Raw genomic sequence first — 57,671 nt, forward strand, 5'->3', positions numbered from 1 at the left:
TCTGAATCAGAAATCGTGACCAAAGGGAATCCCATGCCGATTCAGAACGGTCGAAAACCGCTCTAGGCTAACATCATCCTAGCCAACTTGGCTCTTATTGTAAGAAATATGCTTTATTCTTCTTCCGGATGATGAAACCCAATCCTACGCGGTTTTTCCTCAGGTGCCACTCGAGCTGCCTGCATTGCAAAATTCAGTTGTGACACATGTTGAATAATCGCAAATGGTCTTCCGTCCTGATCTTCGCCACGAAACGCCACTTTATCCGGGTTTATCGGAATCACTGAAGTCGGGAAAAAGCTCACACCCGCTGGCCCACCGACAATGTAAAGTGCGATTTCCTGATCCGCTTCCAACCGCTCCTCGAACCATGCCATTTGTTCTATAAGCGATTCAACTGCGTATTGAGCAGCTTGGAGAGAAAAACTAGCCGCATCTGCTAAAGTGCGGCGCTGACGCGCTTCACGTTGGGCTGTTTCGGCGATCCGATCCTGCATTTCATTTATGTAGTTAAGGTTCGGATTAACAGGAAGCCAATCAGGCAACATGAACATGCTCCATCAACAGCACACGTATTCTGGACTCAATATACTCAATCTCACCCCGCCTTCAATTCCCCGTCCAGCCGTTCCGCCAGCCGCAGCGCCAGCGCCACCAGCGTAAACGTCGGGTTCGCCCAGCCTGCCGTCGCGAACACCGAGCTGCCCGCAACGTACAGGTTCGCAAGCCCATGCACCCGGCAATGTGCATCGACCACGCCGGCCTTCGGATCGTCGCTCATACGCGTGCCGCCCATGTGGTGGTAGCCGGCGATGGGATGGTTGCCGACGGTGGGATCGACCGGCCAGTCGTTGCCTGCCTCGGCGATCCATTCGGTGGGTGTTACGTGCCCCTGCCCCATGCGCTGCAGTTCCTCGCCGAAGACGCGGGCGAAGACGCGGGCGGTGTGCTTGTCGAGCCCGTCGAGCTGCCAGTCCAGGTCCGCCTGCCGCTCGCCCAGCGCATTGCGCGTGGATGAGAGGACGATGCGGCTGTCCGGGTTGGGCGCCTGCTCGCCGCGGATGATCATGTAGAGGCCGGTCATACCGGCATTGGCCATGGCCGCCTCCACCTTCTCGCGCACGGCCTTGTGAAACCAGGCCCGCACGCCGCGGTAGATATGATCGAGCCTGCGCCCAGTGCGGTTCGGGTGCAGCGAGTGCTTGATCGTGCCGTATAGCTTGTTGCCCAGCGCCACACCCTTTTCCGGCGGGCGCTGCAGCTTGAAGGTGACGATCGAGTTCATTGCCCCTTCGGCTTCCTGCACCGCGTCGGACAGGCGCAGCACCGGCGCCAGCGGCGGCCCGGACTTCATGAAGCGCTTCTGGTAGGCGGCCCACAAGTCGAACGGGCGCGATGTCTCGACCTTGCCGATGCGACCGGTCGGGTGCTCCATGAAGAAGCGGCCGAGCTGGTCGTGCGCATTGCCGAGGCCGCCGGCGATCACGTCGTCCGAAGCCATCATCAGCCGCACATTCTCGATGGCACCGCAGGCAAGGACGTAGTGTTTCGCCCTCAGCCGCGCCGATTGGCCGGTGAGCGCCTTCACCTCGACATGCTCGATCTCGGCACCGTTGGCGCTCGCCTGCACATGCGTGGCATTGGCGTGGAGCACGATGGTGAGGTTGGGCGCGTCGATCAGGTCCTTCGTGCGGGCTTGTGCGAAACGCTCGGTCGCCTCGTCGAAGCGCCAGAGGTCGGTCGCGAGCTTTTCCGGGTCGAAGCCCTGATCGGGAATGCCGCAGAGCCGATAGGCATCGTCCCATTCGAACGGGCCGATCTCGAAAATGTCCTGCGCCTTGCGCCAGTAGGGGATGACGTCATCGCGCGTGATCGGCCAGCCCGAGTGCGGCACCCAGCTGCGCTTGGCGAAATCGATCTCGTCGAGCAACGCGCAGCGCCCGCCCCAGATCGAAACCGTGCCGCCGAAGAAGCGCAGACGCGATTCCTCGAGCGGATAGTAATCGTGGCCGATATTCGCGCCATCGTATAGCGCCTGCGTCTTCTCCTCGAAGTCCATGCCGCCGCTTTCGGCAAGGCACACCTGATGGCCCGCGCGCATCAGCTCGCGCGCGAGCGTCACGCCGGCCGCGCCAGCGCCGATCACGCAGACGTCGAACTGCCTGCCGGCAAGCGCTTTGGGGTTGTTCTGAAGATCAACGAGCATCGAAAGTCTGGTCCCACCAGCAGGAGAACATGGCGATCGCGTAGAGGATACGACCGTGATTGGCGAGGCCGGCAGCATGTTCGGCGAACAGCTTCTCTACCGCATCCTGCCGCAGATAACCGCTCTTCGACGCGCCGCTGGAGGTCCATGCCTCCTGCGCGAAGCTGGCAAAGCCACCGCTGAACCATTCGGCGAAGGGCAGCTGGAAGCCGAGCTTGCGCTCGTCGAGCGCGCCGGGGAAGAGCCAGGGTTCCACCGCCTTTCTAAGGGCATATTTGCCGACCTTGCCGCGCAGCTTCATGTCGCGCGGCATTGTCAGCGCCCAGTCGACCAGCTTGTGGCTGAGGAACGGCACTCGCGCTTCCAGCGAATGCGCCATCGAGCCGCGGTCGGTGCGGTTGAGCAGCGAAGCGGGCATGTGGACGGTCAGGTCCGCCAGCATGAACTGCGCCAGCGGATCGAGATCGCGCGCGCCGGGTTCGCCGAAATATTCGCGCTCCAGATCGGCAAAGGGATGATCGCTTTCCTGCCGCGCATGGAAGCCGGGCTCGTACAGGTCCTCGCGCACCCATGGCGTGGAAATCTGCGTGCCCTGAAAGAAGCGCTGGTAGTTGTTTTCCAGCATCGCCGATTGCCGGAACCGCCGCGCGTTCTGGCGCAGGTAGTTGAGCCGCTTACTGCCCATGCCCGGCACATGGTCGATGGCCGCCAGCACCGGTTCGAGCATACGCAGGAAGGGTGCGGTGCGCGCTGCGGCGAGCGCGGTGCGCTGGCGCTTGTAGCCGGCGAAGATTTCGTCCGAACCCTCGCCGCAGAGCACGACCTTCACATGCTCGGCCGCGAGCTTCGAGAGGTGCCATACGGGCACCGCAGCTGTGGCGGCGCAGGGCTCGTCATGGCTGCGCTGGACTTCGGGCAGCATGATCCCAGCGTCCTGCGGCTGGAGCGGCAGAGTGATGTGCTCGCAACCAAGGTGCATCGCAATGCGCGCGGCCGCCTCGGTCTCGTCGATAGCGGTCCCGGGAAAGCCCATGGTGAAGGCCTTGACCGGCGCCGTGGCATGACGGGCCATCGACGCGACAATGGCGCTGGAATCCACACCGCCCGACAGGAACGCGCCGACCGTCACGTCCGCCAGCATATGGCGCTTCGTCGTTTCGGATACCCAAGTCTGCGTCTGCTCGATCCACTCGGCCTCGGACAGACCCTCGGTGACCTTGAATGCGGGACGCCAGAACTGGCGGATGTCCGGCTCACCCTTCGGCCCGATATGGAGCACGTGGCCGGGGGGCAGCGTCTTCACCTCGTTCCAGATCGAGCGCGGCTTCTGCACGTGCCCGAACATGAAGAAGTCATGCACACCGCGCTCGCAGACTGTAAATTCCAGCGCCCCGCCATCGGCCGAATACATCGCCCGCAGCGTGCGGATTTCCGAACCGAAGGCGATCCCGCCCTGCTGCAGGGTGTAATAGATCGGCTTGATCCCCAGCGGATCGCGCGCGAGCACCAGACGGCGCTCCTTCGCGTCCCAGATGGCAAGGCCGTACATGCCTTCCAGTTTCGGCCAGGCCTCGTCGCCCCAGCGCACATAGGCGGCGAGGATCGTCTCGGTATCGCCGTGGGTGGAGAACTTCCAGCCCCAGGCTTCCAGTTCCGCGCGCAGGTCGGGGAAGTTGTAAACCTCGCCATTGAAAACGATGGCCCAGCGGCCGTCGACCGAGAACATCGGCTGGTGCCCGCCTTCCAGATCGACGATCGAGAGGCGGCGATGCCCCAGCCCGATGTCGCCATCGATGTGGATACCGCTATCGTCGGGACCGCGATGGACGATGGTGTCGCAAGCGCGGGCAATGGCGTCGCGCGGTACCGGTCTGCCGCCGCGTCTGTACCAGCCGGTTATGCCGCACATGCACCCTTCACCTTCGCTGCCGCCACGATGACAGCCGCGTTACAGGGCTCGCAACCTCAGGAAAAGGCCTCGGCTTCGATCTCGTCTTCCCACCGTGGATAAGGCGGCAGCAGGAACAGGAGCGCGCCGCCAACGGTGCAGCCAACCACGCCGAACCACAGGAACGGGCCGTAGCCGCCCATGTTGTCGTAGATGTAGCCCGCGACGAACGGCCCCAGCCCCGATGCCAGAGCGACCAGCGCCGACATCAGGCCGTAGATCGCCCCGAAATTGCGCATGCCGGCATAGCCCACGGTAAGGAAGGCGCAGATCTGCATCTTGGTGCCGGCCGCATAGCCGTTGATCAGAACTGCCACGATGACCGCCGGGGTAGACTCGATAAACCGGTCGAGCATGAAGAAGGTCACCGCCGTCACACCCATGGTCAGGCCGCCGATCCAGTTCGGCCGGAACCGGTCGAGCAGGAACCCGGTCGTCAGCTTGCCGACGACCCCGGCAATGCCGCCCAGCGACATGATCCATGCCGCCGTTTCGCGCGGAATGCCGCTTTCGGTGAGAATGGGGAACAGGTGGATGCCGAGGCCGATGGTGAGCAGCATGACGATGAAGGTGGATACCGCCACCATCCAAAGCGCTGGCGTGCGCCAGGCTTGCGCCTTCGTGAGCCCTGGCAGGAACGTGCTGCCGCGCTTTCCAGCCTTTTCCCCCCGGCTCGCCGCAGCACGCGCATGGCGGTCATGCGCATCGTAGAGGAACAGCCAGCACAGCAGCAGCGACAAAGCGCCCCAGCCCGCGCCCAGCCAGAAAAACGCCCCGCGCCACCCCGTCGTCGCGATCAGCCAGTTACCCAGTGGCGGCACGACCGTCTGGGCAATGGCAGTGCCTGCGACCACGATGCCGAGCGCCAAACCGCGCCCCTTTTCGAACACGCCGGCAACAGCGGTGGTCCAGATCGTCGATTTGATCGAAGTGAGTATGAGTCCGAACAACGCCCACAACAGCAGCCATTGCGTACTGCTGCCGTTAGCCAGGCCGAACATCGCCGTGCCCGCCATGGTGATGACGATGCCCGGCAGAGCCAACCGACGCGAGCCGAGACGATCGATCAGCGCTCCGTAAAAGGGCGAAAGCAGCGCGGTCACACCTGTCGCAATCGCCGGACCGGCAGACAGCAGCGACTTGTCCCAGCCGAATTCCTTGTTCAGCGGCTCCATGAACAGACCGACGGCGGAGAGCAGCACCGAAAAGAAGGAAAACCCCACCGCCGATGCCAGGACCAGCGTCCAGCCCTGCGACCACTCATCGGCCTGCGTCTGCGGTCTTGCTTGCGTCACGGCTGATCCTCCCTCTCGGCCCGGCAGCCTAGAGGCGAGGCGGAATTAGGCAATCACAAGGAGCAAAGGCGCCGCTGCAGCGATGTTCTTGCCACTCAGATCTGGCGATCGAGCTCCAGATAGTCGCGCGGAATACGCAAGGAAGCCGCCGCAACCTGCGTTTCGCGCAGGAACAGCACCAACCCCACCATCAGCAGGGACAGGGCGGCGATGAATGTCCCCGCCGCGATGACCCGCACTTCGGCGCCGAGCAATTCCTCCAGAAAAAGCAGGAACACCGTTGTGCCGATGAACAGTGCGCTCAGGACCAGCAGGCGCATGGCCTGCCCGATCAGCCGGATACGCCGGTCGACCGTGCGGATTTCCAGCACGACCATGTCATGCTCGGCGCCGTCGGTTCCGGCATACTTCTCCTGAAGCGCGCGAGCCCTGTCGACCACACGGCTGAGGCGAGCCGTCAGCAGATTGAGGATATTGCCGATCGCCACCAGCATGAACACCGGTGCGAGCGCGAGCTGGATGGTCTGGGCAATCATGGTGGCTCTTATCGCACCAGTGGATCAGGCTGGACAGCCCCTTGCCAGAAGGCACACGGTTTCATCGCCGAAAACGACATCGTTCAAGGCATGCGCCAGAGCGCAACCGCCGGGAGCGATTGTCTCGCCGGCCACGATCACATCCCCCTCACGCGGAATGACGAGCAGAGCCTCTGGGAAGCGCGCTGCCGTTTCCGCGGGCGGCTCACCCTCGATCTGATCGAGCAGGAACAGCGGCCCATCGACCAACACGTGCGACCCTCGGGACGGAACGGCCTTGTTCCATGAACCGAGATCGTAGGGCTCACCTTGCGCGACGGCCATGCCCTCTTCCAGATGCAGTTCGCGCGGCCGGCCATAGTCGAACAGGCGGTAGGTAATGTCGGAGTTCTGCTGCACCTCGATCAGGCTCACCCCGGCGCCGATGGCGTGCACGGTGTTGGCCGGAATGTAGAAAAAGTCCCCCGGCTTGACCGCATGCCACGTCATCAGGTCTTCGATGGAGCCATCCAGGGCGGCCGCGCGCAGTTCGTCCTCACCGATCGCGGTGTCGAAGCCGATGCCCAGCGTTGCACCGGGCTCAGCAGCCACAATCAGCCAGCACTCCTCCTTGCCCTGCCGGCCTATGCCCCTGGCGAGGGTCTGCGCATCGGACGGATGGACCTGCACCGACAGTTTCTCGCTGGTGAAGATGTACTTCACCAGAAGTTCGGGCAGTTCCGGCGGCGGCTCGAACCAGATCTCGCCGATGCGTGTGCCTTCGGGCGCGGCGAACGGCGCCGGGAGCACGTCCTTGCCCCAGGGCTTTTCCACCTGGCGAATGGGCAGAGCGGCCATCACGGCGCCTCCGTCACTGATTGGCCGCCCCGTCGAGCTTGCCGACCTTCTGCACGCCGGCGACCGTGGTGATCATGATGTCGTCGCCATCCACCACGACAATGACATCCTCCAGACCGATCACGGACACCCGCGGGCCATCGCTGTCGACGAGCACGTTGCGGCAATCGACCATTTCGGTCTTGCCTGAGCCGCGCACGGAGTTTCCGTTTTCGTCGCGCGCCAGCGCTTCGTGCAGGGCATGCCAGTTGCCGATATCGGACCAGTTCATGTCCGCAGGCACCATCGCGGCATGCTGCGTGTTTTCCATCACCGCGTAGTCGACCGAGTCGCTCTCGACCGATGCAAACGTGTCCGCGTCCGGGTGGAAGCGGCGCCCTTCCTCACGGCCCTTGGCCACAGCTTCCGCTACAACCGAGGCGATCTGCGGGCGATGCATCTGCAGTTCATTCAGGAAGTCCTTCACCCGGAATGCAAAGATGCCGCCGTTCCAGGCGTAGATGCCTTCAGCGAGGAATCCCTTTGCAGTCTCAAGGTCGGGCTTTTCGACGAACTGGGCGGTCCGGAACCCCTTCGCTCCGATCGCTTCACCGCGCTTGAGATAGCCAAAACCGGTTTCCGGGGCAGTGGCCTCGATGCCGAAAGAAACAAGCCAGCCTTCCCTAGCGAGGTCCGCTGCCGCCAGTGCAGCATCAGCAAAAGCGTGCGGATTGCCGATGTGGTGGTCGCTCGGACAGACGAGCATAACGGCATCCTCGGGCAGCCGGCAGGCCGCGAGGGCTATGGCCGCCGCCGTGTTGCGCGCGACGGGCTCCACGAGAATCTGGCCGCCCTCACCCGAACCGAGTTGCTCCTCGACATGATCGAGGTGCTTGTGGCCTGTCACTACCACGGGCGGTGCAAAGCCCTTTTCCGCCGGACACCGGGACACGGCAGCCTCGAACAGGGTACTTTCCCCCACAAGCGGCAGGAAAGGCTTCGGCTTGCTCGCACGACTTCGCGGCCAAAGCCGCGTGCCACTACCACCGCACAGGATGACCGGGTAAATCTTGGACATATTCCTCATTCGATTGCGAAATCGTCAGGCAATTCCGAGTAATACTGTGGACCTGCTGCATTGCAACGACAGCCCATGACAAATTCCGTCATTGCTGTGTGCTGCATTCAGTAGAACCAGCGCTGCCGCCAGCGGTAGACCGCCTCGATGGGCCTGCCTGCGTTGTCCAGCGCCGGTCGGAACCGAAAACGTTTCGTCGCCAGTTCACAGGTGATCCGGTCTGCCACGGGATCGGGACTGGGCTGCACGATGCGGCAGGCCTTTACCCGCCCGTCCGTTCCCACGGTCAGGTCGATGGTCACCGAGGCACCGATTCGCCGATCACGGCTTGAACGCGGATAGTCCTTTGCCGAATTGATATCGCCCTTGATCTTGACCGTCGGCGCGGCCTGTCCTCCGCCGCCCTGTCCCGTGCCGCTTGCACCGGCACCGGTTCCCAGCCCCGATCCGCTCGCACCGGATCCCTCGCCTTCTGTCTTGGCGCCAGAGGCGTTCTCATCGCCTTCGCCCGCAACGGGAGGCGCCTGGGTAGGCTTCACGACAACCTTGGCCTTCGGCGCGGCCACTTCGCGTGGTTTCGCCTTCCTGCCCGCAGCGCCAGCCGCCCCCTCCTTATCCCGCAGTGCGGCGCTGGGCTCCGGGGACGTCGAAGCCTCAGGCTCAGGAGCGGGCGGTTCCGGAGTAACCGTAAAAGCCTGCGTCATCGTGCGGACGACATCGGTCGCGAAATCAGGCGTGAAGGCGCGGATCAGGGCAGCAACCACCACCACGTGAATCAGTAGCACCGTAGCCGCAATGCCCCATCGTTTACGGCGATCCATCCGGAAGTCGGCCTGCGTCATACGCCAGCCATGCCATGCTGTGGCGAAACCTTGCAACACTCCCGCTTTGACATCCGCCACCGCCCGATGCATTCCTTTTTCAGAATCATAATTCACTATTGCGAAGACGTGTCGAGAGGAGGACAGAGTGGCGGATTTCGAGCCGGTCCGGTTCATGCATGGCGACGTTGCGCTGCAGGGTACTATCGCAAGACCGCAGGCCGATAATGGCGGTACCGTCATGATGTTCCCCGGCGCCACCGGACCGGCAAAGAGCTTTCACGCAGCGATGCGCGAACTGGCCGATTGCGGCTATCTGGTTATCGGCATGGACATGTACGGCATCGGGGCAGACCTTTCGACGCCTCAGGCGGCAGGGCAGCATTTCATGGCCTTGATGGAACAACCCGACGTCCTGCGGGATCGCGTCGTCGCCCTTTTCGAAGCCGTGTGCGACCTGCGGGACGTCGATGCCAAACGGGTCGCGGCCATCGGCTACTGTTTCGGCGGCAAGTGTGTCCTGGAACTGGCGCGCAGCGGTGCCGCAGTAGCCTCCGTCAGCAGCTACCACGGTTTGCTGACGACCCATGCTCCAGCTCGCAAAGGCGAAGTTTCCGCAGAAATTGCGGTCTGGTCCGGCGGGCGCGACCCTTATGCTCCGGCGGCCGATCTCGATGCATTGCGCGCGGAGCTCGATGCGGCCCAAGCAAGCTACCAGATCACACTGTTTTCACGTGCACAGCACTCGTTCACCGACCCCGATCACGACGGTGTAGCCGAGGGGATCGCCTATGATCCAAAGGCACACCGCATTGCCTGGGCAGGCACTCTGGCCATGCTTTCAGAAATGATTGGCTAAACGCTGCAGAAAAGGTGTCACCGATCAGCCACAGCTGCATGAAATATTCTATTATGCGATACTGAATTCACAATAAGGAACAGAATGCCATTCCTTTTGCTTGCATCCGGACACGAGTTCGGTACTCTGCGGCGAAAGAAAAACCGAAGATGTCGGCAACAGACACGTCGGGTGAGAGGAGGCACGAAGGGAAAGCGCATGGGGGATTCCCGGCAAAGCCGGAAGAAATCTTTCCCGCTATCTCTACAAGCCAGCCAACTCCTTCGGACCGGAATACCGGCCGCCGACAACTCTGCTTGCCTTACTTGAGAACAGGGTTTCCGGAGGGAGAGAATAACTATGCTTGCTAGGAATTTTAAATGCATGCTGTTGCTGAGCGCCGCCTTTTCAGGCGCCTCGGTGGCGATGCCTGCGGTTGCGCAGGAATCGGTGATGGCACCCGGCGAAATCATCGTTACGGCCCGGCGCGTCGAGGAACGCCTGCAGGACGTCCCGATCTCGATGACGGTGTACAACGAAGATCAGTTGCAGGATCGCAACGTCGCCGTGGCATCGGATCTTGCCACTTATACTCCCTCGCTGTCCGTCAACACGCGTTACGGCCCTGAAAAGGCAACCTTCGCGATTCGCGGCTTCAACCAGGATGCCGCAGCGGCCCCGACGGTGGGTGTGTACTTCGCCGACGTGGTCGGCGTGCGCGCGCAGGGCGGCACCGCCAGCGGCAACAGCGTGGGCGCCGGTTCGTTCACTGACCTGCAGAACGTGCAGGTTCTCAAAGGTCCGCAAGGCACCCTGTTCGGCCGGAATACGACCGGCGGCTCGATCCTCCTCGTTCCGACCAAGCCCAGCGACTTCCTCGAAGGCTATGTGGAAGGCACCTACGGAAACTATGACCAGAAGCGTGTGCAGGCTGCGGTCAACGTTCCGCTTGCCGACACTTTCAAGGTTCGTGTCGCAGTCGATCGCAACAAGCGCGACGGTTACATGAAGAACCATTCGGGGATCGGCCCGGATGACTATAACAACGTCGACTACACTTATGGCCGTCTCAGCATAGTTGCCGACCTGACGCCCGAACTCGAGAACTACACGATCTTCCACTACTCCGAGTCGGATACGAACGGTTACGCCACACGTTATGAAAGCTGCGACCGCGATGCGGCCTCGCCATTCGTCGGCGGCAGCCTGACACGTTACTACACCGCTCTCGCAGCCTGCGATCAGATCGACCGTCAAACCGCCCGCGGCGACGGTCCGCTGGATGTCGAAGTCGCCAATCCCGATCCGCGTATCTATCTGCGCACCTGGCAGGTCATCAACACGACAACCTGGCAAGCCAGCGACATGATCACCATCAAGAACATCCTTAGCTATGGTGAGTATCGCGAGCAGGCCGGTTTCTCGCTCTACAGCGACAACTTCTTCGTTCCGAATACACCGACGACCCAGTACTTCGCCAGCCAAGGCGGACTCGCTCCCGGCGATCGTTTCCAGTACATCACGCTGGACACGCAGCCCGGATACGACGCTGCAGCCGAATCGACCACAACCGAAGAACTGCAGATCCAGGGCCGCACGCTCGACGGCAAGTTCAACTTCGTCATCGGCGGCTACCTCGAATTCAGCCGCCCGATCGGCTGGAACCAGCAGCGCACGGGTATCTACGGCAACTGCGCCGATCCGGGTACGCTCGATTGCTCGGGCGGTATCATTCCAGTAACTCTTCCGGCGGGGGCCATCCCCGGCATCCCGATTGCTCTGGGTGGTTCGGCAGCGCTTATTTCGCAATCGCGCACCAAGATGTCGTTCGACAACCACGGCATCTTCGCACAGGGCACCTACAACTTCACCGATCAGCTGGCTCTGACCCTCGGCGGCCGCTGGACCTTCGACAAAATCGTCGGTTACTCTGAAAGCTCCCGCTACACGCTCGGTACGTTCCCCCTGGTCGGCACGATTCCGCTTCAGCAGGTTTGCAACGACGTGCTCAACCACCCGACCGATAACCCGCTCGCGGATGGTCAAGGCGTCTGCAACACGAAAATCACGCAAAAGACCAACAAGCCCACATGGCTGATCGGCCTGGATTTCAAGCCGACTTTGGACACGCTCGTCTATGCCAAGTACGCACGTGGCTATCGCCAGGGCGCGGTGAACTTCACCAACCCCGGCCTCGAAACGGTGGGTCCGGAAAAGGTCGATTCCTACGAAATCGGCGCCAAGCTGACGTTCCGCGGCTCTGCCCCCGGGTACTTCAACATCGCCGCTTTCTACAACGACTTCAGCGACCAGCAGATCTTCGGCGCGCTCGTGGCCAAGCCGGACAGTGGCCTTGCCGGTGGTGCGGCTCTGATCAACGCCGGTAAGTCTGTCATCAAGGGTATCGAAGTCGATTCGGGTGTAACCCTGTTCGACATGCTGCGTCTGGGCGCGGGTTACACCTACCTCGACACCAAGCTGAAGGAATTGACCCCGCCGACCCTCAGCGCGGACAGCCCGTTCGCAGAGATCATTCCCCGCGGCGTCGTGGGGGGCCCACTCACCTATTCGCCCAAGCACAAGCTGACCCTCTCGGGTGATCTGAGCGTCCCGGCTGGCGATGCCGGCGTGCTCAAGCTCGGCGCCGTTTTTGCCTACACGGCCTCGCAGTTCGTGGACGGCAACAACAAGATCCCGAGCTACAGCCTGCTCACGCTGACGGCAGGTATCGACGACATTGGCGGCACCGGCTTCGATCTCGGCCTGTTCGCCAACAACATTACCAACGAAAAGTACCGGGTGACTTCAGGCGGCGGATACGAATCCTCGGGCATCCAGGATTTCGCCTACGGCCAGCCGCGCATGTACGGTGTGCGTCTGAAGTACAACTTCGGCACCTGATCCAGACAAGAACCCCCGCGCTTTTCCGAGTGGCGCGGGGGCATTCCGGTCCTTTCAGGACCAGCCTCAAGCCACGCCTTAACCGGCGTGGCTTTTTCCTTGGTTCGCTGGCGTCAGACCACACCCAGAAGGCCAAAGCTGTCGTGGCGCATCACCGCCTTGCCGAGACGGTCGGCAAACTGGTTGGTGATCGGCGGATCGACGCGGCGGGTGATCGACCAGAGGTAGAAACCATAGGCCACCGCCTCGCGGTATTGCCCCCAGGCTTGCTCTTCATCGGGCATTGCCATGCCGTGTCCGCGCATCATCGCGAGGTACTCGCCCATAAGACGGCGCTCTTCCATTTCGGCGATCTCGGTCGGCAGCACCGCATTGAGGTGATAGGCGATGTCGAGCGCCCAGCCCCCGCGCTGGAGCAGTTGCCAGTCGATCAGACCCATGCCGTCCGGCGTGCGGAAGATGTTTCCCGCATGGGCATCGCCATGGATCATGAATTCCGGGCGCTCCGCATCGCGCGCCGCCAGCGCCTTCATTGCGGCGGCCACGTTCTGCGCGTTGCGCACCTTGGGCGACAGATTGTCGCCACGCGGCCCGTCGAGCAGCTCCTGCAGCATCTCCGGCGTGACGTAGGACATTTTTGCCAGTTCCGCCGCGCGCGGACGGATCCAGTCCGCACCCTTGAGAAACGCGCTTTTGGCGTGAAGGCGCGAGAGTTGTTCGAGGCTCTGCACCGCGTCATCCGCCGTGAAGGGGTCGAGCGCGGAGCAGAACGTCGCACCTTCGACGATGAGATCGCGCATGATCGTGACGGCCTGCTGCTTCTCGCGGTCGATTACCGTGGCAACGGCCTCGGGCACGCGCACCTCCGTGATCGGTGCCACCTTGCCGTAAAAATCGGCTTCCAGCACACATGTGGGGCCGCCGCGTGCGGTCATTTCATCGACATCGAGCAAGCCCTTGAGGCAGAAGTCGCCCACTGCGCCATCAGCGAAAGTGACGGCGAAACGCACCTTGGTGGCAACCGTGCGGATCACTTCCACCTGCTCGACGCTGGTCACGGCCTTGCCGCCCGCTGCACCGGCCAGGGCCCCGCCCAGCCATGTCGGGTCAAGCGCCTCCTCCAGCGTGGCGGGAACTCGCGTATCGGGCTGCGCGGGAACGCGGCTCGTGTGTGCCTGAGACATTCTTCTCCCTTTCCTTATCTGGTTCTCCGACGGATCCGGCAATCGCCACATCCAACCGCTTGACTATGCCTTGACCTAATTCGCCATTTCGGTCCATCCTTCGCAATAGAGAATTTTTCCGGTCATGCGATGGTCGTCTCGGGCTGTCGGAAAACGACGGGAAAGCGAAAAACACGGGAGAGACCGGAGCGCCATGGGCAAGCCGCTGGAAGGAATCAAAGTCGTCGAAGTCGCCATGTGGGCTTTCGTGCCCGCTTGCGGGGGCATGCTGGCGGATCTCGGCGCGGACGTGATCAAGATTGAACCGCCAAGCGGCGATCCGCTGCGCGGGCTCCAGATCGGCGGGCTCAACGAGGAAGGCCGCCGCATCGACTATTCCTGGGAAAGCTACAACCGGGGCAAGCGCTCGATCACGCTCGATCTCAAACAACAGGCCGGGCGCGATGTCCTCTACAAACTGCTCGAAGATGCAGACGTTTTTCTCACCAACCTGCTGCCGCCGGCCCGCCGGTCGATGCAGATTGACGCCGATACGATCCGCGGCCGGTTTCCGAACATCATCTACGCCAGCGGCAGCGCCGTCGGTCCCACCGGCCCTGAAAGCGAGAAAGGCGGCTACGATGCCATCACTTTCTGGGCGCGCGGCGGCATATCCTCTTCGCTGACCGGGGACGGCGCCGAACTGCCCGTCGGCCCGCCCGGCCCGGCCTTTGGCGACACGCTGTCCGGCTCGATGCTTTCGGGGGCGATTTGCGCCGCGATCGCCAAGCGCGCGCTCACGGGCGAGGCTTCGACGGTCGACGTCTCGTTGCTCGGCACCGCCATGTGGTCGATGCAGCGCTATATCTGTCAGGCAACGGCGGACAGCGTGCAGAAGTTTCCCAAGCCGCCGGCGAACAAGCCCAATAATGTGCTGGTCAGTAACTACCGCACATCCGATGGACGCTTCCTCGCGCTCTGCATGCTGCAGGCGGACAAGTATTGGGCTCCGTTCTGCGAAGTCGCCGGACGGCCCGATCTCGCCTCCGACCCGCGCTTTACCGATGCGAAAGCCCGGCGCGAAAACGTCGATGCCTGCTACGGCGAAGTGAAAGCGCTCTTCGCCAGCAAGACACTGGCCGAGTGGAAAGACATCCTCTCGCGCCAGCAGGGCCAGTGGGACGTCGTGCAGGATGTCGGCGAGATGAAGGACGACGTGCAGGCACAGGCCAACGGCTACCTCAAGCGCGTGGACTATGGCGACGGCACCGAGATCCCGATGGTCGGCCTGCCCATGCTGTTCGACGGGCAGGCCATGAACTCCAGCCGCTCGCCCGAACTGGGCGCGCACAGCGACGCCGTGCTGGAAAGCCTCGGCTACAGCGAGGAGGAGATCGTCGACCTGAAGGTGCAGGGAGTGGTATTCTGATGAGCGAGACGAAACCCCCTGCCCGCAAGCTGCCTGCACTCGAACCCGATACCGCGTTCTTCTGGACCAGTGGCGCCGATGGCGTGCTGCGCATCCAGCGCTGCGGAGATTGCGGCCTCTATCAGCATCCCCCCTTCCCTCGCTGCTCATCCTGTGGGAGCGAGGCCATTGCGCCCGAGCCGGTGTCCGGCAAGGGTCGCGTCGCCAGCTACACGATCAACCGCGAACCCTGGGTTCCCGGTCTGGAGGTACCTTTCCTCTATGCCGCGGTCGAACTGGCCGAGCAGAAGGAACTCTACGTCTTCACCAACCTGCTGGCGCCCATCGATGCCGCGCGCGTGGGCATGCCCGTGAACGTGACGTTCGAACAGCACGAGGACGTCTGGCTGCCGATGTTCCGCCCCGATGAAACGGGAGGCGCGGCATGACCCTGCACCCCGAAAAGCTCGCCTGCATCACCGGCGCGGCGCAGTCCGAAGTCGGACGCCCTTCCTCGCGCACCGCGCTGCAACTCACCGCCGATGCCTGCCTTGCTGCCATTGCCGACGCCGGCCTCGAAGTGTCCGACATCGACGGCATCGCCTGTTATCCCGGCAAGTCGGCGGAAGGCGGGGGGATTGCCCCGGTCAGCCCCTCCGAAGCGGCAGCCGTGCTCGGCATCGATCCGAAGTGGATTCTCGCGTCGGCCGAAGGCTTCAGCCACATGGCGCCGATCTTCAACGCGATTACCGCCATTGCTTGCGGGCTGGCGCGTCATGTCGTCGTGTTCCGGTCGGTCGCTCAGGCGACTGCGCGCATGGCCTCGCGCTCCTCGACGCTGATGTCCGGTTCGCGCAGCCGGGTGGACGGCAACAACGCCTGGACCGTGCCGTTCAATGCGCTCTCACCGATCAACACCTTCGCGCTCTATGCGCAGGCCTATTTCGAGAAGTACGGCGCCAACGAGGAGCAGCTCGGCATGATCGCGGTGAACAACCGCCGCAATGCCGGGCACAACGAGAACGCCGTCTATCGCAAACCGCTCAGTCTGGAGGACTATCTCGCCAGCCGTGTGATCTCCACGCCGCTGCGGCTGTTCGACTGCGACTCGCATATCGACGGCTCGACTGCGATAGTGGTCTCGCACAAGGATGCGGCGAAGGACCTCAAGAACCCGCCGCTGCACATCGAATCGATGGGCATGGCCGTCGGCGGCCTGTGGGTCGGGCGTTACGAAGGTGACTTCACCTCCATGCCCGCCGCACACAAATGCGGCGAGATGCTGTGGTCGCGTACCGATCTCAAGCCCGCCGACATGGACTGCGCGCAGATCTATGACGGCTTCTCGATCCACGTCTGGCTCTGGATGGAGGCGCTCGGGCTGGTGCCCCCCGGCGAGGCCTGCCGCTTCGTCGAAGGCGGCCAGCGTATCGCCCTGGACGGAGACCTGCCGCTCAATACCGGCGGCGGGCAGCTCTCCGGCGGCCGTTTCCATGGCTACGGCCATATCCACGAAGCCACGGTCCAGCTCTGGGGCCGGGGCGGCGGACGGCAGGTTGCCGATGCGAAGACCTGCATCATTTCCAACGGCGGCTACGGATACGGCGCGATGATCCTGCGGCGCGACTGACTGCGCTCCGGGACGAGTCCCGACCTTGACAGAGTCGTTCCTAATTGCGATACTTAGTTCACTATTTCGAATTATTAGAAATTGCCGAAAAACGGCAGGAGAGGAGTCTGGAAGATGAGCGAGGCTGATCCAGCAATCCGGGACGGTCAGGTTACCGAGTGGCATTACGGCCCGATCTTTGATGCCGATGCCCACATCGATCCACCGCACGACATGTGGAAGGACTACCTGCCCTCCCACCTGAAGGATCGCGCACCCTACATCGAGCACGCCGAAGACGGCGACTACATCTGCTTCGAAGGCAATCGCCGCCCGTTCATGATGATCAACAACCAGGCCGGCCGCGACGGCCAGAACTTCAAGATGAAGGGCCGCCTGGAAGAGCAGCGCAAGGTCTGGGAGCCTGCCACCCGCCTGGCCGACATGGATGCGGACGGTATGGACGCCGCGCTGCTGTTCGGTGGCGGACCGCTCGGCACGACCGACGACGAGCTCTACCTCGCCAGCTACGAGGCCTATCAGAACTGGGTGCTCGATTTCTGCTCGGTCGCCCCGGACCGGCTCTATCCGGTCGGCTATGTGCCGATGCGCGACATCGACGAGACCTGCGAACACGTGAAGCGGCTCGCCCGCAAGGGCTTCCGCGCGATCAACCTGCCCGCTTTCCCGCAGAACAAGAAGGCATGGGAAACCTCGTCCAACGTCAAGAACATGAAGTCCGGCCAGGTCGCGGCGCTCACCGGCGATCCTCATGGCGAACTGCAGTATTCGAACCCCGAGTTCGACAAGCTCTGGAAGACGATCTGCGACGAGGGCGTAGTCGTCACCTTCCACCTCGGCGCCCGCGTGCCGCGTTTCGGACAGGCCGAATTCTTCCTGCCCGACATGCCGATGAGCAAGCTGGCGATGGCCGAACCGATCGGCATCTTCATCTTCAACTGCATCTTCGACCGCTTCCCCGACCTCAAGATCGGGTCGATGGAAAGCGGCGTTGGCTGGTTCGCGTGGTACACCGAATACATCACCCGCACCTGGGAAAAGCAGCGCTTCTGGACCAAGAGCGCGCTCAAGGAACCGCCGACGTACTACATGGACCGCAACGTCTACGGCTCGTTCATCCAGGACCGCACGGGCATCCTGTGTCGTGATCTGCCGGGCGGCAAGAACATCATGTGGTCTTCGGACTATCCGCACTCGGAAACGACTTTCCCCAAATCGCGCCAGATCATCCTGCGCGACTTCGAGGGCGTGCCCGAAGAGGATGTGAAGAAGATCATCAACGGCAATTGCCGCAAGCTGCTCGGCCTCGACTGAGGCCGGCCAGCCCACACGATAAGAACGACAACAGCGCCGGGGAGAAGGCGTGGCGACAACATCTGGAACCCGGGCATCGGTGACGGCGGCAGCCGCATCGATCCCGGCCTCGGCCTATTTTGCCCTGGCCCTGCTCGCTTCGGCGAACCTGCTGAACTATCTCGACCGCTTCGTGGTCTCGATCCTCGCCGAGGCGATCAAGGCGGATTTGCGGCTCGACGACGCGCAGCTCGGCTTCCTGCTCGGGACGGCCTTCGCGATCTTCTATTCAATCGTCGGTGTCGCCATGGGCGGCATTTCCGACCGGCTCAGCCGCAAGAAGGTCATGGCCTTCGGTCTGGCGCTGTGGTCGGGCATGACGGCTCTGGGGGGCGCCGCCCCCAACTTCATGACCCTCGCCGCCGCCCGCATCGGCGTGGGCGTGGGAGAGGCCGCCGCCAATCCCTGCTCGCATTCGCTTCTGGCGGACGTCTTCCCCCCGAAGAACCGCGCCCTCGCGCTCGGCGTCTATCTTGCCGGCACGTTCCTGGGCGGCGCTCTGGCGATGGCCGTGGGCGGCTATTTCCTAGAGCACTGGTCGACGAGCATGTGCACGGCGGTTCCGATTGCCGGGGCCTGCGATCTGGCGGCCTGGAAAGCAGCGCTGTTCGCTGTCGGCATCCCCGGCTTCCCGCTTGCCCTGCTGCTGCTCACCATCCGCGAGCCCGCACGCAATAGCGGCAAGGCGCAGCAGTCGACCGGCGTCATCGTCCGTGAGTTTTCCGCCGCCCTGCCCCCGTTCACGCTGATAACCGTTGCCCGCGAAGGCGGACCGCAAGCGCTAGGGCGCAATCTCGTCATTCTGGCCGCAATCAGCTTTGCCGCTGTGTTGCTTGTCGCGTGGACCGGAGACTACGCCCAGTGGATCGCCTTCGGCGTGGGCGCCTATGTCGTCGTGACCTGGGGGCAGATCCAGTCGCTGCGCGACCGGCCGCTCTTCGCACTGACCTTCGGCGACCGCACGTTCCTCTACGCCATGGCGGCCACCGCGCTGATCGCCTGCGTGGGCGGCGCCATCAATGTCTGGGCCGCCCCTTTTGCAATGCGCACCCATGCGCTGAGCCCCAGCGAACTGGGCCTGCGGCTCGGCGTGATCCACACTGTCGGCGCGGTGATCGGCGTGATCGCCGGCGGCTGGCTCTCGGACAAGTGGAAGCAGCGCGACCGCCGTGCGCCGCTGGGCATGGCCGCCATCTCGATCTGCGGCACCCTGCCCAGCGTGCTCGTCATGCTGCTGGTGGTCGAAGTCGACCTGTTCCTCATCGCCTACGCCTCGGTCAGCGTCTTCGGCGCGATGTGGAGCGGAGCCACCGCTGCCCTCGTGCAGGACCTCGTCCTGCCGCGCATGCGCGGCTCCGCTGCCGCCTGCTATTCGCTGATCGCCATCGTCGTGGCCTCGGGCACCGGCCCGTACTGGGCCGGCAAGGTCAGCGCCGTGACCGGATCGCTGACCGCCGGTATGCTGAGCCTGCTCATCCTGGCCCCGATCGCGCTCGTGTTCCTCTGGCTCGCTGCGAAACGCCTTCCCCAGGAAACCCCCGAAGCCCGCCTTGCCCTGGCCGCCGCCGCCGGCGAGCCGGCACCAACGGAGTAAACCCGATGTCCGACGACGTCCTCACCGCCGACGATCCGCTCTACGAAGAGCTTTACGACGTGCGCCGCGAGGCGGAGTCGATGGGCAACTTCATCGACCGCGACGTCACGCCGGAAATCCACGAACTGCGCGCCAAGGGCCCCGTCCACAAAGGCAAGCTGCGCGAGATCCTGGGGCTGCCGGTCACGTACGAGCGCCACGTCAATGCGACCGGACGCCAGCACTACACGGTTCTGACTTACGAGGCCTGCGAGACGGCGTTCCGCAATCCGGGGCTCTTCTCCAACACCGTGCAGATGGATCCGCGCGTACCGGAGAAGGACAGGACCGGCCTGCTCGAGATCGATCCACCCAAGCACCGCGCCTATCGCCGCACCATCCAGCCCAAGTTCCTGATGCCCGAAGCGCTCGGCTGGTGGCGCAACCGCACCATCGACAGCATCGTCGAGCGTCTGGTCGAACGCCTCTCCACGCGCGAGCGCGCCGATCTCAACATCGAGTACTGCGCCCGCATTCCGGTCTACACGATCACCACTGCCATCGGCCTGCACGGCAACGAGGCGCTGCGCTTCCGCCATGCCTACCTCAACAGCACCAGCGCCAGCCGCAAGATTTCGCGCGAAGAGCGCATGCGCAATTTCCAGCTGGTGGAATCGCTGCTGATGGACCTCGTCGCCGCGCGGCGCGAAGAGCCGCAGGACGACCTGATCAGCTATCTCGTCGACAAGCCGCTGCAACTGCCCGGACAGGACCCGCGCCTGCTGACCGATGCGGAGATCATGACGCAGGCCAAGCTGGTCATGGTGGCTGGCGGCGGCACATCGTGGCGGCAGATGGGCATCACGCTCTTCGCGCTGCTGAGCAACCGCGACCAGCTCGAAGACGTAAAGATGAACCGAGATCTGATGGACGACGCTATCGAGGAAAGCCTGCGCTGGGAACCGACCGCGCCCTATCACTACCGCCTCGTGATGGCGGACACCGAGTTCTACGGCCACCAGATCCCCGAAGGATCGGTGCTCGAACTCGGCCTCGGCCCAGCCAACCGCGATCCCGCGCGCTGGGACCATCCGGACCTGTTCGACATTCACCGCCCGAAGCTCACCAACATGGCCTTTGGCCTCGGCACCCATCGCTGTCTCGGCATGAATGTCGCCAAGGTGGAGATGGCACGCGGGATCGATGCCCTGCTCGACGCCTTTCCGGACATGCGCTTCGATCCCGACGCGCCCGCGCCCTTCATGACAGGCGGACTGGAACAGCGCGGCCCCTCCGCCCTGCCCGTCCTGCTGCGCTAAGATCTTGTAGCCAGTCTCTTTTCACTTGCCGCCGGGGCTGCGGCCTGCCTAGACGGTGCCGCTGAACGCACACGCGTCGCAAGGGCGAGGACAGGCACATTCCCAAAATCGTGACTCTGCTGACGATCTACCGTCTCGCCGCGGCTCCCGTCGCGGCGGGAGTAGCGCTGGCGGGCTATCGGGATGCGTTCTTCGTCCTTCTCATCGTCAGCCTGATTACCGACTTGATCGACGGCCCCCTCGCCCGCCGGCTCGGGCAGGTTACCGAACTCGGCGCCAAGCTCGACACAATCGCCGATTCCTGCACCGTGATCGCGGGCATCTTCGGCCTCTACCTTCTGGACAGAGCGGTCTTCAGTCCGGAACTGCCGGCGCTCTACGTGTTCCTTGCCAGCTATGCCGCAGCCGCGCTGGCATGCCTGGTAAAGTTCCGCGTGCTACCTGCCTACCACCTCTACACATCGAAGCTGGCGGCCTTCTGGTCCGGCGTCTTCTTCATCTGGCTCTATGCCTTCGGGTACTCGCCGGCGTTCTTCGTCTCGCTGCTGGCACTGGGCGTGCTGGCGAACGTGGAATCGCTGCTGTCGACCTGGCGGCTCAAGCGCTTTCAGACCGATATCGGCAGCCTGTTCCGGATCCGCGACAACTGAGGCGCCGCAGTCGGCTCAATCCACTTTCAGGCGCTTGCGCATCATGGCCTCGTCCATCATCGGCGTGCCGCGCAGCTGCCCCAGACGTACGCCAGTGCAGGTCATCTTGAAGTGGGTGAACTCCTCATACCATTCGAGGCCATCCGCAGGCTTGCCGCAGGTCTCTTCCCACAGGGCGATCGTCTCTTCGCGGGTGCCCATGCCCTCAAGATAGGCGCCATGCACCGCACTGCGCCCGTGCATCGTCTCCGCCAGCGTGCAGAACCAGGCGAGGTCGTGCAGCGCGCCGCCAAGCGAAGGCTGCTCCCAGTCCATCACCGCCACGACATCGAAGGTGTCATCGAACATCATGTTGCCGATCCGGGCATCGCCCCAGACGAGACCGGCGGGGTCCTGCTGTGGCCATGAGGCCTTGAGACGATCGAGCGCCGCGCGCAGGATCGGCTGCGGCTCCACCTCTTCCAGCCACGCCGTGAAGCGCTCATACTTGTTCCACTCCTGCGCCAGCCCCTGCTCGGCACCGGCTGGCCCCTTGAGAAAGCCGAAATCGTCGGTCGGCACGCACTGGATCAGGGCAAGCTGGCGGACCGCGTTCTCCCAGAGCGTGCGGCGCTGCGCGGGAGTGGCCTCGCTAAGCCACCCTTCACGGGCATAGGGCGGGATCGAGACAGGCACACGCCCCTGCTTCTTTTCCATCACGAAGAACGGATTGCCGAGAAGCGCGGGGTCTTCCTCGAACCACAGCGGCCGGGCAACGCGCACACGCCCGTCCTCGGCCAGCAGCTTCATCACCTGATACTGCTCGTCGAACAGGTTGTCCGGAAAGACCGTGAACGAGCGCGGCTTGATGCGGACAACACAGCCCTGCTCGTGTTCACGGCCGCCCTCGCTCCAGCGCGCGTCGAACAGCACCGTTTCATGGCTTTGCCCTGCCCCGCGCGGATAGGCGAGATTGTCGATGACAACGCCCGTCGCGCCCGGAATCTGCGTGGAAAGCCACTGCGCCAGCTTCGTGGCAAGATCCTCCAGATCGCGCGTTTCCGGTGCAACGATGACGTCCGACATGGCCACTCTCCCATTCGTGGCGATGCCGCTTATAAGTTCGACATCGCGAATTTATTTTCCATTATTTGATAATGGCGCAACGAAAGCCGGTCAAGCAGGGAGCGTCCCGCCTGCACGAAGTTCGTCGTTCGCAATGGGAGTTGAGGTGGCTCGTTCAGTCGGCGGGCGTACCGCGCCCGGACAGAAAGCCCGAGATACGCGCGCAGGCTTCGGCGAGCTGCCGCCCGGCTTGCCGGATCGCGGCTCCCGTCATGGTCGCATGAAAGCCGGCCATGACCAGCGAGATCGTCACCCGGTTCCGGTTGTCGTAAATCGGCGCCATGATCGCCATGAGCGGATAGCTCTTTTCCGGCTCCAGCGTGAGCTGCGGCGCGACCGGCGGATCGTCGGTCCCGGTGCGGATGCCCGGACCGTTCATCGCCGCATTGACGCCGCCACGGCGCGAAAGCGGGATGAAACCGTTCTGGCGCACGAACTCGAGCCCGGCATGGAACTCGTCGATCTGCTCGGGCGAAAGCTCGGAATCGGTCCGCGCCAGCCAGCTTTCCGCCTCACGCGGCGTGCGCGAATAAAACGACATGGCCTGCACCGAACGCATCGGCATGCGCGTGCCCAGCGGCACCGGATAGCCGACATGGCTGAGCGAAGCGGCGCGCTCGCGCAAGTGGATGGTATCGCCTTCGAGGAAGTAGGCGCCGCACACGACGTCGAACTCGTCCGCCAGCCGCCGCATTTCCGGCTGCGCGACCTGCAGCGGCGAGAAATGCTCGGCCGCCGTACGCCCGATCGCGGCCAGCGCGGGGCCCAGCACATAGGTCTTGTCAGTGGTGCGGTAGAGATAGCCGACGTCCACCAGTCCGGTCAGCAGCGCATGACAGGTCGCACGGCTGAGCTTCAGCGCGCGCACGAGATCAGTCAGCGCAAAAGCCTGTCCGGGATGGTCGGCGATGAAGTTCAGGATGGCGGCGACGCGGGCGACACCGGGGGAGGAACGCGACATGAGTTCTTTCGCTATTTCGAATTTCCACGCCTATGGGCAAACCCCCGCGTTCGTCAATAGACACGACTGTTCATTGGAGCGAACTTTCGAGACGAAACCGGGGACAGGCCTCCCGCGCACTACGTCCCCACATTCGTCCTGAATTACCTACGCCTCCACGCGGCCCATACGCTCAGCCATCATCTTGGCGATCTCACGGCGGGCGACCTTGTTGGAATGGAGCAGCGGCACCTCTTCGCGCTCCAGCCGGAAGTAGGCGCGCGGTACCTTGTAGCTCGACAGGCGGCCCCGCATTTCGCCCTCGATCGCAGCCAGATCGAGACCGGCGCCATCGCGCGGAACGACAGCCGCCACCAGCAGGTTGCCGCGTTCCTTGTCGGGCACGCCGACGACGTAGGCGCTGTGCACGCCTTCGAGCGACTGCAGTTCCATCTCGACTTCAGCGGGCGAGACGTTGGAACTGGCCACCTTGATCATATCGCCGTTGCGGCCGACGAAATGGATGCGGCGACCCTGCGGACGATCCTCGACGAGGCACAGGTCGCCGGTGCGGTAGTATCCGTCGGGCGTGTAGTGCTCGGTCTTCTCGATCTTGTGCAGGCCGGTGGCGATCGGATAGCCGCGCACCTGCATTTCCCCCGTTTCGCCGTCTCCGACCGGACGGTTCTCCTCATCGGCGATGCGGATTTCGTATCCGGAGGCGAAGTGGTCCATCGGCGCGCAGACCGGGCGGCCTGGTGCGCGGAAATCGTCGCCCCACGAATAGGGACCGAGCGACTCGCTCATGCCGAGCCCCCACCAGGGCTTGGGGCCACGGATCGTCTCGAGATCCTCGTCGGCGAGCACGCTGCCCATGGCGAAGCGGCTGTTGCTCAACGTGCGCTCGGTACAGACGACCACGCCGCCAGACTCGATCCCGGGCACGAGGTACATCATCAGCCCGCCGACCCAGAACATCGGCAGCATGCACGGAATGCGCTTGCCGGGGACGTGCTCCATCATCTCGCGCATGGTGTGGCTGCGGAACAGCACCGGGCCATGGTTGTGCTTCACGCCCTTGGGCAGCGCCATCGATCCCGAAGTGTAGATCTCGATCATCTGATCCGCGGTGTGCACTTCGGACTCGACCTCGCGCAGCAGGTCATCGTCCACCGAGGCGGCGGCGTCGGTGAGGAAGCGCATCGGCGCGATGCAGGACGGCAGATCGTCGCCCGTCGTCACGATCCAGCGCAGGAACGGCGCTTGCCTGACCCGCAGCGCACCGCATTCCTGCCCTTCGAGTTCGGGCAGGGCATCGACGATACGCTCGACGTAGTCCTTGCCGAGCATCGTGCGGTTCATCACCACACCCTGCACGTCCGACTGGCGCAGCACGCGGACCAGTTCGTTGGCGCGGATCATCGTGCTGATCGGCACGGCAATGGCGCCGATCCGGCTGATCGCCGCGAGCATCAGCGCGAAGCCCGGTCCATTGCCGAAGATGAAGCCCACACGCGCGCCCTTGCCGATACCCCGTGCCAGAAGGCCACGGGCAATTTCCGCCGAGCGTTCGTCGAGTTCGCGGTACGAGATCGAGTCGACGACGTTGTCGCCATCCTCGAGCACCACTGCCGGGGCATCGCCATAGGAAGCCGCCGTCGCGCGGATCAGTTGCGGGAACGTCTTGGCCGATCCCGGTGCGCTCTGCCCGTCCGTGTCAGTGCTCACTATGCGTCATCCTCTCGCTGGGCCTTGCCTTCCAAAAGGCCTGCCCGTTCTCCCCGGCAATCCTGCAACCTGCGAACCGACAAGACAAGTGTCTAGGTCCGGGCATCGCCGGGCCGAAACAGTTCGAAATTGCAAATCTTTGATCGATATTGAGGAAATTCACAGAAAAGTGCAAGGGCAGCCGTACGCTCAACTTTCGGCGAAGGTATAAGGCTGCGCGGTGCGCAGATAGTCGTCGGAAAGCACATCGCGCCCGATCGGCGGCACCGCCCGTGCGGTGCAGGTGGTGCGATGGCAAAGCCGGCAGGTCACCCCGATCGGGGTGGTCGGGGCATGATCCGGGTCGACACCGCCGGCATAGACGAGCCGCCCCGCCTCCTCCGCCCCGCAAGCCAGTGCCACGGCGCGCAGCACGCTCGACTTGCCGTAACCTCTGCTCCCGCCGCGGACAGTGCGCGCAATCGAGAAAAAGCGCTCCCCGCCGGGGAGTTCGAGCCATTGCGTGGCGATCTCCCCCGGCTGACGGAAGACCTGGTGGACACTCCACAAGGGACACCCGCCCCCATGTGCGGCAAAGGGGAAGCCAGCCCCATCGAGCCGCTTCGACACGTTGCCCGCCTCGTCGAGCCGGATGAAGAAGAAGCCCACCCGCTCCTCGCCGGGGCGCTGCAGCGTAGTGAGCCGGTGTGCCACCTGCTCGAAACTGACACCGAAAAGACTGCACAGCGCGTCGATGTCGTAGCGCCGCTGCTCGGCAGCGCGGGCGAAGCGGGCATAGGGCATGCGGATCGCAGCGGCGCAGTACCCGGCAAGCGCGCGCAGCAGCAGCGCCGCCGTGGCGCGGCTGGAGAACGTCTGCTCGCGCAAGGTCTGCTTGATCTCGGTACGCATCGCGGTGTGGGCGATGTGCGTGGCGATCTGGAACGCCCCGCTGGCGGCGTCGAGCGTATCGGCGATCAGCAGTTGCTGGTTGTGCCGGTCGAACCGGCGCAGCGAATCCATCAGCACGTCGGGCGGCAGGAAGCGCACCCGCACGCCCTTGGCACCGAGCCACTTTTCCGCCCCGCCGTTCTGGTCGATTTCGGCTGCAAGGTCCTCCGCGCGCTGATCGAGGACATGGAAGTAGTTGCGGTGGCTGGCGAGGAATGCCTGCGCCTCGCGCACCGGATCGCCGGCTTCGCTGCCCGGCCCCGCCGCGCGCTGTTCGGCCAGGGCCTGCTGCTCGCGCGTATAGGCGCCGTGCAGCCGGAGGAGCGCCTCGGACACACCGGGGAAGCTGGTCGCCAGATCGGCCACTTCGAGCGCAGGCAGATCGATGTCTGTAAAGATCGGATCGCGCAGCACCTCGGTCAGCCGCCGCGTGTACTCCTCGCCGTCATCCCCGGCGAGATCGGCAATGTCGAGGCGGTACGTCCGCGCCAGCCGCAGCAGCATGTCCGCGGTGACCGGACGCTGGTTGCGTTCGAGCAGCGCGACATAACTGGGCGAGATCTCCAGATCATCGGCCATCGCCTGCTGGGTCAGACCCAGTTCGCGGCGCAGACGGCGCAGCCGCGGGCCGAGGTATAATGGGCGGCTTTCTGCCATATCCAGCCCCTCCTGTCATAACCGCACAACTTTACAAGGAAAATCTGTCAAGTTTGACAACGACACTTCGCAGCCTGTTTCGGGGTGAGAAATTTATGCCTAGTTGCAGCACATCGAACAGCAACATTCTTCCGCAAGGGATAGCGAATCGTGACTTACCAGAGCCAGATCATCGAAGCCGGAACCGCCATCGGCACCGAGCCCAACTGGAACGGCATCGAACCGGAATCGGTCGCCCGCATGCGTCTGCAGAACCGCTTCCGCACCGGTCTCGACATCGCCCGCTACACGGCGAAGATCATGCGTCAGGACATGGCCGCCTACGATGCGGACCCTGCCAACTACACCCAGTCGCTGGGCTGCTGGCACGGTTTTATTGGCCAGCAGAAGATGATCAGCATCAAGAAGCACTTCGGCTCGACGAAGGGCCGCTACCTCTACCTGTCGGGCTGGATGGTCGCCGCCCTGCGCAGCGAATTCGGCCCCCTGCCCGACCAGTCGATGCACGAGAAGACCTCGGTCCCGGCGCTGGTGGAAGAACTCTACACCTTCCTCAAGCAGGCCGACGCCCGCGAACTCGGCATGATGTTCCGCGATCTCGACAAGGCGCGCGACGCCGGAGACGCAATGGAAGCCAAGCGCATCGAAACCGCGATCGACAACTACGAAACGCACGTCGTTCCGATCATCGCCGACATCGACGCCGGCTTCGGCAATGCCGAAGCGACCTACCTGCTCGCCAAGAAGTTCATCGAGGCCGGCGCTTGCTGCCTGCAGATCGAGAACCAAGTCTCCGACGAGAAGCAGTGCGGCCACCAGGACGGCAAGGTTACCGTCCCGCACGAGGACTTCATCGCAAAGATCCGCGCGATCCGCTATGCCTTCATGGAAATGGGCGTCGACGACGGTCTGATCGTGGCCCGCACCGACTCGCTCGGCGCCGGCCTGACCAAGCAGATCGCCTTCACCCGCGCCGCCGGCGACATCGGTGACCAGTACAACAGCTTCCTCGACTGCGAGGAAGTCGAGGCCGGCAACGTCGGCCACGGCGAAGTCCTGATCAGCCGCGACGGCAAGCTGATGAAGCCCAGGCGCCTGCCCAGCAACCTCTACCAGTTCCGTCCGGGAACCGGCGAGGACCGCTGCGTGCTCGACTGCATCCACGCCCTGAAGAACGGCGCGGACCTGCTGTGGATCGAAACCGAGAAGCCGCACATCGGCCAGATCGGCGGCATGGTGAACCGCATCCGCGAAGTCATGCCCAACGCCAAGCTCGTCTACAACAACTCGCCCAGCTTCAACTGGACGCTCAACTTCCGCCAGCAGGTGTTCGACGCCTGGGAGCAGGAAGGCCGCGACATGTCGGCATATGACCGTGCGAAGCTGATGAGCATCGACTACGACGGAACCGATCTGGCGGCAGAAGCCGACGAGCGCATCCGCACCTTCCAGAAGGATGCGGCGCGCGAGGCGGGCATCTTCCACCACCTGATCACCCTGCCGACGTACCACACGGCGGCGCTGAGCACCGACAACCTCGCCAAGGAATACTTCGGCGAACAGGGCATGCTCGGCTACGTCAAGGGCGTCCAGCGTCAGGAGATCCGCCAGGGCATCGCCTGCGTGAAGCACCAGAACATGGCCGGCTCCGACATCGGCGACGACCACAAGGAATACTTCGCCGGCGAAGCGGCTCTCAAGGCCGGCGGCGAGCACAACACGATGAACCAGTTCGCCGCCTGAAGCGGCTGGGGGAACCAGTTCGCCTCAGGGAGCTGGGGAACCAGTTCGCAGCATGACCGCCGCGAACACTCAGAATTGCCGAGCGGGGCACCACTGTCCCTCGCCCCGCTCGGTAACAACCCGCTCACGGGATCAAACCACGCGAGCACCGGAAAGGAGACGTGAAATGACGACTGCCACGATCGAACCGACCCGCGCACGCGCGGTACTCTCGAACGAGGATTTCAAGCTGCTGCAGGAAGCCGTTCGCTTCTATCTGCAGGCGCATCAGGACGATCCGATTTCGTCCAAGTATTCGAACCTCTATCACCGCCTCGGATCGGCGGTCCGTCGCTGAGGTTCAGCAAGAGTTTTCCTGGGGAGGAAAGCTTGGCCCGTCGCACGCCGGTGCGACGGGCCATTTTTCTGAGATCGCAAGTATTACCAGCAACTTAAGTTTTGCTGTCGGCGCTATCGGGGATTCTGCGCAACAATCGCTTATGGTGACCGCAATTGCTGATCCCCTAGGCGGGTGTTCATGGGGGACTTCCACGTCAATCCTATTGTTGCACTGGGCCTGGGCTTCGGCGATCTGCATCGGCCGGAAACGGTTCTGCTGACGCTTGCGCTGCTGTTCCTGGCGGGAACGGCTGCGATGCTTGCCTACGCGCCATCGTGGGTGGCACGCCACGGCCGCGCCGGCATCACCGGCCTCACCGTGACAGTCGTTGGCTGCGCGGCCTATCTCTTCGCCACGTCTTTCCATGCCCGTGCAGCTCTTACCGGCACGACTTCCGCAACCATGGCGCTGATGGCCGCCGCGCTGATCTCGGTTGCAGCGGTGTGCCGTACACGCAAGGCGCTGGACCGGCACTCGCTGCAATTTTCCATCCTGGTCAAGAACACGTCCGACTACGCGATCTGCATGCTCGACCGCCAAGGCCGCGTCTCGCACTGGAACGCCGGGGTGCAGGCGCTCACCGGCTACCACGAGCAGCAAGTTATCGGCATGCCGATCGCCCGCCTCTTCACGATTAAGGACTGCTCGGAAGGCCTGCCGAACCGTATCCTGGGCAGAGCGACGAGGACCGGCATCTGCAAGGGATATTGGATCTGCCGCCGCTCCGACGGCTCGCAGTTCTGGGCAGAAAGCACGCTTGAGAAGGTCTGCGACAGCAAGGGACGGCACCTCGGTTTCTCGCTGATCACGCACGACGTCACCAAGATCAAGGAATCGCAGAAGCTCGCCGCAGAGGCATCGCAGCGGCTCGATACCGCGCTGGAGAACATGCACGAGGGGCTATGCCTGTTCGACGCGGACGAGCGGATCGTCCTGTGCAATCGGCGCTTTCGCGAATTCTGGGGCCTGAAGGAAGCCGATGCCGTGCCGGGCACGCCGCTTGGTCGGCTTATCGTTTCCGGCTTCATGAATCCGGACGGCGCCGATCAGGCAGCCAAGCAACTCTGGGAATTTCGCCGCATGCGCGATGAAGCGCTGTGCGAGGAAGACAGTCACCCGCTGGCGACCCAGCTTGGCGACAATCGCGTGGTGTCCATCGCCAACCGCGGCCTGCCCGACGGCGGATGGGTGACGACATGCACCGACATTACCGAACAACACCAGTCCGAAGCGAAGATCGAGCACATGGCGCTGCACGATCCGCTTACCGGCCTCCCCAACCGCGCACGCTTCGCACGGCGGCTCGATGCCGAAATCGAGCAGGCTGCAACCAAGCGCAAGCGTGTGGCCGTCATTTCCATCGACCTCGACCAGTTCAAGGCCATCAACGACACGCATGGCCACGCATTCGGCGACATGCTGCTGCAGACCATGGCGGATCGGCTCGCCGCGCAATGCCGCGACGGTGAAATCGCCGCGCGTCTAGGCGGGGACGAATTTGCGGCAGCCAAGACCTTTATCCACCGCGCAGAACTGAACGATTATATCGCGCGCCTGCGCAGCGCCCTGTCCGTGCCGGTCGAGATCGAAGGACATACTCTCACCGTCGGCCTAGGCATCGGTGTCGCGCACTATCCCGAAGACGGCGCCAAGCGCGAGACCCTGCTCAACAACGCGGACCTGGCACGCAGACGCGCGAAATCGACGGTCGGGCAGACCGTATGCTTCTTCGAATCCGGCATGGACGAAAGTGCCCGTGAGCGCCGCAAACTCGCCATGGTCCTGCGCCATGCGCAAGAACGCGGCGAATTCGAACTGCTCTATCAGCCCCAGCGCCTGCTGCGGACCGGAGAAGTCTCGGGCTATGAGGCACTGCTGCGCTGGCACCACCCAGCCCTCGGCTTGGTATCTCCGTGCCAGTTTATTCCGCTGGCCGAGGAAACCGGCGACATCATCGTCATCGGCGAATGGGTGCTGCGCGAAGCCTGCATCGAAGCGCGCCAGTGGCCCGTGCAAATGAAGGTAGCCGTCAACCTGTCGCCGGTCCAGTTCCTCCAGCCCGGGCTGGTCGATCGCGTGCGCGCGATCCTGGTCGAATGCGGCCTTTCGCCCAACCGGCTGGAGCTGGAAATCACCGAGACCGCTATCATCAGTGACAAGCTGCGCGCGCTCCATTGCCTCCGCCAGTTCAAGGCCATGGGCGTCAAGGTGGCTCTGGACGACTTCGGTACGGGCTATTCCTCGCTCGACACGCTGCACTCGTTTCCATTCGACAAGATCAAGATCGACAAGTCCTTCCTTCTGCGCGCCGAAGACAGCCCGCAGGCCCTTGCCATCGTGCGCACCGTGCTCGCGCTGGGACGCAGCCTGTCGATCCCGGTTCTTGCCGAGGGCGTGGAGAACGAACGCCAGCTCCGCATCCTGCAAAGTGAAGGCTGCGACGAGGCCCAGGGCTATTATTTCGGCCACCCGGCTCCCGCTCCCAGCCTCGCGCTTCCCAAAGCGGTGAATTCCTGAAAGTTCACAAGTGTTCAGGATTAACGCGAGCGCCAGGCTACCCTCGCTGCACCAACCAGCGAAATGCTTGCAAATACATGCAAAAAAGTTGTGTGCTCCAGTGTTACAATGCAGAAAAAATTAACCCTCGCACCATAGCCTTCCGCTCAGCATCAGGGGGCTTATGTGCATCGGCGATTTAGCATGGATCAAAGCGACATGATGGAGCCCGGCGAGGCGCTCCAGTCGCTCGATCATGCCCTCGAAGCGGCCTCCCGCGCGGAGAAGCGGCTGCGCGAAGCAATCGAGGTCTTGCCGCAAGGTATCGTCTTCCTCGACGAGAACGATCGCTACATCCTGTGGAACAAGCGCTATTCGGAGATCTACGAAAGATCGGCGGATCTCCTCGAGCCGGGCGTGAGGCTGGCCGATACGCTGCGCATCGGCGTGGAACGCGGCGATTACCCGGAAGCGCTGGGGCGCGAGGAAGAGTGGATCGCCGAACGCCTGACCCGCCTGCAGCAGCCCGGTGTCCGTCACGAGCAATGGCTGGCCAACGGTCGCTGCATCATGATCGAGGAACGCAAGGTCGACGGCTGCGGCACGATCGGCATCCGCGTCGACATCACCGACCTCAAGCAGAAGGAAGAAAACTTCCGCCTGCTGTTCGAGCGCAACCCGCTCGCCATGCTCGTCTATGACGTCGACACGGGCCTGATCCGGGCCGCCAACGAGTCCGCCTGCACCTTCTTCGGTTACGAGCGTGAGGAAATGGCCGGTCTGCCTGCTCAGGCGCTCTTCCCCGAGGCCGTGCAGTCGGGCGCATCAGCCATGCTCGCCACCGACTATTCGGATTCCAATGCTTGCTGGCAGATGCTGCGGCGCGACGGGTCCAGTGTGGAAGCCGTCGTGGCCACCCGCCTCTCCCGGCTCGAGGGCTACTCGGCAACCATCGTCTCGATCTTCGATGTGACCGAACGCCGACGCATCGAACAGCGCATGACGCATATGGCCCGTCACGACGAACTGACCGGCCTTGCCAATCGCGCGCACTGCCGCGAGCATCTGGTCAACCTGCTGGAAGAAACCGCCGGGAAGCAGACCGTCACCATCGCGCTTGTCGATCTCGACCACTTCAAGGCCGTCAACGACACTTACGGGCACATGTTCGGCGATGCCGTGCTCACCGAAGCGGCCCGGCGCATGCTGAAGCTGATCCCGCCCAATGCCCTGCTGTGCCGGATCGGCGGCGACGAGTTCGCGATCATCTTCCGCGGCTCCAGCCTTGCACAGGCGGAACTCGTCGCGAAGTCGGTCATCACCACGCTGACCGAGCCGTTCTTCGTTCACGGCCACCTCATTCACATCGGTGCAACGGTCGGGTTCGCGTCTTCCCCCGGCGACAGCCGCGATCCGGAAACGCTGCTGCGTTATGCCGACCTTGCGCTTTATGCCGCCAAGGGCGAGCAGCGTGGCAGCTGCCGGGCCTTCGCGACCGACATGGACGAGGCTGCACAACAGAAATGCCAGCTGGAAAAAGACTTCCGCGCCGCCGTCCGCAACGGCGAACTGGAAGTGCACTACCAGCCCCTCGTCAATCTCGGGACGGGCGAAGTGGAGTGCTACGAGGCGCTGCTGCGCTGGAACCACTCGGAGCGCGGTCTGGTCTCGCCGGAAACCTTCGTTCAACTGGCGGAGGAAATGGGCCTTATCGACCAGCTCGGCCGCTACGTGCTCAACCAGGCCTGCCAGGAAGCGGCAGGCTGGCCCGAACACGTAAAAGTAGCCGTCAACGTGTCCCCGCTTCAGTTCCGCAACGGAAACCTGATCAGCACGGTGATCAATGCCCTTTCCGCCTCCGGCCTTGCCGCCGAACGGCTGGAACTGGAAATCACCGAAGCGGTAATGATGGAGAAAGGCCCCCGCTCCGGATCGATCATCCGCAACCTGCGGGCTTTCGGCATCGGCATTTCGCTCGACGATTTCGGCACCGGCTATTCCTCGCTGAGCTATCTGCTCGACTACCCGTTCACCAAGATCAAGATCGACAAGGCGTTCATTCTGAACCTCCATCAGGAAGCCAAGTCGCGCGCGGTCATCCGCGCCGTCATCGGTCTCGGCAAGAACCTCGGCCTTACCGTTGCGGCGGAAGGCATCGAGAACGAAGTCCAGCGCGACTATTTGCGCGAGGAAGGCTGCCTCCAGGGCCAAGGCTACCTGTTCGGCAAGCCCGAGCCGGTCTCACGGCTGCAGCTACCCGCCATCCGCGCCGCCTGAACGCTTCAGGCCCCGGCCCGCGCCTTCTCCTGCTCGCGGGCGCGTTCCACCAGTTCATCGAGCGTCGCGTCCGAAAGCGCGACGCGTTGCAGCGCCCGTTCGCCTGCCGCCGGATCGGCCTGCGCGGTGCGCGCGTGCTGGAGCGCGATATTGTCGATCATCAACAGGTCGTGAAGCTGCCAGCGATGCTCATACCGCGCGCGCTCGGCATAGAGGTGCGCGAACAGCCGGTCGAGCACGCTGCGGCTGCGCGCTTCATCGAGTTCGAGGATGCGGTCCGCGTGGTATTCGGTGACGAACAGTACCGGCTCACCCGTCCCCGGATGCGGCAGGACCGTGGGATGCTCGGCGATGAAGACCGGCCAGTCGTAACCACTGGCAAACATGTCGAGCTTGTGGCGCAGCCTCGTCCCCTCGACGGCGGATTTCAGGTCTTCCGGCAAACTCCGCCAGGCCGCGACGCCGCTGACGAACGTGGTGGAAGTGGGCCCCTGCGGCAAGGCAATGGCATGAAGGCAGATGCCGCGAATGGGATGGTCGGTGTAGGTCAGGTCCGAATGGAACGCGAGCGGCACCGCCCCGGCGGCATCGTCGTTATGCAGCACCGTGACGTAATCGCCGTGCGCGCTGTTGGCGACCGGCGGAGGCGGGCCGAACCACGCGGCGATTTCCAGCTGCCGTTCGGGCGACAGACGCCCGCCGCCGCGAAACAGCAGGAGCCCGCATTCTGCCCAGGCGGCCCGGAGCGCGGCGATCTCTTCCGCCGATCCCCCTGACTGCGTATCGAAATCGTGCACTTCGACACCGAAGTCGCGATGCAGTGGCCGGAACTTCATCCGCCCTCTCCCCTTGCACTCTTGTTCGCCGAGTGCATGAAAGGTGCCTCATAATCTTCCGGGATTCCAGCCACACCCGCGTTTCGGAGCCTGCCTGATGAAAAGCATCGCCACCCTGACGATGAATCCGACCATCGACGTGTCCTACGACATCGCCAGGATGCAGCACACGCACAAGATGCGCACCGACAACGAATGGTACGCACCGGGCGGTGGCGGCATCAATGTGGCGCGCGTCTTCGTGCGGCTCGGCGGCCATGCGCGGTCATACTATCTCTCGGGCGGATCCACCGGCCCCGCGCTCGACGGGCTGATTGACCTGCATCAGCTCGTGCGCACGCGCATTCCGATCTCGGGCCACACCCGCATCGCCTCCGCCGTGCTCGAACGGGAGAGCGGCAAGGAATACCGCTTCGTGCCGCAGGGCCCCACCATTTCCGAACGGGAATGGCGCGAATGCCTCGACCGCGTAGCCGAAGCCGATTGCGGAACCATGGTCATGAGCGGCTCGTTGCCACCCGGCGTCCCCGACGACTTCTATGCGCGGGTCACGCAGATATTGCAGCCACGCGGCATCGAGCTTGTGCTCGACAGTTCCGGCCCCGCGCTGATCCACGGCATCGATGCCGGCTCGCTCTGGCTGGTGAAGCCGAGCCAGGGCGAGTTGCAGAACTACGTCGGCCGCACGCTGGAAACGCCCGAGGACATCGGCAAGGAGGCCATGCGCATCGTCGAGGCCGGCAAGGCCCGGCTGGTGGCCGTCACCATGGGGCATGAAGGCGCGGTACTGGCCCGCAAGGACGGCCCGCTGTTCCTGCCCGCCCTGAAGATCGAGGCCGCAAGCGCCGTCGGCGCCGGCGACAGCTTCGTGGCGGGCATGCTCTTCGCGCTGCACGCCGGACAAAGCGAGGCAGAAGCCTTCCGCCTTGGCGTGGCGTCCGGGTCAGCCGCCGTGCTGCGCGCGGGCACCGGCCTTGCCCATCCGGGGGATGTCGAGCGCCTGCTGGAACAGGTTCAGCCGCTTTAGGCAGCGACCAGCAATTCCCGTCAGCGAATGAAAGACTGCTTTCAGGAGATGCTTTGAACAGGTCGAATGGCGGCAATGTCGGGGAGGGCGGACATCGACAAAGGCGACCATAGCGACCGCAATGGGCCGGTTGCCGACTGACGGCTATCGGAACAATAATTCAAATTGGCGGCATTCACCGCGCGCCAAAGAAATTTGCCTCGAAGTCACCCAAGGTAAATGACCTCAACCGCCCTCGGGTAGACCACACGCTGCGCGTTCCTCTGCCTGCCAATCCAGAAACGCCCAGCACTGCGTATCCCATCGGTTTAGTAGCTCTTGCATTTCCTTCATCTGGTCTCGCAGAACCTCGACGTTGATTAGCTTATGCTCAGTGAGGTGCCGATTGTTTCGCACGTCCTCAGGATACCTAAAAACCTGCCCTGTGGGATCGATATCGTTGAAGTGCCCGACTAGCTCTCCCACGCGGGCAACCGCCTCCGGTTCGATGAGATCATCGTCAATTTTATCAGTGAGCCGCTGAACCTCTTTCCATAAACCCTCCATATTATGGATTTTTCTAGGATTCCCGTCATCAGCCAAAATCAGGTTTAGCATATGGATTAGATGCTTTAACATCAGTTCGATACCATGCCGGTATGAGAAGGCGATGGGGTAGACGAGCAAATCGATCTTAGCTGTCGATGCTTCGACCGATTGCACGGCGACATGACCAGCCTCAAAGAATCCCTCTGCATAATGGAACATCGTGTATGGGCCGCCATTGTCGCCCACGCAGGCATTCATGTTCCAGTGCTCGCCGTTGGTGAACAATGGGTTTTCGGGTTGGACGACTTTGGGGATCATGCGTCGAGATTATCCTTTCTCTCTCTGGATGTGAACGGCCGGTTTCAGGACTGTCAAACGAACTCTTCTACGACCGCAATGGGCGCGAAGCAGCCATTGTTGCTATGCAGCAATGTCGGCGTGTCCGGAAAGGCAGGTTCCGGCGAAAAATGATGGAAAGCTGACGCGAAGGGGCATGAAAAAATTTGCCCCCGCAGCCAAAGACTCAAGCCTCAGGCGAGAATACCGCAGCGGCAGAATTCCCAGATCGCGTCGGCCAGTTCCTCGCGTTCCTGCCGGTCGCCGACGCCGGCCTCTTCGGCCAGCAGCATCGTGTGCACCGTGGTGGAGACGAGGTTGTAGATCAGCCGGGCCTGAAGCTGGCTGTCCGCCTTGCGGAACTGCCCCTTCTCCACACCCGAGCTGACGTACCCCGCGATCAGGTCCAGCAGCGGCTGCAGGGCCGACTGCAGTTCGCCCGGACGGGTCTGCGCCAGCCGGAGGTGTTCGCGGCTGAGCGCGGCACCGCGGCGGTTGGCGCCCATGTGGTTGTACCCGAGCTGCCCGACCACGATATTGGTGACGATCAGACGCAGGGCCTCTTCGGAACAGGAACAGTTCGCGGTGATGTCGCGGAACTGCGCGGCGGCGGCGCGCAGCGAGCTGTCGAACACCGCAAGCACGAGATCGTCCTTGCCCTGGAAGCATTCGTAGAAGGCCCGGCGCGCCAGCCCGGTGCGTGCCAGCACGGCGCGGATCGTCAGCCCTTCCAGCCCGCTTTCGTCGAGCAGGTCGTACGCCGCCCCGATCAGCAGACGAGCACGGTCGCGATCGCCTTCGGCGACTTCAGCGAGAGGAACGAGTTGTGGGTGGGCGCTTGCCATCCATGAACAGGTAAGCTGAGTTCGGATGGCGGTCCAGTACTTGCAAGGTATTATTGCAGCATGGTGTTGGACATTGACTCCGCGACCCGTCTCGGAGTAAAAAATTGAGAACGATGTTCTCAGAGGTTTTCGAGGAGAGATTCATGCCCAAGGTTCACTATGTCGACCACACCGGACAGGACACGGAAATGGACGTGCCGGTGGGCGAAAACGTCATGCACGGTGCGGTTTACAACGGCATCGAAGGGATTGCCGGCGAGTGCGGCGGTGCCCTGTCGTGCGCGACCTGCCACTGCTATGTCGATGACGCGTGGACCGCGAAAGTCGGCGGCCCCTCTTCCGAAGCCGAAGAAGAGCTTCTGGAAAACGCATCGTCGGAAGTGAAGCCGAACAGCCGGCTTTCCTGCCAGATCGAGATGACCGACGACCTCGACGGCCTCGTCATCCACATGCCCGAATCCCAGTACTGATCCGCTCGCACTGACTTATAGCGAGCCAAAGGGAGAGAACCCGTGCCCATCGACGCAGCAAACCCCGTTCCGCCAACCTTCCCGCGCCACGTCGGCATGGATCAGGTTCCGGCGCATGTCCCCAAGGACCTCATCCGCCAGTCCGGCCTGACCTTCGGTCCCGAGTTCCTGGCGAACCCGCACGACTTCATGGCGGCGATGCACGAAAAGCAGCCGCCGATCTATTACGACGTCAGCCCAATGGGCAACATGTGGCACCTCATCAAGCATGAGGACGCCCTGTTCGGCCTGCGCCACCCCGAGATCTTCTCGAACGAAGGCGCGACGCCTTTCCCGCGCGATCCGAACGACTATTTCTACTTCATCCCGATCGAGATCGATCCGCCGCACCACCGCAAGTATCGCAACATCGTCGATCCGGTGTTCTCGCCCAAGGGCGTGCTCAAGCTGGAAGGCCTGATCCGCAAGCGCGCGAACGATCTGATCGACAGCTTCATCGACAAGGGCGCGTGCGAGTTCACCGAGGAATTCGGCCGTCCGCTGCCGGTCTCGGTGTTCCTCGACATCATGGGCCTGCCGCAGGACATGCGCGATACCTTCGTGTCTTGGGCGATGGAACTGCTCCACTCGAACGACCGCGAACGCATGGGCGCGGCGATGATGAGCATTACCGAGTACCTCAAGGACGCGATTGCCGAGAAGAAGGCGAACCCCGACGACGGCGTCGTCAGCCTGATCGCTCATGCCGCGCCCGACGGCGTGCCGCTCTCCGACAAGGAGATCTTCGGCTTCGTCTGCTTCCTGTTCATCGGCGGCCTCGACACCGTGTTCGCCACACTGAACAACATCTGGCTCTACCTTGCCCGGAACCCTGCCAAGGTGCAGGAAATCGCCGAGCGCATGGACAACGACATCGACCGGATCGTCGAGGAACTGCTGCGCCGCTGGTCGGTGACCTTCTCGGGCCGCGTGCTCGATCAGGACTACGAGATGCGCGGCGTGCAGATGAAGAAGGGCGACCGCGTCACCTTCATCCTGCCCGCCTGCAACTTCGACCCCGACGTGTTCCCGAACCCGCTGGAAGTCGATTTCGACCGCCCGCGCAAGACGATCCTCGCCTTCACTGTCGGCGTCCACTCCTGCATGGGCGGTCACCTTGCCCGTCTGGAAGTGAAAATCGCGCTGCAGGAATGGCTCAAGCGCATCCCCGAGTTCAAGCTCAAGGAAGGCGCCCATATCGAGTACCGCCCCGGTGGCGTTATCGGGCCGGAAGAAGTGACGCTGACCTGGAAGTAATCCGGATCGACACCGCAGACTTCGAGAGGGGAGCCGGGATGTCTCGGCTCCCTTTTTCGTGGGCGTAGCTAACGCGCCGGCTCGGACGTCCAGGGGACGCCTTCGAGTGCCTGGAGGCGCTGGCGGAGCTTTTCGTTCTCTGCACGCAAGGCGCGAATTTCCCGGTTGGCGCGGGTAATGGCCGGGACTGTCGGCTGCGGGCGCAGTGCAGCCGGCTTGGCGGCGGCCGTGCGCGGCCCCATAAGCAGCCCCATCTTCTGCGCGGTATCGCGCAGCCAGGCTTCCATGTGCGCGATCAGCCCGCCCTTGAGCGGCGCGAGCGAACGATCGCGCGCAAGCGGCTGAACAGCCGGATCGCGCGCCTGCGGCGCATCGCTCTCGACGAGCGGTTCGTCCTTCTGCGGCAGGGGGACGCCGGCCTTCACGGCATGCGCAGTTCCTGCGCCATGCACATCGTCGTGTGCGGGATGCGTCTTGTTCTCGGAATTAATGCCGTCGGTCCCGGCAAGCCGTTCGGCGGCGTTATCCGGTGAACTGGCGTGCTGGCTGCGAGCTGCCCGGTTGTCCTCCGCGCGGCGACGGTGCGACCCGAAGAGCGGCTCGCGCGGAGGAACAACCTGCAGTCCGACGATCTTGGCAAGCCGCACGTCGCAACTGCGATTTCGGCCTTTTCGGCCAGAGAGGCGAAGCACGGTCGGGAGCCCCCCGTTTACCCGCACCCTGGCGATCACACCACGGGTGCAGGCAAAGGTCCCGGCCGCGTTTACTCGCGGCTTTCGGCGGCGCGCGGCTATGCCCCACTTGTCCGGCCTGAGCATCCCCCCGGTGGTGCCCAGTGTCCGGGTCCGCGTCGCCTTTCGGGCCGACTGCCCCTGCTTCAAAGTACCGGCCTGCCGGGTTGGGCGCGAAACCCCCATTCCTGCGTCCGCCCCTTGGGCCGGTTGTTCATGCCGCCCCCCGGCAGCATGTTTCGGTGCCTTTTCGGCAACCGGCGCTTTCAGAACAGCACCCCGTCTCGACTTTGCGACCCCCCGCTTGCGTCGAGCCTTTCGCTTGCCCACGGCCTTTGCAGATCCGCGGCCCGGCGTCCGGTATGGTGTGCTTCCGTTATCTTCGGTCATGGGCGAAATCCCCAAGTTCTGAAGCTCGTCCTCAAGATGGCGGAGCGACGAATTCTTGGGAAGTTCGGTTTGGTCCAATTTTGGAGTTCGAACCGCTATTTAGCGCCATAAAAGTGTCAAAAAGGCACCGAAGTGGATAGCGATGCAAACGTTTTAACCGGCGACCTATCCAAAGTGCCTATTGGGACGGCACAGACCGGACCGGCGTCGAGAGAATCGATTGTAGTTCGCGCTCGAACGATTCGGGGCGCTCATACATGGCCCAGTGCCCGGAATTGTCGACCACACGGAACAGCATGTCCGGCTGAACGGTGCGCAGTACAGCTTCCTGCGCGGCAGGATCGGGATGCGGCAGATCGAGAGTGCCCCAGATCGCATCGACCGGGGCCTTGATGCCGGGAAGGATCTTCAACAGCCGATCCGGCAGCACGAGCCCGGACGCATTGAGACGCGCGGCCTTGGCCGTCGGCAGCAGCATGTGGATCGCCAGATCGTCGGCACTGTCGGGGTAGTGGAGCATCAGGCCGAGCAGATTGGCCTTGAGCGCAGCCCGGCGCTCTTCGCCGACAAGACCGCTGATCCGGCCGAGCCGCGGATGCCCCATCGGCGTGCCGAGCCCGCCGCAGCCGACGATCACCAGCCGACGCGCCACATGCGGATGGAGCGCGGCCAGATGCGCCAGCGCGACACCGCCGAACGAGAAACCGCACAAGTCGACCGGCAGACCCTCTGTGCCGAGAATCTCTTCGAGCCCCTGCGCCAGCGCCTTGGAGATGCCCTCGTGATCCTCCGTCTCCGGCATCGCGGAATCGCCGTGCCCGGGAAGGTCCGCGATGATGAGCCGGTAGTGGCGCGAGAGGCTTTCTATATTGCGCACCCAATGCGTCCACGAACCCTGCGCACCGTGCGCCAGTACCAGCGCAGGGCCTTCGCCCCAGATCCGCCAGACCATGGTTCCATCGCCGCAAGGGGTTTCCACCCGCTGCGCCTGCGCTTCGAGAGCCGCGAGAAAAGCAGCCGGATCGGCATTCTGTTCGGCAACAGGCGTCATGCGTAGCGGCCACCCTGCACTTCGCGCGCCGGCATGACCTGCTCGATCTCGGCAAGATCGGATGGCGACAGGGTAATCGCGGCCCCGGCGATGTTCTCTTCCAGACGTTCGATCCGGCGCGTACTGGGGATCGGGACGATGTCATCGCCCTGATGCATCACCCAGGCGAGCGCAAGCTGCGCCGCCGTCACGCCCTTGCGTACGGCCAGCGCCTGCAGCGCTTCGACCAACCGCAGGTTGTGTGCGCCTGCCTCGCCTTTGAAGCGCGGCATGTTCGAACGCCAGTCGTCCCCCGCCAGTTCTCCCGGCTTTACATTGCCGGTCAGGAAACCCCGCCCGAGCGGACTGTAGGGAACGAGGCCGATGCCCAGCTCGCGCAGCGTGGGCAGCACCGTGTCTTCCACATCGCGGGTCCAAAGCGAGTACTCGCTCTGCACGGCTGCGACCGGCTGGACGGCATGGGCGCGCCGGATCAGGTCCGCCGGAGCCTCGGACATGCCGAAGTGACGCACCTTGCCCTCGGCAATCAGATCCCTGACCGTACCCGCCACGTCCTCGATCGGAACCTCCGGATCGACGCGGTGCTGATAGAGCAGATCGATACAGTCGGTACCCAGCCGCGCGAGCGAGGCATGGCAGACTTCGCTGATATGTTCGGGACGGCTGTCGAAGCCCTGGATCGGCTTGCCGGGTTCCGCTTTTCCTCCGGTGCGAAACCCGAACTTGGTCGCGATCGTCACATGCTTGCGGATCGGCGCCAGCGCCGCACCGACCATTTCCTCGCCGATGAACGGACCGTAGATCTCCGCCGTATCGAAGAAAGTGATGCCGCGCTCATAGGCGCCGCGCAGCAGGGCATTGCAGTCCTCCTGCGACAGCTTCGGACCATAGGCCCCGCTCACACTCATGCAGCCAAGCCCCAGAGCCGAGACTTCGAGCCCCTCGCCGAGTTTACGCGTGTCCATAGTGGCCGCTCCCTTCTACTTCCTGTCTTGCCAGTATCGGATCATGCCGCCTGCCGGTGCACAAGCACCGCTACCAAAGATCGCCCCGGTGACGTGAAACGTTTCGACATCATGCGTTTGTTGCGCAGCAAAACGTGCAATTCTTGCTTGGCGCGCCGCAATTTATGTTGCAAAGTGAACTTGAGAGGTCGTTTTCGACCTTACCGGCGTTGGGAGAGAGCGCGCCGGGGGATGTAATACATATCCCGGCGCGCCGATTCCCTTCGCACCTGCAGCAATATTTTCTTTCTTCTCTTGCACCGCTTATGCGGCAGCTCTTCCAGCATAAACTGTTGAAAGAACAATGCCGCTTGCACCTTTTTGTGCGGCGCAACATTACTATGTCCGGCTTCACTTGCGGGAGCGAACGCAGTCGATCTGATTCGCTGGCCGGGCGAATCACTTTTCCCCCAGAGGAAGTATCTCCGCTCCCGCCTGCAAATTTCGGCGCATTGCCGCCGACCGTCACCTCCGGTAGGTCGGTACGGCAACACACCCGCGTCCTCGACCGTCCCATCCCTGTGAACCAGCCGACAGCGACACCTTCCAACCCCCGCACCACGCGCCTGCTGTGGACCATCGCGCTGCCCGCGATGCTGACGAACGTGGCGACCGCGCTGTTCGGTCTCGCCGACATGTGGGCCATCGGACGGCTCGGCGATGCCCCCGCGCAAGGGGCGGTCGAACTGGGCGCAAAATACATGATGGGGCTGCTCAACGTCTTCAACTTCCTGCGCACGAGCACGGTCGCGCTGACCGCCCAAAGCGCGGGACGCGGCGACCGGACCGCGCAGGGACAGACGCTCGCCCGCGCCATGGCGGTCGCGCTCGGCGTCGGCGCATTGCTGTTGATGGCGATGCACTGGGCCATCCCGATCGGGCTCGACCTGCTCGAAGCCAAGGGCCAGGTCCGCACCGACGCGCAGCTCTACATCGGCATCCGCTACTGGTCGGGCCCGGTATGGCTGGGCAATTGCGTGCTGGTCGGCTGGCTGATCGGGCAACGGCTGGTGCGCCATGTGCTGGTGGTGGAGATCATTGCCAATGCCGTCCACATCGCGCTCGACCTGCTGCTGGTACTGGTCATGCACTGGGGTGTGGCGGGCGTGGCCTCGGCAACACTGGGGTCGGAGATCCTCAAGTTCACGCTGCTCGCCGCGATCGTCCTGCGTCAGCCGGCAGCGCGCGAAGCCCTTGCCGCCGCGCGCGACCGGGCGACATGGCACCGCAGCGCGCTTGCGCGCCTGTTCGCTCTCAACCGCGATCTCTTCGCGCGCACGCTGCTGCTTACGGCGGCAATCCTGATCTTCGCGCGCAGCGGCGCGCAGCACGGGCCGGTAACGCTCGCGGCGAACGGCATCCTTTTCCAGCTCTTCATGCTCTCCACCCTCATGCTCGACGGCTTCGAAAACGCATCGCAGGTCCTCTGCGGCGAAGCGCTGGGCGCGAAGGACCGGGCGCGGTTTTCCGAAACGGTTCGCCTGGCACTGATCTGGGGCGGTGTGATCGGCGCCGGGCTGACGCTGGCCTATGCCGTGGGCGGGGCGCCGCTGGCTGCATGGTTCAGCACCGATGGGCAAGTCATTGCGACGACCGCGACCTACATCCCCTGGGTCATTGCCCTGCCCTTGGTCGGCGTGGCCTCGTTCGTCCTCGACGGCGTGTTCGTCGGCGCCGGGTGGACGCGCGCCATGCTCGGCACGATGGCCGTGGCCATGGCGCTCTACCTGCTGCTGCTCTGGCTGCTCGGGCCGCTCGGCAACCACGGTTTGTGGGCCGCCTTCACGGTGTTCTTCGCCGTTCGTGCCGCAGGCCAGTTCGTCGTCCTGCCGAGGCTGACACGGCGCAGTTTCAGCGCTTCCTGAAGACGACCGTCAGGTTGTTCGCCGGCATTTCGACGACGCGTTCAAGGACCAGCCCGTTTGTGTCCGCGACGGCTTCCACGTCTTCGAGCCAGCGCAAGCCCCAGCGCGGATCGCGCCGCTTGAGATCTTCGTCAAACGCCTCGTTGCTCGGCGCGGTGGGATGGCCCTTGCGGCGGTAGGGCCCGTAGAGCACGAGGGGTTGATCGGACGACAACAGGCGCCCTGCCCCGGCCATCAGCCCCTCGGTAGATGCCCAGGGGCTGATATGGATCATGTTGATGCACACCACGGCATCGGCCCGGTCCACCGGCCAGTCCGGCGCAGCGGCATCGAGCGCGAGAGGCTCGAGAAGATTGGCAGTGGCGCCTTCCGCCCGCCAGGCGGCGATGGACGCGCGTGCATCGGGGTCGGGATCACTCGGCTGCCACTGCAGGTCCGGCAGCGCACTTGCAAAGTAAACGCCGTGCTCGCCTCTCCCGCTCGCCACTTCCAGCACGAGACCGGCGGGGGGCAGGACCTCCCGCAACAGGACAAGGATCGGTTCGCGATTGCGTTCGGTGGCGGGAGCGTGGCGGCGGGCGTCCTGGGTCATGCTTCGCCATTGGGCACTCGGCGCTGTCAGTTCAAGCCCGGCACGGGCGCAGGACGCACTTGTCCCGCGGTTCGGCGACCCGCATCGCCAAACCGCGGGACAGTGTTTTCAGTAGGGCGTCCGCATCCGCGAGCGCCGGGATGGCATCAATCCCACAGGCTCATATTGTCCGCGGCTCCGCCCCTATCGACAGACCCTTCGCCGGGCGAAAGCTCCGTTTCCTCGATGAAACCGCAGAACCGCATACGGATGGCTTCCAGACTGATCCGGCGCATTTCGACTTCACTGAAGCCGGCTCCGATCAGGGAGGCCAGAGCGCGCTGCTTCTGGGCGATCAGGTCGATCGCCTGCAGTTCACGCATGTGCCTTGCTGCAAAATCCTCATCCCGGCACAGCACTTCGCCCAGGGCTTCGATCTCGGAACCGAGCTCGCCAAGCACTTCGGCCATTGCCGTGAATTTGGGTTCGTGCATCATCGACTTTAGGCCGCGATCGCGCGGTCCTCGGAGGCGCTGAGGGCCTGCAGGTCGAGCACCATGACCATACGCTCTTCGATGGCGGACAGGCCTTCGAGGAACGGGGCCACGTCTTCCTGGCCGGTGGTCGGCGGCGGCTGCAGGTTGTCGGTGTCGAGCGCCACGATGTCGCTGACGGAATCGACGATGAGACCCTGCGACTGGCCGTTGACCTGGCACACGATGATCGCGTGGCGCGGCGTCGCTTCGGTCGGCGTCCAGCCCAGACGTGCGGCCAGGTCGATCACCGGCAGCACGGTGCCGCGCAGATTGACCACGCCGGCGACATAGGAAGGAACGCGCGGCATCGGCGTGACCGGCGTCCAGGCGCGGATTTCGCGGATCGCCATAATGTCGAGCGCGAAGATCTGGCCGGCGACTTCAAAGGTAATTAGTTCGCGGTACATGTCCTGAACCTCCTGTGCGGGCAGTGTCAGTGCGCGACGCGGCGCACGGCCGCGACGAGCTTGTCGGTATCGAAAGGCTTGACGATCCAGCCGGTCGCGCCCGCAGAGCGGGCACGGGCCTTCTTCTCGTCCGAGCTTTCGGTGGTAAGCACCAGGATCGGCCGGTCACGGTGGCGCGTGCCGCCGCGGACCTGCTCGATCAGGCCGAAACCGTCGAGACGAGGCATGTTGATGTCGGTAATGACGACATCGACCTCGTTGACGGCAAGCCACTCGAGCGCCGAGACTCCGTCGTCCGCCTGAGCGACTTCGAAGCCATTGGTGGAAAGGGCATGATTGAGCAGTGCACGCATGGATGCACTGTCATCGACGGTAAGAATGCGGGTTGTCTTCGACATCGGATGCCTCGTTTGCTCAGAACAGTTCGACTTCGCCGCGTGGAACCGGGCGGAACACAGGTTGGGGTTTGACCTCGGGTGCATCCGAGGAAGCGACAGTGCGGCACCGGACCTGGCCGGATGCCGGACGGAAATCGACGCGGCGCGCGTTGGTACCGCCCAGGTCCTCACGGACCAGTTCGATGCGTTCGCGCTCCAGAAAGCTGCGCGCGAATTCGGCATTGGCAGTGCCGATCTGCTGCATGCCGGCGCGGATATTGGCGCCGCCGTAGAGATGGGCGCGGAGCCGGTCCTTGCGAGCGCCATAGGAAAGCATTTCGTTGATCAGCATTTCCATCAGGTAGACGCCGTAGTGCACGTCCACCTCGCCGCGGTTGTGGCTCGCCGGCGGTTCGGGCAGCAGGAAGTGGTTCATGCCGCCCAGTTCGACGACCGGATCGTAAAGACAAGTAGCCACGCACGAGCCGAGCACGGTCCCCAGTTCCACCTTCGGACCAGCACTGACCTTGTACTGCCCTTGCAGAACAGTCAGCCTGGTCATGTTGGGTGGCGATAGGTCTACTGGCATGACGTCAGGCTGCCTTGTTGAGCGCGTGACGCGCGATGCTGTTGATCGGGGCGACGACGCGCGCCGCTCCCAGCGAAATGGCGGCGCGAGGCATGCCGAAGACCGTGCAGGTCGCTTCGTCCTGGGCAATGGTGTGCGCCCCGGCCTCGCTCATCGCCAGCAGGCCCTTGGCGCCGTCCTGGCCCATGCCGGTCAGCAAGATGCCCACTGCATCGGCGCCCACGAACTGGGCAACCGAATTGAACAGGGCATCGACGCTGGGCACGTGACCGGAAATGGGCTCGCCGCGGCGCAACTTGCCGTAGAGCGTTGTCGACCCCTTAACCATCAGGTGGTGTTCGGGCTCGGCCGCCAGATAGACATGGCCTTCCTTCAGCGGCATGTCATTGACCGCCACCTGCACCGTTGCCGGGCAGACCTGGTCGAGCGTGCGGGCAATCGCCGGCGCAAAGCGCGGGTTAACGTGCTGCACGATCACGGTCGGCGGGCAGTCGCGCGGGAACTGGCGCAGCAATACCTGCAGCGCTTCCACGCCGCCGGTCGAGGACCCGATGGCGATCAGACGCGTGTCGCGCTTGATCGAACGACGGCTTTCCTCGGCAACCGAAGGCGCGCTGCGGACGGGCTTGGAATAGCGGACCTGCGAGGCATCCCGGATCATCTTGGCGAGTTCGCCACTGTCCTGCAGGGCCAGCTTGCCGGTCGGGTCGTATTTCGAATAGCAGTTCACCGCACCCAGCGCGAGCGCACGGGCGGTGACCTCGTTGCCTTCCTGCGTGGCACCGGAAACGATGATCACCGGCGTCGGGCGCAGGGTCATGATCTTTTCGAGGAAGTCGAGACCGTTCATGCCCGGCATTTCGATGTCGAGCGTCACCACGTCCGGATCGAGCTTCTTGATCAGCTCGCGCCCTTCGACCGCGTTCGAGGCGGCACCGACCACTTCGATATCGGGCTGCTCGCGCAGGCGGGACATCAGGATGGCGCGCATGGTCGGCGAATCGTCGACGATGAGTACGCGGACGCTCATGCAGCCCTCCTGCGGTAAATTGTCGGGCCGACGAGCTGGAAGTCGTTGACGGCGGGGCCGGTCACGCGTTCCGAATGACCGATGTAGAGAAAGCCATTGGGCGCAAGCGCATCGCTGAACCGCTTCACAAGCCGCTCCTTCGTCGGATTGTCGAAGTAGATCATCACGTTGCGGCAGAAGATCGCATCGAACTTGCCCTTGATCGGCCAGTCACCATGCAGGTTGAGCAGGCGAAAGCGTACAATCGAGCGCATGGCATCGGCCATGACCGCATCGTCGCCCGTTTCCGTCGTCCACGCGCGGCGCAGGGCCTCCGGCACCGGCTTCAGATCCTTGACGGCGTACCGCGCTTCCTCGGCCTTGTTGATTGCATGGGGCGCAATGTCGGTTGCGAGGATGCGCAAGTCGCTGCGGCCCATGTTCAGCCCGGTCGAACGGTCGGGCCCGAACAGGGTCATGATCATCGACCAGGTTTCCTCGCCGCTCGAGCAACCGGCAGACCAGATGCGCACCGGCTGCCGGTTGCGCAGCTTCTCGATCACATGCGGACGCACTTCATTGGCCAGATGCTCGAAGTGGTGTGCCTCGCGGTAGAAGAACGTGTGATTGGTGGTAAGCGCGGCCACGGCCTTGTTGAGCTCTGCGGGATCTTCACCGATGAGCTCGATATACTTGCCGAACGTGACGCTCCCGGTCGTCCGCACCAGCGGCGCCAGGCGCGAATAGACCAGCATGGCCTTGCCTTGCGGCAGCACGATCCCCGCAGCGCCGTAGATGATCTTCGCGATCTTGGCGAAGTCGTCGGCGCTGTAGATGTCCGGGCTGACGCCCGGGATCATGTCCTTCGAGGCGGGGATTGCGTTCACGCAGCCTGCCTTTCGTTGGCGGGCAATGCGCACGCCACGAGACCGTCGACGTCGACGATGAGCGCGACACGGCCATCGCCCAGGATCGTCGCACCGGCGACGCCCTCGACCGAACGGAAGTTGGTCGCGAGGCTCTTGATCACGAACTGGCGCTGATCGCAGATGTCGTCCACCAGCAGCGCGGCCTGTCCGGCGCTTTCGGTGTCGACCACGATAAGGACGCCTTCCTGCGGATTGACCGCGCCGGTGGAGGCCCCGAGCGCCGTCTTGAGCGAGATGATCGGGATGAACCGGCCACGCACGTTGAGCATCTGCGCGCTCGACCCGAGGCCATGGAAATCGCCCTCGCCAGGACGCAGGCTTTCCACCACGTGGGCGAGCGGAACCACCAGCGTCTGGTCGCCAACATCGACGATCATGCCATCGGAAATCGCCAGCGTCAGCGGCAGCGTGAGTACGAAGGACGTGCCCTTGCCCGGCGTGCTGTCGATGGTGATGCGGCCGCCGAGATCCTTAACGTTCTGGCGGACCACATCCATGCCGACACCGCGGCCGGAAATGTTGGAGACCACCTGCGCCGTGGAGAAGCCCGGAGCGAAGATGAGGTTGTCGATTTCTTCGGCCGAAAGCTGGGCATCGGGGCTGACAATGCCCTTTTCGATGGCCTTGCGCAGCACGACCTCGCGGTTGATGCCGGCGCCGTCATCCGAAATCGTGATAAGAATACGACCGGAACGGTGCTCTGCGGACAGCGTCAGCGTGCCTTCCGGCGGCTTGCCCGCAGCAATGCGGTTCTCGGCACTTTCGATACCGTGGTCGACCGCGTTGCGGATAAGGTGCGTGAGCGGCTCGCCGAGACGTTCGATAACCGTCTTGTCGAGTTCGGTGGTCTCACCGAAGACATCCAGCTTCACGTGCTTGCCGGTAGAAGCGGCAAGATCGCGCAGAATACGCGGCACGCGGCTGAAGACGCTGGCGATCGGCTGGGCGCGGATCGACATGGCGCTTTCCTGAATGTCGCGCGTCAGGGTCTCGAGCAGGCTCAGTTCTTCGGAGGCGGTGACACTGGCGTTGTCGAGCCGCTGCACGAGCATGGCCTGTGCGATCACAAGCTCGCCGACAAGGTCGATAAGGCGGTCAAGCTTGAACAGGTCGATGCGGATCGACTGTCCGGCAGTGGCTGCCGGTGCGCCCGAAGCCGTGGTCGCGGCCTTTTCCGCCGGCTTTTCTGCTGCGGCAGGCTTGGCCTGCTCCACGGGGGCGGAAACTGCTGCGGCAGGAGCCGGGACCGGCGCCGGCGCTTCCGCCTTGGCAGGCGCGGGAGCCGGAGCAGGTGCCGCCTTTGGCGCTGCCTCGGCCGCCGGCTTGATGGCAATCGGCTCGGGCTTGGGCGGCGGCGCGGTTTCGACGACCTCGAACGCGGGAATTTCCGCATCCTCACCGAAGGCCAGCGCGCAGTCGTCGCCAATAAAATCGAAAATGTCGCGAACCGAATCCTCGCTGACATCCGCAGGCATCGCGAAGGTCCAGCCCAGATAGCCCTGCGCGACGTCAAACGTGTCGAGCGGCGGAACCTGGCTGACGTCGCAGAATGTGCAATCGCCGCCGAGGCTCGCAATGTCGCGCAGCATCAGAAGCGGCTCGGAACCGTTACGCATCGCGCCGGCACGCGGACGCAGATGCACCTTCCAGCGCTTGTCGTCTGCGGCGGGAGCGGCAGCTTCCGCAGCCTGCGGCGCAGGTGCTTCAAAACCGGCAGTCAGGTCATCGAGCAGCGCGTCGAGATCGAGATCATCGCCCCCGCCTTCCGAAGTCTCGGCCACTGGTTCCGGGGCCGGTTCGGGCTCTGTGACCGGCTCGGCAGGAACAGAACCGCCGGCATTCGCCGCCATCGACGCTTCCATCTCCCTGATCAGAGCGCCATCGGACGGGGCATCGCCACCTTCGCGAGCGGCTTCGACGTGGTCGGCCAGCGTGTCGAGCGCTCGCAGCAGCAGTTCCACAAGCTCGCCCTCGATCGCAACGAGACCTTCGCGAACATCGGAAAGCAGCGTTTCGAACGTGTGCGTGTACGCCTGAAGCGCGGCGAAACCGAACGCACCGGCGCCACCCTTGATCGAGTGGACCGCGCGGAAGACCGCGTTAACCGTATCCGAATCGTGCGTGCCGGCATGGCAGGCCGCCAATCCAGATTCGGCCGCCGCAAGCGATTCCTCGCACTCGGCAAAGAATATCTGTTGGATTTCTTCCGGGCTCATAGTTCGCTCTCTTCGAAGAGTTCTGCGGTCAGCCCGGTGAGACGGGCAGCATCCTCAAGTGCCGGGGACGGCGTGATATGGGCGCCATCACCGCTGCGCCGCGCGGAAACGAGAAGCTGCAGCACCGCCTGACCGACGTGCTCCACAGCACTGCCGTCGATTCGAATGGCGCCACTACCCAGCGCCGCAACGAGCTCCGGCCAGACCGCTTCTGCCGCGGCCCTGTCGCAACGCGCTGGCAAGGTAATGCTGTTCATCATTTTCCCCCGTTTCTCCGGACTGGCTTAACGACTGGCGGTTCCCGCCGGGTATTCGGCCACATCCGGATTTTCCCTCGTCGGCATGCAAGTTTTCTCCGCAGTCGGCTCACCCGGGGCCAGGATCGGCAGAAATCGGCGCATTTTAACCATCCTTTTTCACACAGATCGTCTTGTCGCCCCGGATTTCCGGCGCGGGTGAACAGGTCAGTGGTAGGGGCAGGCCTGACAACGTGACGTTTGTGCGAAACTCAGGCGAAGTGCGTAGTGTGGTTAAGGAATTTCATCGGACCTTTAGCGGTATGTCGCAATCACGAACCGAGTAGAGATAACAGAAGGTCCCAATCCCATGCATGACGCCCGCGTCCTGGTAGTCGACGATTCCGCGGCAATGCGCGCCTTGTTCTGCGACGTCCTCGAGCAGACCAAGAACGTTCTCGTCGTCGGCACTGCAGCCAACGCGGACGAAGCACGCGACCAGATCGCGGACCTGCGTCCCAACGTGGTCACCCTCGATGTCGAAATGCCCGGCATGAGCGGTATCGAATTCCTCGAAGAGATCATGAACACCAACCCGCTGCCGGTGGTCATGCTGTCCAGCCTTACGCAGAGCGGCACCGAAACCTCGCTCAGGGCCTTCGAGCTGGGTGCGGTCGAGTGCTTCCCCAAGCCGCTCAAGGCAACGCCCGAACAGTTCCAGAAGACAGTCGGCAAGCTTGGCAAGATCGTGCTCGCCGCCGCCAACTCGAACGTGCGCGACAAGCCGCGCCCCAAGGCCGCCAAGGCCGAGGGCGAAAGCGGCCCCGACTATTCGCCCAACGGCAAGATCGCAGCGTTCAGCGCCTCGATGGGCGGCGTCGACGCCCTCACCGAAGTGCTGGCCCACTATCCCAAGAATTGCCCGCCGACCGTTATCGTCCTGCAGACCGAACCGGCGCTGGCCGAAATGTTCATCGCCAGGGCAGACAAGGAATGCGGCTGCTCGGTCAAGGCGGCTGCCGACGGCGCCGAACTCAAGGCCGGCGTTGTCCACATCGTCTTCGATCCGAACAAGCACGTCATTGTCGAGCCCGGCATTCCCGCCAAGCTGCGCATGGTCGACCGCGATCCGGTGGAAGGCTACCGCCCCTCGGCAACGCTCCTTTTCGGCTCGCTCTCGCGCGCCGGCATGGCAACCATCGGCTCCGTGCTCACCGGCATGGGCGAAGACGGCGCCAAGGGCCTGAGGCTCCTCAAGGCTGCGGGTTTCCGTACGCTGGCGCAGGACCGCACGACCGCCACTGTCCCGCAGGCGCCCTCGGCCGCCATCGAGGCAGGCGCCGTCGATGCCGAACTCAAACTCGAGGAACTGGCGGCAGACGTGCTGGCGAACTGCGGCTCCGCCACCTGATCGCCCTACCCTGACGAGCATTCAGCGGCCGGTCCGGACATTCCGGGCCGGCCGCTTTGCTTTGTGCGGGATAACAATGGCGACACCGGCCGGGTTTTCCGCGCTCGGGGGCTGAGGGAGTTCCGGAAAACCGCAGGCTGGGGGGAGAGCCTGCCGGTGTCGCCTTCCGGCCGGAGCCGGAAACTGGTTACATCAATGCCCTGCCGATGGCTTGGCATCCTTGGGCGGGCGCGGGGCCAGCCAGATCGCCATCGCTGCAATGAAGAGCGCCACGGCAGCGATCGCGAAGAGATGCGTGGTGCCAAGCGCCATGCCCTGCCGCGCCACCATCTGCGCAATCGCCGCGCGCGCCTGATCCGCCGACATCCCGAGGGACTGCAGCATCGAGGACACCCCATGCGCGTCGTTCAGCGTTCCGGCCATTTCCGCGGCATCGGTCTTGCCTAAGTCGCTCCATATCGTGGTTACGATCGCGGTCGCGGCAGCACCGGCCAGCGTACGGCCGAAGTTGGCGATACCGGCCGCGGAAGCGGTTTCCTCCGGATCGACCGCCGAGAGGCTGATCGTGGTGAGCGGCACCATGAACAGCGACACCCCGATCCCTTGCAGCAATTGCGGATAGGAGAACTCCCAGAACGTGGAATCGGTCGACCACCATGTCCGGAAGATCGCGCAGACGCCGATCCAGGCAATGCCTATGAACACCAGCAGGCGCGGGTCGTATTTCTGCATCAGCTTCGGCACGAAGGGCGACATGAGCACCGCCAGCACGCCCGAGAAGGCCATGGCATATCCGGCCTGGGTCGCCGTGTAGTCCATTGTGAGCTGCAGAAACTGCGGAATGACCACGACCGAGGAGAAGTACGTTCCGAACGCGATCATCAGCGCGATCACCGCAGCGGTGAAGCCGCGATGGCGGAATACCTTCAAGTCGACGATGGGATGGTCGTCGGTGAGTTCCCATATCAGGAACACGCAGAAGAAGATCGCTGCGGTCACCGCCAGCAGGACAATCTTGGTCGAACTAAACCAGTCCTCCTCGCGCCCGAGGTCGAGCATCATCTGAAACGCGCCGACCCAGATCACCAGCAGGATCAGACCCACGAAATCGATCGGCAGCTTGACCGTCGGCGTCTCCGCCCCATCCAGAAGCGCAACGACCGCAAAGAAGATGAGCACGACAATCGGGACGTTGATGAAAAAGATCCATTCCCAAGACCAGTTGTCGCTGATGTAGCCACCCAGGATCGGCCCGACGATCGGCGCCGTCACCACGGTCATCGCCCAGAGCGCCATGGCCTTTGGGTGCATCTCGCGCGGAAAGATGCGCAGCATCAGCGTCTGGGTGAGCGGCATCAGCGGACCGCCGCACAGCCCCTGCCCCAGCCGGAACAGTACGAGCATGTTGAGCGAGCCGGAAAGGCCGCAAAGCGCTGAAAATACACCGAAACCGGCCAGCGAGATCAGAAAGGTCCGCAGCGCGCCGAAGCGCCCGGCGAGCCAGCCGGTAAGCGGCACGCAGATCGCTTCCGCCACGGCATAGGACGTGATCACCCAAGTCGCGCTCTGGGTCGAGACGGCAAGACCGCCGGCAATGTGCGGGATCGACACGTTGGCGATCGTCATGTCGAGCACGACGATGAAATTCGCCATCGCGAGCACGAAACCGGCGAGAACCAGACGCGCGCCGTGGAAGGTGGTCGAGCCGTCGCCCGCGCCCTGTGCAGGCGCGGCGCCGGCTGTTCCCGCAGCAGCCATCAGTCCTTACTCGTCAGATCGATCGTTGCTTCCATAGACAGGCCGATGCGCAATGGGTGCTTTTCCAGCTCCTGGGGATCGAGTTCGATCCGCACCGGCAATCGCTGCACCACCTTGATCCAGTTGCCCGTCGCGTTCTGCGCCGGGATCAGCGAGAAGGCGGCACCGGTCCCGCCGGCGAAGCCGACGACCTTCCCGTGGAAGACCACGTCGTCGCCGTAGAAGTCGGAGACGACCTCGGCGGTCTGGCCGCTGCGCACCCTGCCCAGTTCGTCTTCCTTGAAATTGGCATCGACGTAGAGCTTGCCGACCGGGACGATGATCATCGCCGCCATGCCGTTCTCCACCTTCTGCCCGACCTGGATCGTGCGCTTGGCGACGATACCGTCCACCGGCGCGCGGACGACCGTGCGCTTCAGATCCAGTTCGGCGGCGGCATGACGGCTTTTGGCGAGAAGAACCTCGGGCGCCGTTCCCACATCGGTCCCGCGAGTGAGCGCGCGCGATGCCTCTTCCTGCTGCCGCGCGCTGTTGGCATCGGCCTTGGCCGAAACGAGCCCCGCCCTGGCTTCTTGCGCAGCCGCCCGGGCAGAGGCCAGAGCCTCGCGCGCCGCTGTCAGTTCCTCGTCGGAAACCGCACCGCTACCTTCAAGCGCGGCGCGGCGGTCGTAGTCGGCCCTGGCCTTCGCAAGGGCCGCCTGCGTCGATTCGACCTTTGCCTGCGCCGCACCGATCTGCGTCGCACTGGCATCGGCCGCGGCGGCAAGCGCCTTGTTGTTGGCCAGAGACTGGCCGTAGCGGCGCTTCGCATATTCCAGCCCCGCCTGTGCCTCTGCAAGCGCGATCTTCTGATCGGCATCGTCGAGACGGAAGAGAATCTGCCCGCGCCGCACCGGCTGTGTGTTCGTCACATAGACTTCCGCGACCTTGCCAGACGTCAGCGGCGTGATCTCCGCCGTTTCACCCGCAACATAGGCATTGTCGGTCGAGACCGTCCGACCGCCGATGAACACCTCGTAGAGAAAATAGATCCCGGCGAGCGCCACCACGGCGATGGCAAGCCCGATCAGCAGCGGCCGGCGGTTCTTCTTGTCGACCACGCTCCCGCCCTGATTGCCTGCCTCGGCATTCTGCGCATCGTGCGCGTCATCCGGCGCACCGGCAGGCTGATCCTGCACGTCTTCACTCATTGTCGGGAGCCTTCTCACTGAAATTGTCTGCGAACCCACCGCCCAGAGCGCGCTGAAGCGCGACTTCGAGAGCGAGGGTACGGAAATGGGCATCGACCGCCGTTTCACGCGCCTGCAGCGCGGCAGTCTGGGCATCGAGCGCTTCAAGGTAGTTGGAAAGTCCACCGTGATAGCGCTTCATCGCAAGATCGTGGGCCGCGACGGAGGTCGAAGCGGCTTCGCTGGCCTCGCGTTCCTGCACGGCGGCGGCTTCGCGGCTGGCCAGCGTATCGGCGACTTCCTGCAAGGCGCCGACGACCGTCTCGTTGTAGTTCGCAACGGCGGCATCGTAGCCGCCGCGCGCCTGCGTAAAATTGCCCTCGAGACGTCCGCCCTGGAATATCGGCAGGCTGAGCGCCGCGCCTGCATTGCCATAGGTGGATCCGCTGTCGATCAGGTTGGAAATACCGAGCGATGTGAGGCCGATCAGGCCGCGCAGCGAAATGTCGGGCAGGAACTCGGCGCGCGCGACATCGATCCGCGATGCAGCCGCTTCTGCGCGCAGGCGGGCCGCGACGATATCGGGACGTCGGCCAGCCAGAGCGATGCCGGCATTTGCGGGCACGCCGGTCTCGGGCACTGACGCCAGCGCGGGAGGCGTGATCGCCAGTCCCCGGTCCGGGCCCGCGCCGAGTAGCGCGGCCAGGGCATGACGGCGCAGCAGGATCTGTTCGTCGTTGGCAGAAACGGCCGCGCGGGCAGATGCCGCCGCCGCCTGCGCCCGGCGCAGCGGGGCGTCGCTTTCAAGGCCATGCTCGGCGCGCTTGCCGAACAGGTCGGCCATTTCGGCCCGCGCCTTGCTGGCCTCGTCCAGCGCCTTGCCGCGCGCGATCAGGCGGGCGAGGTCGAAATAGGACGAGGCGACATTGCTCGACAGCATCAACTCGGCCTGCCGCGCATCGGCAACCGCGGCTTCCGCTTCGGACGTCGCTGCCGCCAAGGCCTTACGGTTCTTGCCCCAGAGATCGAGGTCGAAATCGCCGGAAAGCGCCAGCGTACCCGTACTCTTCCACCCCTTGGGGACGAAAGCCGAGGGAATGCCGTTGTTGTAACTCTGCTTGGTCCAGCCGCCCGAGGCTTCGCCGCCGACGGAAGGCAGCAGCGCGGCTCCGGCGGCCTGCGCGGCACCGCGCGCCTGCCGGATACGCGCCTGCGCCAGAGCCACACTGGGCGAACCCGCCAGCGCCTCCTGCACCAGCGTATCGAGCTGCGGATCGCCATAGGCGGTCCACCAGCGATCGTCCGGCCACGCCTGCGCAGCCGCCGTCGCATCGATCGACTGCGCCGAAGCCAGCGTCGAAGGAACGGTCATCTGCGGGCGCGGTCCGAGATCGGGCGCCGCACAGGCGGACAGAGAGAACGCGCCCGCCAGCAGCGATGCCGCGGCGAATCGCGAAAAGCTATGTGTACTCATTAGTACACTTTCATCGAGATTTCCGTTGCACGTGTCAATAGAAAACTGTACTGCGTGGTACGAGTATGACGAACCTGATGGGAAAACGAGAGCTCAACAAGGCTCGCAAGCGTGCCGAGATCGTGGACATAGCCACGCGATCGTTCTTCGAGCAGGGTTATGCCGCCACCACCATGTCGGCCATTGCCGAAGAGCTTGGCGGCTCAAAAGCGACGCTTTGGGCACACTTCTCCTCGAAGGAAGAGCTCTTCGCAGCGGTGATCGACCTGCAGGTAGGGTCCTTCTCGCGCGATATCGACGAAGTGCTGACCAGCCAGACCTATTCAGTCCCCGCCCTGCGGCGTTTATGCATGCGCTTTCTGGAATGCCTCATGCGCGACAACGCGGTGCGGCTTTTCACCCTGATCCTGAGCGAAGGCGAACGCTTCCCCGAGATCAGGGAGATGTTCTCCTCGCGCGGCCCGGAGAGAGTCCGCAAGTGCATCGTGAAATTCTACGCGACGCAGTTCAACGAGACCGAAGCCGAAAGGCTGATGCAGATGACCGTCTCCGCCGTTTCCGGCTATCGCTCCGACGTTCAGCTGCGTCCGAAGCGGCCGACCAAGGCCGAACAGGAAGACTTCGTCGATTGCCTTGTAGAGCTGATCGCCAGCCGCGTGAACCTGATCGACGAGTCCTGAACGTCAGGAATAGCGCGCAAGCGCATCGGCGACCCGCGCCTTGGCCGCGCCTACCGGATCGTCTTCTCCCAGCATCGTGAACGTGCCGTTGAGCGCGAAGAAGCAGTGCCCGTGCACGCTTGCCAATAGCGAGCGCGCGAG

General features: G+C 63.7%; 51 protein-coding genes (1 of these 51 running past the window's edge). 19 read left to right on the forward strand and 32 right to left on the reverse strand.

Going from position 1 to position 57,671, the window contains the following annotated elements; translation table 11 throughout:
- Window positions 1-113: 113 nt before the first annotated feature.
- The 8 genes from IEX64_RS18835 to IEX64_RS18870 form a co-directional block, all read right to left on the reverse strand.
- On the reverse strand, window positions 114-548 hold the full coding sequence (locus IEX64_RS18835; RefSeq protein ID WP_188822135.1) for a DUF6173 family protein: 435 nt from the start codon (window positions 546-548) through the stop codon (window positions 114-116).
- 50 nt (window positions 549-598) lie between these two features.
- Complete coding sequence (locus IEX64_RS18840) at window positions 599-2,206, reverse strand: FAD-dependent oxidoreductase (protein WP_188822137.1); 1,608 nt, start codon at window positions 2,204-2,206, stop codon at window positions 599-601.
- Window positions 2,196-4,115 (reverse strand): asparagine synthase (glutamine-hydrolyzing), encoded by a 1,920-nt coding sequence (gene asnB / locus IEX64_RS18845; RefSeq protein ID WP_188822139.1) that lies wholly within the window; start codon window positions 4,113-4,115, stop codon window positions 2,196-2,198. Before asnB ends, IEX64_RS18840 begins: the two co-directional genes overlap by 11 nt.
- Before the next feature lie 56 nt (window positions 4,116-4,171).
- Window positions 4,172-5,449 carry an MFS transporter gene (locus IEX64_RS18850; protein ID WP_229710573.1) on the reverse strand — a complete coding sequence of 426 codons (1,278 nt, stop codon included), beginning with the start codon at window positions 5,447-5,449 and terminating at the stop codon, window positions 4,172-4,174.
- Window positions 5,450-5,544: 95 nt separating this feature from the next.
- The gene (locus IEX64_RS18855; RefSeq protein WP_188822141.1) at window positions 5,545-5,985 is read right to left on the reverse strand and encodes a DUF2721 domain-containing protein; all 441 of its coding nucleotides are present in this window, start codon (window positions 5,983-5,985) and stop codon (window positions 5,545-5,547) included.
- Window positions 5,986-6,009: 24 nt separating this feature from the next.
- A complete protein-coding gene (locus IEX64_RS18860) occupies window positions 6,010-6,825 on the reverse strand; it encodes a class I mannose-6-phosphate isomerase (protein ID WP_188822143.1) in 816 nt (271 codons plus the stop codon).
- A 10-nt stretch (window positions 6,826-6,835) separates the two neighbouring features.
- Entirely contained in the window at window positions 6,836-7,879 is a 1,044-nt protein-coding gene (locus tag IEX64_RS18865) for a mannose-1-phosphate guanylyltransferase (RefSeq protein ID WP_188822146.1), read from the reverse strand.
- A 107-nt stretch (window positions 7,880-7,986) separates the two neighbouring features.
- Complete coding sequence (locus IEX64_RS18870) at window positions 7,987-8,781, reverse strand: energy transducer TonB (RefSeq protein ID WP_229710574.1); 795 nt, start codon at window positions 8,779-8,781, stop codon at window positions 7,987-7,989.
- 67 nt (window positions 8,782-8,848) lie between these two features.
- Here IEX64_RS18870 and IEX64_RS18875 point away from each other — a divergent pair, with 67 nt between their 5' ends.
- On the forward strand, window positions 8,849-9,559 hold the full coding sequence (locus IEX64_RS18875) for a dienelactone hydrolase family protein (protein WP_229710575.1): 711 nt from the start codon (window positions 8,849-8,851) through the stop codon (window positions 9,557-9,559).
- A gap of 363 nt (window positions 9,560-9,922) precedes the next feature.
- Window positions 9,923-12,439, forward strand: coding sequence for a TonB-dependent receptor (locus tag IEX64_RS18880; protein ID WP_229710576.1), 2,517 nt, complete (start codon window positions 9,923-9,925; stop codon window positions 12,437-12,439).
- Window positions 12,440-12,552: 113 nt separating this feature from the next.
- Here the strand turns inward: IEX64_RS18880 and IEX64_RS18885 are convergent, their stop codons facing one another.
- Window positions 12,553-13,623 carry a phosphotransferase gene (locus IEX64_RS18885; RefSeq protein ID WP_188822150.1) on the reverse strand — a complete coding sequence of 357 codons (1,071 nt, stop codon included), beginning with the start codon at window positions 13,621-13,623 and terminating at the stop codon, window positions 12,553-12,555.
- A 193-nt stretch (window positions 13,624-13,816) separates the two neighbouring features.
- On the opposite strand from IEX64_RS18885, the gene IEX64_RS18890 reads away from it, so the two are divergent.
- The 7 genes from IEX64_RS18890 to IEX64_RS18920 all read left to right on the forward strand — a co-directional run bounded on the left by IEX64_RS18890 (window position 13,817) and on the right by IEX64_RS18920 (window position 21,535).
- Complete coding sequence (locus IEX64_RS18890; protein WP_188822152.1) at window positions 13,817-15,031, forward strand: CaiB/BaiF CoA transferase family protein; 1,215 nt, start codon at window positions 13,817-13,819, stop codon at window positions 15,029-15,031.
- Entirely contained in the window at window positions 15,031-15,459 is a 429-nt protein-coding gene (locus IEX64_RS18895) for a Zn-ribbon domain-containing OB-fold protein (protein WP_188822154.1), read from the forward strand. Before IEX64_RS18890 ends, IEX64_RS18895 begins: the two co-directional genes overlap by 1 nt.
- Window positions 15,456-16,640, forward strand: a complete 1,185-nt coding sequence (locus IEX64_RS18900) for a thiolase family protein (RefSeq protein WP_188822157.1) — start codon at window positions 15,456-15,458, stop codon at window positions 16,638-16,640. Before IEX64_RS18895 ends, IEX64_RS18900 begins: the two co-directional genes overlap by 4 nt.
- 114 nt (window positions 16,641-16,754) lie before the next feature.
- Window positions 16,755-17,954 carry an amidohydrolase family protein gene (locus IEX64_RS18905; RefSeq protein ID WP_188822159.1) on the forward strand — a complete coding sequence of 400 codons (1,200 nt, stop codon included), beginning with the start codon at window positions 16,755-16,757 and terminating at the stop codon, window positions 17,952-17,954.
- A 49-nt stretch (window positions 17,955-18,003) separates the two neighbouring features.
- On the forward strand, window positions 18,004-19,587 hold the full coding sequence (locus IEX64_RS18910; RefSeq protein ID WP_188822161.1) for an MFS transporter: 1,584 nt from the start codon (window positions 18,004-18,006) through the stop codon (window positions 19,585-19,587).
- A 5-nt stretch (window positions 19,588-19,592) separates the two neighbouring features.
- Window positions 19,593-20,885: a cytochrome P450 gene (locus IEX64_RS18915; RefSeq protein ID WP_188822163.1), complete on the forward strand. Its 1,293-nt coding sequence runs from the start codon at window positions 19,593-19,595 to the stop codon at window positions 20,883-20,885.
- Between the two features lie 110 nt (window positions 20,886-20,995).
- Window positions 20,996-21,535: a CDP-alcohol phosphatidyltransferase family protein gene (locus IEX64_RS18920; protein ID WP_188822165.1), complete on the forward strand. Its 540-nt coding sequence runs from the start codon at window positions 20,996-20,998 to the stop codon at window positions 21,533-21,535.
- A gap of 15 nt (window positions 21,536-21,550) precedes the next feature.
- Here the strand turns inward: IEX64_RS18920 and IEX64_RS18925 are convergent, their stop codons facing one another.
- The 4 genes from IEX64_RS18925 to IEX64_RS18940 all read right to left on the reverse strand — a co-directional run bounded on the left by IEX64_RS18925 (window position 21,551) and on the right by IEX64_RS18940 (window position 26,894).
- Complete coding sequence (locus IEX64_RS18925) at window positions 21,551-22,600, reverse strand: phosphotransferase family protein (protein ID WP_188822167.1); 1,050 nt, start codon at window positions 22,598-22,600, stop codon at window positions 21,551-21,553.
- A 154-nt stretch (window positions 22,601-22,754) separates the two neighbouring features.
- Window positions 22,755-23,600: an IclR family transcriptional regulator gene (locus tag IEX64_RS18930; RefSeq protein WP_188822169.1), complete on the reverse strand. Its 846-nt coding sequence runs from the start codon at window positions 23,598-23,600 to the stop codon at window positions 22,755-22,757.
- 147 nt (window positions 23,601-23,747) lie between these two features.
- Window positions 23,748-25,307, reverse strand: coding sequence for a class I adenylate-forming enzyme family protein (locus IEX64_RS18935; RefSeq protein ID WP_188822171.1), 1,560 nt, complete (start codon window positions 25,305-25,307; stop codon window positions 23,748-23,750).
- 189 nt (window positions 25,308-25,496) lie between these two features.
- Complete coding sequence (locus IEX64_RS18940; protein WP_188822173.1) at window positions 25,497-26,894, reverse strand: helix-turn-helix domain-containing protein; 1,398 nt, start codon at window positions 26,892-26,894, stop codon at window positions 25,497-25,499.
- Between the two features lie 150 nt (window positions 26,895-27,044).
- Here IEX64_RS18940 and IEX64_RS18945 point away from each other — a divergent pair, with 150 nt between their 5' ends.
- The 4 genes from IEX64_RS18945 to IEX64_RS18960 all read left to right on the forward strand — a co-directional run bounded on the left by IEX64_RS18945 (window position 27,045) and on the right by IEX64_RS18960 (window position 33,789).
- Entirely contained in the window at window positions 27,045-28,637 is a 1,593-nt protein-coding gene (locus tag IEX64_RS18945; protein ID WP_188822175.1) for an isocitrate lyase, read from the forward strand.
- Between the two features lie 166 nt (window positions 28,638-28,803).
- A complete protein-coding gene (locus tag IEX64_RS18950; RefSeq protein WP_188822177.1) occupies window positions 28,804-28,974 on the forward strand; it encodes a hypothetical protein in 171 nt (56 codons plus the stop codon).
- Window positions 28,975-29,154: 180 nt separating this feature from the next.
- Window positions 29,155-31,533 (forward strand): putative bifunctional diguanylate cyclase/phosphodiesterase, encoded by a 2,379-nt coding sequence (locus IEX64_RS18955; protein WP_188822179.1) that lies wholly within the window; start codon window positions 29,155-29,157, stop codon window positions 31,531-31,533.
- A gap of 183 nt (window positions 31,534-31,716) precedes the next feature.
- On the forward strand, window positions 31,717-33,789 hold the full coding sequence (locus IEX64_RS18960) for a putative bifunctional diguanylate cyclase/phosphodiesterase (RefSeq protein WP_229710577.1): 2,073 nt from the start codon (window positions 31,717-31,719) through the stop codon (window positions 33,787-33,789).
- Between the two features lie 5 nt (window positions 33,790-33,794).
- Here IEX64_RS18960 and IEX64_RS18965 read toward each other — a convergent pair whose 3' ends face one another.
- A complete protein-coding gene (locus IEX64_RS18965; protein ID WP_188822181.1) occupies window positions 33,795-34,625 on the reverse strand; it encodes a TauD/TfdA dioxygenase family protein in 831 nt (276 codons plus the stop codon).
- Window positions 34,626-34,722: 97 nt separating this feature from the next.
- Between IEX64_RS18965 and IEX64_RS18970 the strand changes: the two genes are divergently transcribed.
- On the forward strand, window positions 34,723-35,652 hold the full coding sequence (locus IEX64_RS18970; RefSeq protein ID WP_188822183.1) for a 1-phosphofructokinase family hexose kinase: 930 nt from the start codon (window positions 34,723-34,725) through the stop codon (window positions 35,650-35,652).
- Window positions 35,653-35,877: 225 nt separating this feature from the next.
- On the opposite strand, the gene IEX64_RS18975 is transcribed toward IEX64_RS18970, so the two are convergent.
- Both IEX64_RS18975 and IEX64_RS18980 read right to left on the reverse strand, forming a co-directional pair.
- Window positions 35,878-36,498 (reverse strand): hypothetical protein, encoded by a 621-nt coding sequence (locus IEX64_RS18975; protein WP_188822185.1) that lies wholly within the window; start codon window positions 36,496-36,498, stop codon window positions 35,878-35,880.
- Between the two features lie 212 nt (window positions 36,499-36,710).
- Entirely contained in the window at window positions 36,711-37,361 is a 651-nt protein-coding gene (locus IEX64_RS18980) for a TetR/AcrR family transcriptional regulator (RefSeq protein WP_188822188.1), read from the reverse strand.
- 143 nt (window positions 37,362-37,504) lie between these two features.
- Here IEX64_RS18980 and IEX64_RS18985 point away from each other — a divergent pair, with 143 nt between their 5' ends.
- Together IEX64_RS18985 and IEX64_RS18990 are read left to right on the forward strand one after the other, a co-directional pair.
- A complete protein-coding gene (locus IEX64_RS18985) occupies window positions 37,505-37,831 on the forward strand; it encodes a 2Fe-2S iron-sulfur cluster-binding protein (RefSeq protein ID WP_188822190.1) in 327 nt (108 codons plus the stop codon).
- Between the two features lie 42 nt (window positions 37,832-37,873).
- Window positions 37,874-39,127: a cytochrome P450 gene (locus IEX64_RS18990; protein ID WP_188822192.1), complete on the forward strand. Its 1,254-nt coding sequence runs from the start codon at window positions 37,874-37,876 to the stop codon at window positions 39,125-39,127.
- Between the two features lie 68 nt (window positions 39,128-39,195).
- Here the strand turns inward: IEX64_RS18990 and IEX64_RS18995 are convergent, their stop codons facing one another.
- The 3 genes from IEX64_RS18995 to IEX64_RS19005 form a co-directional block, all read right to left on the reverse strand.
- Window positions 39,196-39,774, reverse strand: coding sequence for a hypothetical protein (locus IEX64_RS18995; RefSeq protein ID WP_188822194.1), 579 nt, complete (start codon window positions 39,772-39,774; stop codon window positions 39,196-39,198).
- A gap of 652 nt (window positions 39,775-40,426) precedes the next feature.
- Window positions 40,427-41,299 (reverse strand): alpha/beta fold hydrolase, encoded by an 873-nt coding sequence (locus tag IEX64_RS19000; protein ID WP_188822196.1) that lies wholly within the window; start codon window positions 41,297-41,299, stop codon window positions 40,427-40,429.
- Window positions 41,296-42,264 (reverse strand): aldo/keto reductase, encoded by a 969-nt coding sequence (locus tag IEX64_RS19005; RefSeq protein ID WP_188822198.1) that lies wholly within the window; start codon window positions 42,262-42,264, stop codon window positions 41,296-41,298. Before IEX64_RS19005 ends, IEX64_RS19000 begins: the two co-directional genes overlap by 4 nt.
- Before the next feature lie 560 nt (window positions 42,265-42,824).
- Here IEX64_RS19005 and IEX64_RS19010 point away from each other — a divergent pair.
- Window positions 42,825-44,168, forward strand: a complete 1,344-nt coding sequence (locus tag IEX64_RS19010; protein ID WP_229710578.1) for an MATE family efflux transporter — start codon at window positions 42,825-42,827, stop codon at window positions 44,166-44,168.
- Here IEX64_RS19010 and IEX64_RS19015 read toward each other — a convergent pair.
- The 9 genes from IEX64_RS19015 to IEX64_RS19055 form a co-directional block, all read right to left on the reverse strand.
- On the reverse strand, window positions 44,155-44,760 hold the full coding sequence (locus tag IEX64_RS19015; RefSeq protein WP_188822200.1) for a DUF938 domain-containing protein: 606 nt from the start codon (window positions 44,758-44,760) through the stop codon (window positions 44,155-44,157). The two genes, IEX64_RS19010 and IEX64_RS19015, sit on opposite strands and share 14 nt — an antisense overlap.
- A gap of 146 nt (window positions 44,761-44,906) precedes the next feature.
- Window positions 44,907-45,236 (reverse strand): hypothetical protein, encoded by a 330-nt coding sequence (locus IEX64_RS19020; RefSeq protein WP_229710579.1) that lies wholly within the window; start codon window positions 45,234-45,236, stop codon window positions 44,907-44,909.
- A gap of 5 nt (window positions 45,237-45,241) precedes the next feature.
- Window positions 45,242-45,682 (reverse strand): chemotaxis protein CheW, encoded by a 441-nt coding sequence (locus IEX64_RS19025; protein ID WP_188822203.1) that lies wholly within the window; start codon window positions 45,680-45,682, stop codon window positions 45,242-45,244.
- A 26-nt stretch (window positions 45,683-45,708) separates the two neighbouring features.
- Window positions 45,709-46,080, reverse strand: a complete 372-nt coding sequence (locus IEX64_RS19030; protein WP_188822205.1) for a response regulator — start codon at window positions 46,078-46,080, stop codon at window positions 45,709-45,711.
- 16 nt (window positions 46,081-46,096) lie between these two features.
- Window positions 46,097-46,648 (reverse strand): chemotaxis protein CheD, encoded by a 552-nt coding sequence (locus IEX64_RS19035; protein ID WP_229710580.1) that lies wholly within the window; start codon window positions 46,646-46,648, stop codon window positions 46,097-46,099.
- A 4-nt stretch (window positions 46,649-46,652) separates the two neighbouring features.
- A complete protein-coding gene (locus IEX64_RS19040) occupies window positions 46,653-47,678 on the reverse strand; it encodes a protein-glutamate methylesterase/protein-glutamine glutaminase (protein WP_188822207.1) in 1,026 nt (341 codons plus the stop codon).
- Window positions 47,675-48,544, reverse strand: a complete 870-nt coding sequence (locus IEX64_RS19045) for a CheR family methyltransferase (RefSeq protein WP_188822209.1) — start codon at window positions 48,542-48,544, stop codon at window positions 47,675-47,677. Before IEX64_RS19045 ends, IEX64_RS19040 begins: the two co-directional genes overlap by 4 nt.
- Window positions 48,541-50,802 (reverse strand): chemotaxis protein CheA, encoded by a 2,262-nt coding sequence (locus IEX64_RS19050; protein WP_188822211.1) that lies wholly within the window; start codon window positions 50,800-50,802, stop codon window positions 48,541-48,543. Before IEX64_RS19050 ends, IEX64_RS19045 begins: the two co-directional genes overlap by 4 nt.
- Window positions 50,799-51,062: an STAS domain-containing protein gene (locus IEX64_RS19055; RefSeq protein WP_188822213.1), complete on the reverse strand. Its 264-nt coding sequence runs from the start codon at window positions 51,060-51,062 to the stop codon at window positions 50,799-50,801. Before IEX64_RS19055 ends, IEX64_RS19050 begins: the two co-directional genes overlap by 4 nt.
- 346 nt (window positions 51,063-51,408) lie before the next feature.
- Between IEX64_RS19055 and IEX64_RS19060 the strand changes: the two genes are divergently transcribed.
- Window positions 51,409-52,449 (forward strand): chemotaxis protein CheB, encoded by a 1,041-nt coding sequence (locus tag IEX64_RS19060; RefSeq protein WP_188822216.1) that lies wholly within the window; start codon window positions 51,409-51,411, stop codon window positions 52,447-52,449.
- Window positions 52,450-52,641: 192 nt separating this feature from the next.
- Here the strand turns inward: IEX64_RS19060 and IEX64_RS19065 are convergent, their stop codons facing one another.
- The 3 genes from IEX64_RS19065 to IEX64_RS19075 are packed head-to-tail and all read right to left on the reverse strand — an operon-like array spanning window position 52,642 to window position 56,850.
- The gene (locus IEX64_RS19065) at window positions 52,642-54,207 is read right to left on the reverse strand and encodes a DHA2 family efflux MFS transporter permease subunit (protein WP_188822218.1); all 1,566 of its coding nucleotides are present in this window, start codon (window positions 54,205-54,207) and stop codon (window positions 52,642-52,644) included.
- Entirely contained in the window at window positions 54,207-55,397 is a 1,191-nt protein-coding gene (locus IEX64_RS19070) for an HlyD family secretion protein (protein WP_188822220.1), read from the reverse strand. The genes IEX64_RS19065 and IEX64_RS19070 overlap by 1 nt, the downstream gene beginning before the upstream one ends.
- Complete coding sequence (locus IEX64_RS19075; RefSeq protein WP_188822222.1) at window positions 55,390-56,850, reverse strand: efflux transporter outer membrane subunit; 1,461 nt, start codon at window positions 56,848-56,850, stop codon at window positions 55,390-55,392. Before IEX64_RS19075 ends, IEX64_RS19070 begins: the two co-directional genes overlap by 8 nt.
- Window positions 56,851-56,927: 77 nt before the next feature.
- Here IEX64_RS19075 and IEX64_RS19080 point away from each other — a divergent pair, with 77 nt between their 5' ends.
- Window positions 56,928-57,530: a TetR/AcrR family transcriptional regulator gene (locus tag IEX64_RS19080; RefSeq protein WP_229710581.1), complete on the forward strand. Its 603-nt coding sequence runs from the start codon at window positions 56,928-56,930 to the stop codon at window positions 57,528-57,530.
- Between the two features lie 3 nt (window positions 57,531-57,533).
- On the opposite strand, the gene IEX64_RS19085 is transcribed toward IEX64_RS19080, so the two are convergent.
- Window positions 57,534-57,671, reverse strand: the 3' portion of a protein-coding gene (locus tag IEX64_RS19085; protein WP_188822226.1) for a TetR/AcrR family transcriptional regulator. The gene runs 453 nt beyond the window's last position; the window shows 138 of its 591 coding nt (coding positions 454-591); its start codon lies off the right edge, out of view; it ends in the stop codon at window positions 57,534-57,536.

Origin of the sequence: Novosphingobium indicum (assembly GCF_014645195.1) — a bacterium.
GTDB lineage: Bacteria > Pseudomonadota > Alphaproteobacteria > Sphingomonadales > Sphingomonadaceae > Novosphingobium > Novosphingobium indicum.

Coding starts and splice junctions, on each gene's coding strand:
- IEX64_RS19025 (WP_188822203.1), bottom strand. CDS start 45,682: ATGTACCGCGAACTAATTACCTTTGAAGTCGCCGGCCAGATCTTCGCG.
- IEX64_RS19020 (WP_229710579.1), bottom strand. CDS start 45,236: ATGATGCACGAACCCAAATTCACGGCAATGGCCGAAGTGCTTGGCGAG.
- IEX64_RS18940 (WP_188822173.1), bottom strand. CDS start 26,894: ATGGCAGAAAGCCGCCCATTATACCTCGGCCCGCGGCTGCGCCGTCTG.
- IEX64_RS18965 (WP_188822181.1), bottom strand. CDS start 34,625: ATGAAGTTCCGGCCACTGCATCGCGACTTCGGTGTCGAAGTGCACGAT.
- IEX64_RS18970 (WP_188822183.1), top strand. CDS start 34,723: ATGAAAAGCATCGCCACCCTGACGATGAATCCGACCATCGACGTGTCC.
- IEX64_RS19000 (WP_188822196.1), bottom strand. CDS start 41,299: ATGACGCCTGTTGCCGAACAGAATGCCGATCCGGCTGCTTTTCTCGCG.
- IEX64_RS18855 (WP_188822141.1), bottom strand. CDS start 5,985: ATGATTGCCCAGACCATCCAGCTCGCGCTCGCACCGGTGTTCATGCTG.
- IEX64_RS18865 (WP_188822146.1), bottom strand. CDS start 7,879: ATGTCCAAGATTTACCCGGTCATCCTGTGCGGTGGTAGTGGCACGCGG.
- IEX64_RS19050 (WP_188822211.1), bottom strand. CDS start 50,802: ATGAGCCCGGAAGAAATCCAACAGATATTCTTTGCCGAGTGCGAGGAA.
- IEX64_RS19075 (WP_188822222.1), bottom strand. CDS start 56,850: ATGAGTACACATAGCTTTTCGCGATTCGCCGCGGCATCGCTGCTGGCG.
- IEX64_RS18955 (WP_188822179.1), top strand. CDS start 29,155: ATGGGGGACTTCCACGTCAATCCTATTGTTGCACTGGGCCTGGGCTTC.
- IEX64_RS19005 (WP_188822198.1), bottom strand. CDS start 42,264: ATGGACACGCGTAAACTCGGCGAGGGGCTCGAAGTCTCGGCTCTGGGG.
- IEX64_RS19030 (WP_188822205.1), bottom strand. CDS start 46,080: ATGTCGAAGACAACCCGCATTCTTACCGTCGATGACAGTGCATCCATG.
- IEX64_RS18925 (WP_188822167.1), bottom strand. CDS start 22,600: ATGTCGGACGTCATCGTTGCACCGGAAACGCGCGATCTGGAGGATCTT.
- IEX64_RS18905 (WP_188822159.1), top strand. CDS start 16,755: ATGAGCGAGGCTGATCCAGCAATCCGGGACGGTCAGGTTACCGAGTGG.
- IEX64_RS18890 (WP_188822152.1), top strand. CDS start 13,817: ATGGGCAAGCCGCTGGAAGGAATCAAAGTCGTCGAAGTCGCCATGTGG.
- IEX64_RS18835 (WP_188822135.1), bottom strand. CDS start 548: ATGTTGCCTGATTGGCTTCCTGTTAATCCGAACCTTAACTACATAAAT.
- IEX64_RS19080 (WP_229710581.1), top strand. CDS start 56,928: ATGGGAAAACGAGAGCTCAACAAGGCTCGCAAGCGTGCCGAGATCGTG.
- IEX64_RS19015 (WP_188822200.1), bottom strand. CDS start 44,760: ATGACCCAGGACGCCCGCCGCCACGCTCCCGCCACCGAACGCAATCGC.
- IEX64_RS18960 (WP_229710577.1), top strand. CDS start 31,717: ATGGATCAAAGCGACATGATGGAGCCCGGCGAGGCGCTCCAGTCGCTC.
- IEX64_RS18930 (WP_188822169.1), bottom strand. CDS start 23,600: ATGTCGCGTTCCTCCCCCGGTGTCGCCCGCGTCGCCGCCATCCTGAAC.
- IEX64_RS19040 (WP_188822207.1), bottom strand. CDS start 47,678: ATGAGCGTCCGCGTACTCATCGTCGACGATTCGCCGACCATGCGCGCC.
- IEX64_RS19035 (WP_229710580.1), bottom strand. CDS start 46,648: ATGCCAGTAGACCTATCGCCACCCAACATGACCAGGCTGACTGTTCTG.
- IEX64_RS18950 (WP_188822177.1), top strand. CDS start 28,804: ATGACGACTGCCACGATCGAACCGACCCGCGCACGCGCGGTACTCTCG.
- IEX64_RS18885 (WP_188822150.1), bottom strand. CDS start 13,623: ATGTCTCAGGCACACACGAGCCGCGTTCCCGCGCAGCCCGATACGCGA.
- IEX64_RS18900 (WP_188822157.1), top strand. CDS start 15,456: ATGACCCTGCACCCCGAAAAGCTCGCCTGCATCACCGGCGCGGCGCAG.
- IEX64_RS19055 (WP_188822213.1), bottom strand. CDS start 51,062: ATGATGAACAGCATTACCTTGCCAGCGCGTTGCGACAGGGCCGCGGCA.
- IEX64_RS19060 (WP_188822216.1), top strand. CDS start 51,409: ATGCATGACGCCCGCGTCCTGGTAGTCGACGATTCCGCGGCAATGCGC.
- IEX64_RS19070 (WP_188822220.1), bottom strand. CDS start 55,397: ATGAGTGAAGACGTGCAGGATCAGCCTGCCGGTGCGCCGGATGACGCG.
- IEX64_RS18895 (WP_188822154.1), top strand. CDS start 15,031: ATGAGCGAGACGAAACCCCCTGCCCGCAAGCTGCCTGCACTCGAACCC.
- IEX64_RS18980 (WP_188822188.1), bottom strand. CDS start 37,361: ATGGCAAGCGCCCACCCACAACTCGTTCCTCTCGCTGAAGTCGCCGAA.
- IEX64_RS18840 (WP_188822137.1), bottom strand. CDS start 2,206: ATGCTCGTTGATCTTCAGAACAACCCCAAAGCGCTTGCCGGCAGGCAG.
- IEX64_RS18880 (WP_229710576.1), top strand. CDS start 9,923: ATGCTGTTGCTGAGCGCCGCCTTTTCAGGCGCCTCGGTGGCGATGCCT.
- IEX64_RS18915 (WP_188822163.1), top strand. CDS start 19,593: ATGTCCGACGACGTCCTCACCGCCGACGATCCGCTCTACGAAGAGCTT.
- IEX64_RS18985 (WP_188822190.1), top strand. CDS start 37,505: ATGCCCAAGGTTCACTATGTCGACCACACCGGACAGGACACGGAAATG.
- IEX64_RS19065 (WP_188822218.1), bottom strand. CDS start 54,207: ATGGCTGCTGCGGGAACAGCCGGCGCCGCGCCTGCACAGGGCGCGGGC.
- asnB (WP_188822139.1), bottom strand. CDS start 4,115: ATGTGCGGCATAACCGGCTGGTACAGACGCGGCGGCAGACCGGTACCG.
- IEX64_RS18975 (WP_188822185.1), bottom strand. CDS start 36,498: ATGATCCCCAAAGTCGTCCAACCCGAAAACCCATTGTTCACCAACGGC.